Source organism: Uliginosibacterium sediminicola, from assembly GCF_039631295.1.
GTDB classification, from domain to species: Bacteria; Pseudomonadota; Gammaproteobacteria; order Burkholderiales; family Rhodocyclaceae; genus Viridibacterium; species Viridibacterium sediminicola.
Window position 1 is genome coordinate 228,591 of record NZ_JBDIVE010000002.1, and the last position, 56,437, is coordinate 285,027.

Consider the following 56,437-nt stretch of genomic DNA (forward strand, 5'->3'; position numbering starts at 1 on the left):
AGCTCTTCATCATTACCACCCATAACCTGCCGCTGAGCTTTCTGATTGAGGGCTTGCGCGCAAGCATCCCCGAGATCTTGTTTCTCGGCATACAGACAGAAATCGTCGCTTTCGGATGCCCGATGAGTGACGCAGTTCGCCATGCGGTTCACACGCTGCATGCGCAATTACTCGCCGGCCAGGACCCGGCAGACTTTGAAACTTTACAGGGAGCAGAACAATGACAATCTGGGGCACTCATGTCTTTGCCAAACCATTGGGGCGCTGCGTGGACCTGCTGCGTGCGCAGCAAACGCCGGCCAGCATGCCCGCATTGAATAACCTGATCCGCACACTGGACGAGTACCTGCAGGCCACCGACATCGCGGCCCGTGACGTTTTCCGCAAAGCCATCGGTCGGCCGACCGACGGCGGCATTGCGCTCACCCACCCGGAAGCAGATCAGCGCCCGGCGCTGTTGAGCGATGCAGACATCAAGGCTATCTACCTCGCCAGCTGTGCCGCCGAAATGCCCGCCGAACAACAACAGGCCCTGCTCAGCTTTGCACGCGCCATCGAAGCACAGAGCCGCATTCAGAGCAGCTCGGGCGCCTGAGCTGCAAGGCAGCGCGCGCTGCGCTGCTGGAAGTTTGACACTCACCCCAAGGCTGACAGCTTTGTCAGCCTTTTTCTTACTCGTGCACTCGATCCAGCTCACAGCGCACGCTAGATTTCAGCGCGATGTCATTGTCACAACTTAACGCCACTTACATCTACATACAATTCCCGACAAAAAGCACACGCTCAGCAACCTAGTATGCAGAGGATCTACAACATCCAAGGTTACTCATGAGCATGCTCAGCATTCTGCACGCCATCTCCTGGCGAGCGCCGCGCCCTGCGCCGCGCCGCGAGGCCATAAGGCAGCAGACCGCTCAACCGGGACGCAGGACCACCGCAGATGGCGAGCCGGCCCTGAAAATCGGCTTGCTGATCGACTCCCTGATCGGCGGCGGCGCCGAGCGCATCGTGCTGAATCTGGCGCAGACCTTCCAGGCAATGGGCCATGAGGTCCATGTGATCCTGGTTCGTGATCAGGTCGAACACCAGGTGCCCGCCAGCATCAAGCGTCACGCCCTGTCACAGGACGGCAAGCTTTGCAGCAATCGCGTCCTCAACAAGCTGATGCTGGCCTGGGCGCTCAAACGCACGGTCGCGCGAATCGAATCGAATGGCCAGGCCTTCGACTTTTTCATCTCCAACGCGGAAGATGCTGATCGCATTTCACGCATCGCAGGCCTGGAGAATGTCTACATCCGCTACCGCAATTCCATGCTGGGCTATCTCAATAACAAGCTTGGCAGCAAGACCGGGATCAAGCGCCTGATCCGCAATCTGCGCTGGCGCATGCGCTTTCGCACCATCTACTCAGGCCGCGACATCATCACCGTGGCGGACGCCCTGCAACGCGAAATGGTGGACGAGATCGGCGTACGCCCCAAGTCCATCGTAACCATCTACAACCCCTTCGATTTCGCGCGCATCCGCCAGCAAGGCGAGCTTGGCGGACGGCCGCTGGATGAGCCCTACATCGTGTATGTCGCGAAGATCGAGCAGCGCAAGCGGCAGGACGTGCTGCTGCGCGCCTACGCCGCCAGCCGCAGTCGCCACAGCCACAAGCTGGTGCTGCTCGGCGGCACTTACACGCAATCGGACCGCAACTGGCAAACGCGCATCGAGGGTCTGATTGTCGAACTGGGCTTGCAGGAGCGGGTCATCCTCGCTGGCTTTCACACCAACCCATACCCCTGGATCAAGCACGCGGCGCTGTTTGCCATGTCCTCCGACAACGAGGGCCTGCCCACGGTGCTGATCGAATCGCTGATCCTCGGCACGCCCGTGGTCAGCACGGATTGCCCGACCGGGCCGCGCGAAATCCTCAATGGCCCGCTGACGTCCTTCCTGAGCCCTTGTGGTGACGATGCCGCCCTTGCGCACAACATCGACCGCGTGATTGAAGGCTCTTACCCGGCCATCACGTCACGCCAGCTGCTGCGCTTTCAGGCCACCTACTCAGCAGGCCGTTATCTGGAACATTGCGCGCCGATTCATCACTGAATTCAGGCCGCCTCGGCCTCGCACAGAAAGAGGTTGGGCGCCCCGCGCGCAAAACCTTGCTCGCCCACCAGCACATCAAGCGCGAGGCTGGCCAGATCATCGGCGGCCGGTTCAACGGCAATGTCCTTGGTCTGCATGAAGGTCTTGATATAGCCCTGGCAGCAATCGCAAGTCTCGGCCTGTACTGCGGCATGCGCGCCCTCCAGCGCCAGGTACTGCACCACTTCACCCTGCGTGCACAAGGTGCAGCGCGCGCGGACCGCGTTCCAGCGCGTCGCACAAAGGCTGCATTCCAGATAGCGCAGGCCGGCCTTGCCCTCGCCCGCCATGATGATGCTGCCCAGCGCGGCGCTGCCGCAGCATGGGCAGGCCTCATGCGCTTCGCTCTGTGCCGGCTGTGGCTGCTGCACACGCAGCCGTGCGGCCTGCGCCCACAAGACCTGCATGGCGGCAACGATCAGGAAATGACTGCGCTCCGCAGCAGCCAGTAACTGGCTGCCAGCGGCCATCTGCACGACGCTGCGCGCCTGATCGAGCACAAGGGATTCATCAAGCGCAACAGCAAATCCATCCATGCCATACGCATTGGCATTGAACAGCTGGCGTAGCTGCTCGACCGCAGCAGGTGCGGCGGCCAGCAGATCGGTCTGCGTGGACACTGCCAGTATCGCAGGCGTCGCAGCGAGGCTTTGTTGTGCCTCGGACAAGGCGGCCAACCAGTTCAGCCAAAGGCCCTGGCTGTGCTGTGCGGCCAGGCTGCGAAAACGCGCCGCACGACGCGCAAAGACATCGACGGCAGGTGCCAACAGCAAGGTCGGCGACACCGCCGTGGGCAAGGATTGCGGAGGCAGCATGGTGGTGTGAGGTGCTTGGGGAAAGATGTGTCGAAGCCGGGCATTGTGCAGTCAAGCACACGGCCCGGCGGTGCTACAGCGCTCCGGCGCAGGCTACTTGCCGGTCACCTGACGATACCAGGCGCGGTGATGCTGCTTGGCCCAGGCACGCGTGACCGTGCCGTACCACATGGCGCGCACGGTGCCCTTCACCCAGATCGCGGCATAGACGTGCACCATGATGAAGGCGATCATCACCGCCGCCACTGCGCTGTGCACGACCGCCCCCAGGCGCACGAGGTTGATGTCAAAGCCAAAATAGGCGCGCCAGATCAGAAAGCCCGACAGGGTCATCAGCGTCATGCAGACACCCAGCGACCAGAACAGGGCTTTCTGTCCGCCGTTGTACTTGCCCTGCTCCGGCATGTTGTGGTCGTCGCCGGTCACCATCTCGTTGGCGCGCTTGAGCCACTCCACATCCACCTTGCTCATCCGGTTGATTTTCCAGAAGCGCGCAAAAATGATGAAGAAGGCAATCGCCATCAAGACCCCGATGAAGGGGTGCAGGATGCGCGCCCACACCGCCCCGCCGAACAGCATCGTCAGCGGGAAAAAGGCCGGATGGAAAAAGGCCAGGCCGGAGAGTGCCAGCAGGATGAAGCAGATGCCGATCACCCAATGATTGGCCCGCTCGGACGCGGTATAGCGTTTGAGGTCTTTCGGATCGCGGATCATTACGCTTCCTCCTTCTTGCCCTTGGCCTTCTCAAGTGCATCTTCGTTTTCGATCTCGTCTTCGATCTCCTTCGAGACCTCGTTCGGACCCGCCATCACGTAGTGGAACAAACTCCCCAGCGCAACGCCGGCCAGCGCCAAGGTCGCCAGCGGCTTGGCAAAGCCCTTCCACAGCGAGACCAGCGGACTGATGCTCGGGTTGTCCGGCAAGCCAGCGTAGAGATTGGGCTTGTCCGCGTGATGCAGCACATACATCACATGCGTGCCGCCCACGCCTTGCGGGTCGTAAAGCCCCGCATTGTCGTAACCACGCTTCTTGAGCTGCGCCACGCGCTCGGCGGCGACTTCCTTCATGTCTTCCTTGCTACCGAACTGGATCGCGCCGGTCGGGCAAGTCTTCACGCAGGCAGGCTCCTGACCGACGGCAACGCGGTCCGAACACAGCGAGCACTTGTAGGCCTTGTTGTCCTCCTTCGAGATGCGCGGAATATTGAAGGGGCAGCCGGTCACGCAGTAGCCACAGCCGATGCAGTTTTCTTCGTTGAAGTCGACGATGCCGTTCTTGTACTGGATGATCGCGCCCGGCGAGGGGCAGGACTTCAGGCAGCCAGGATCAGCGCAGTGCATGCAGCCGTCCTTGCGGATCAGCCATTCAAGCTTGCCGTTTTCTTCCGTTTCGGTGAAACGCATCACCGTCCAGGCATCGGCCGACAGATCGGTCGGATTATCGTAGACGCCGACGCAGCTGCCGACTTCGGCGCGGATGTCATTCCATTCGGAACAGGCAACCTGGCAGGCCTTGCAGCCGATGCAGGAGGAAACGTCGATGAGCTTGGCCACTTCCAGCGGGCTGCGCACCTGGGTGGAAGGCGTCGTGGTGGCCGAGCGACGCAGGATGTCGAGAGATTGCAATGGCATGATGTGCGTCCTCAGGCCTTTTCCAGATTGACGAGGAAGGCTTTGTACTCAGGCGTCTGCGTATTGCAGTCACCCACAGCCGGCGGCAGGATGTTGGTGAGGTAGCCCTTCTTGGCCACCGTCTCCCAGCCCCAGTGCAGCGGAATGCCGATCTGGTGCACGGTCTGCTTGTTCACGGTCAGCGGCTTCAGGCGCTTGGTCACCACCGCACGCGCCTTGATGAAGCCACGGTTGGAGCTGACCTTGACCCAGTCGCCCGCCTTGATGCCTTTCTCGCCCGCCAGCACTTCGCTGATCTCGACGAACTGCTCGGGCTGCGCGATCGCGTTGAGGCGCACCGACTTGGTCCAGAACTGGAAGTGCTCGGTCAGGCGATAGGTCGTGCCCACATACGGGAAGTTCTTCGCCGTGCCGAGTCGCTCGCGGTCGGTCTTGAAGATGCGAACCGCCGGGCTGCTGATGACCTTGGGATGCAGCGGATTGGTGCCGATCGGCGACTCCATCGGCTCGTAGTGCTCGGGGAATGGCCCATCGACCAGCTTGTCCACGCTGAACAGGCGCCCGGTCCCTTCTGCATTCATGATGAAGGGACTCATGCCCGACTCAGGCGAGGCGTCGATCTTGAAGTCCGGCACATCGGCGCCGACCCATTTCTCGCCATTCCAGCTGATCAGCTTGCGCGCCGGGTCCCAAGGCTTGCCGGCCGGATCGCATGAGGCACGGTTATAGAGGATGCGGCGATTGGCGGGCCATGACCAGGCCCAGCCCGGCGTATTGCCCAGCCCGGTGTCAGTATTGTCGCGACGCGCCATCTGGTTGCCGGCCTGGGTCCAGCAGCCGGAGAAGATCCAGCAGGCGCAGCTGGTGCTGCCATCGTCCTGCAAGCTTGCAAAGCCCGGCAGCTGCTCGCCCTTTTTGACGAGAACCTTGGTCTTGTCGGCCGGGTCGGGAATATCGGCCAGCGCGCGGCCATTGAGTTCCTTGGCCAGCTCTTCAGGCGTCGGCGATTTCGGATCACGATAAGCCCAGGCGAGATTGAGGATGGGCTCGGCGAGCTTGCCGCCTTCCTTGCGATAGAGATCGCGCAGCGCGACGAAAATCTCGCCGATGATTTCCTGATCGGACTTCGCCTCTCCCGGCGGCTCGGCACCCTTGAAGTGCCACTGCAACCAGCGACCGGAATTGACGATGGCGCCATCTTCCTCGGCAAAGCAGGTCGACGGCAGGCGGAACACTTCGGTCTGGATGCTGGCGGAATCGACGTTATTGGATTCGCCCTGATTCTTCCAGAAGGTCGAAGTCTCGGTCGCGATGGGATCGATAATGACCATGTACTTGAGCTTGGCGAAAGACTCCGAGACCTTGTGCGCATCAGGAAAGGACGCCGAAGGATTGAAGCCCTGCACAATGAAGCCATTGATCTTGCCCTGGTGCATCAGCTCGACGATCTGCAGCACGTCGTACAACTTGTCCCACTTGGGCAGCCAGTCGTAGCCCCAGTTGTTGTCCTTGGTAGCCTTGTCGCCCCAGAACCACTTCATCAGGCTCACAAAGAACTTGGGCGTGTTGCCCCAGTAATTGAGCTGGCCCTCACGCAAGGGCTTGGGCGTAGTCTGCGCAAGATAAGCGTCAAAGGTCGGATGAAGCTTCTCGTTGGGCAAGGTCAGATAACCGGGCAGCGAGGTCGACAGCAGGCCCAGATCCGACAAGCCCTGGATGTTCGAGTGGCCGCGCAAGGCATTGACGCCACCACCCGGCATGCCGATATTGCCCAGTAGCAGCTGGATCATCGCCATGGTGCGGATGTTCTGCGAACCCGTGGTGTGCTGCGTCCAGCCCAGCGCGTAGAGGATGGTGCCGGCCTTGTTGGCGGCCGCCGTCTCGCCGAGCAATTCGCAGACCTTGAGGAAGCCCTCTTTGGGGCTGCCGGTGATGTCATTGACCACATCGGGCGTGTAGCGCGCGTAATGTGCCTTGAGCAGGTTCCACACGCAGCGCGGGTGCAGCAGCGTCGGGTCGGACTTGATGATGCCTTTGGCATCCAGCTCGTAGTTCCAGCTGGCGCGGTCGTACTTGCCCTTTTCCGCATCGAAGCCGGAGAACAGGCCTTCGTCGAAACCGTAGCCTTCCTGGATGATGGCATCGGCATTGGTGTAAGCCTTGACGTAATCCCACTGGATCTTGTCGTTGGCGATCAGCCAGTTGATGATGCCGCCGAGGAAGACGATGTCGGAGCCGGCGCGGATCGGCACGTAGTGATCCGCTACCGAAGCCGTGCGGTTGAAGCGCGGATCGACAACGACCATCTTGGCGCCGCGCTGCTTCATCGCCTCGATGGCCCAGCGGAAGCCCACCGGATGCGCTTCAGCCGCATTGCCGCCCATCACCAGCACGAAGTCGGCGTTCTTGATGTCGACCCAGCTATTGGTCATTGCGCCACGGCCGAAGGTCGAAGCTAGCGCAGAGACTGTCGGGCCGTGACAGACGCGCGCCTGCGCATCGGTCGCCACGATGCCCAGCGAGCGCATGAACTTCTGCGTCAGGATGCCGGTTTCATTGGAGGATGCGGACGCCGTCAGCATCGCCGTGCTGGTCCAGCGATTGAGCGGAACACCCTCCGCGTTCTTCTCCTGCACATTGGCGTCACGGTCAGCCTTCATGTGCTTGGCGATGCGGCCGATGGCCTCGTCCCAGCTGATGCGCTTCCATTCGCTGCTGCCTGCTTCGCGCACTTCGGGATACTTGAGGCGGCCGGGGCTGTGCACAAAGTCGAGCAAGCCGGCGCCCTTGGGACACAGCGCGCCACGACTAACCGGGTGATCGGGGTCACCCTCAATGTGCATGATCTCGGCCTTGGCGTTCTTCGCACCGTCGCCCATGCTGTACATCAGCAAACCGCAACCGACCGAACAGTAGGTACAGGTATTGCGAACCTCACGCGCACGCAGCAATTTGTACTGGCGCACTTCGGCACGCGCCTCGTTCGGCGACACGCCCATCACCACCAAACCGGTCGTCCCCACACCGGCTGCCGAAACCCTGAAAAACTGCCGCCGACTGAGCTTGACGCCCGCAGTCGACACGCTCTCTGTCGTCATAAGATCTCTCCCGAATCGCTCAGCGGAATTTAGTCACACGCGTGCCGCTCAGGCATATCCGTACTTTCATCATGGGAATTCGAGTCTACTGGCTGCATCGCGGCCAGCTCGCGCACAAGACTTGATCCAGCGCAAAGAACACCGAAATTGAACCCGTTACGCGGCAGCAGCTTCCGCGCAGCCTGCGCGAAAAAGCCCCTGCATTTGCGCGCGGGAATTGCTGTCGCCAAAGGCGTACAGTGCACCCAAGCCCTGCGTCCATCGGTGCGCGGGACAACACGCGGACAGAGAGATCAGGAGTCAGTCCATGAAGGTTTCAGTGATCGGGATGGGTGCCGTCGGCACCGAGATCGTCGGCTATCTTTTGAATCTGAGCGGGGTGAGCGAGATTGTTGCGGTCGACCGCAACCATGCCAAGGCCGAAGCCGAGATATGGGACTTTGCCCACACCACGGCCTTCACCTACACCAAGAACCCGGCGCTGATCGCCGGCGATTACGCCGCCACGGCGGACAGCGATATCGTCGTCATCACCGCGGGCGCCCAGCTGCAAGCGGGCCAGACGCGCGACGACCTGACGCGCATCAACAGCGGCATCATGCGCACGATCATCGCCGATGTCGAACGCCATTCGCCCGGCGCCGTGGTCATCAATGTCACCAATCCGGTCGATGTGATGACCCAGGTGATGCTGCGCGCCTCATCCTACCCGCGCCAGCGCCTCATCTCAGCCGGCACCTTGATCGATACGGCGCGTCTGCTGCGCATCATCAGCGAGCATCTGCAGCTGGACCCGAAGAACATCGTCGGCTACCTGCTCGGCGACCATGGCGCCACCGGCTTCGTGCCCTGGAGCCTGTGCAATGTGTGCGGGCTCGATGTCGATAGCTACTGCCGCCTCAACGATCTGCCCTTGCTCGACAAGGCCGCGATCCGCCAGCAAACGCTGGATGCCGGCTTTCGCATCTTCGAGCGCAAAGGCAATACCAATCACGGCATTGCCGCCGCGGTGTTCCGCATCATCCGCGCCATCGAAGCCAACGAGCACTCCGTATTGCCGGTCGGCACCTTGCTGCAAGGCGAATACGGCGTCGCTGATCTGGTCATGAGCGTGCCCTGCGTGGTCAATCGCCAAGGCGTGCAGAAGATCCTCGCCTATACCTTCACGGCCGAGGAACAGGCTGCATTCAAGGCTTCAGAGCAGCACCTGCGCCAATTGCTGGCGCTGACCTGAAGCCATCCTGCTCAGAAGCGGTACATGTAGCCCATGCCGAAGATAGGCTGGGTGCGCTTGTCCACCAGCGGGCTATCGACGATGCTGTTGCCCAAGCGACGAACGCCAGCGTCAAGCGAGAGGGATTGATGCTTGTCGATGGCATAGCCAAGGCGCAGCGAAGTGCTCAGGTTGAGCGTCGCACGACCATCATAGGCAGCCCGGTCAAGCCTCGCTTCGGCGGCCTCGACGCCGTAGTAGTAATCCACATACTTGGCGCTCAACCAGTTCATCGACAGACGCGGCTCAAGACTCCAGGGCCCCTGGCGGAAGCTGTGCGCCACACTCAAGGAAGCCTGCGTGCCCTTGCTGTACGCGGAAGCGTCCATCAGCGCCTCGGCCGCCACATCGACCAGCGCGGTGCGCCACAGCAGGCTTGGCCCAACCCAGACACTGCCCTTGCGCTTGTTCATGCCATCCAGAATGTCGGCATCGGATGATTTATAGCCATCGCCCAGCGCAAGACGTGTGCGCAAGGCAAAAGAAACGGCGCCAAGGCTGCCGGCCTTCACGTCAATCCCGGTCCCCGCCACACGCACCCAGCGGTTGTCGTAGTAGAAGTTCGGCAACACCTTGAGTCGGGTATCGGCACCGCTATAAGCCTTTTTCTGCACGCCAAGGCCAAGCCCCAGGCCCCAGCCTGCGCTCGGGCCGGCGTTGCTGACGGGCTCGCTGCTCGCCTCGGCGGCATGCAGCTGAACATTCAAAGATGTGAAGCACAGCGCGCCAAACACAGCACGCGTAAAGAAAGCCCGGATAGTCATAAGTCGATTCCTGTCTGCGCAGCGGCCACCCTGTGCGACCGACCTTACGCTGCGGACTTTGGCCACAATGCCGCCGAATGGTTCAGCCCGCCACGCAAACAAGCTGATCCGGCAAGCGCTAGGGCGCGCTCAGCAAACCAAGTGAGGCGAGAAATGCACGTGTCTCTGCGCGCCATTTATCAGGCTGGTGATAGATGAAATGCCCATCACGCGCTATCGCCGGATACAGCAGCAGCTTCGCCTGTCCGCCTGCGGCAGCGTACGCCGCGTACGCGGCGCGAATGGTCTCGGCCGTATAGCGGCTATCGTTCTCAGCGAAGATCCATAACGAGGGCGGTGTAATGCTCTTGCCCAACACTTCAAAGACACTCACCATGCCCTCATTGAGGCCTTTGGCGGTCTCCCCGGTGGGCGTATCGGTACGGCCACCCGAGAAATTGATGATCGCCTTGACGCCTTCGACCGGTGGTTCCATCAGCCCCAGACAGGCAACCGCAAAGCCGCCGGCAGACTGCCCTGCCATCACCACGCGGCTTGCATCCACCTGCGGCAGACCGCGCACGAAATTCAAGGCGGCCAACCCCTCTTGCAGGTGTGCCTTGCCTTTTTCGAGCAGGCCCGTCGCGGGCCCGATAAAGATGCCACCGGAGCCGGAAAAACGCCGGTAGATGCCATCTGAACGGCCAACGCCCGGGCGTGCGGGAATCGCAACGACAAAACCCATGGCCAGGAATTCATTGGCCATCACCATGTCACGAAACCGCAGATGCCGCCGCAGGCTGGGCGAATCCTCCACGTCACCATGATTGAAGACCAGCAAGGGGAAAGGCCCCTTCCCTGGCGGTGTAAAGACGCTCACTTCAATTTTGTTTTTGCCGAACAAGCCCCGGCTCGCCCCTTCCACCATGAACACCGATTCGTCATAGGAGAGTGCTGCCGGATTGGCCCCCAGGCTTGCCGGCGCCGATTCACCTGCGATCCAGCGCGAGAGCAGATCGGCATACTCTGCATCCAGACCGACCAGGCCGGTATTGGAATTGGTCACGCAACGCGGCTGTCGCTCGGGGCGCGCGTGCCCCGCCCCGACAAACTGCCAATGCGCAGCGGCCGCAACTTCACGCGCTTCCGGCGTGGGCGTGAGATCGCACCAATGACTGAGCGGCTGGATGACCAGACCACGCGTTTTGATGCCGCTCAGTGAGTCATCACGGTGAATCCCCAGCTGCCCGCTGGTAATGACATAGCCATCAACACCCGATATGCGCTCTCGCGCAGCGTAAATGAGCGAGGTGGCGCCCGCAATATAACCGTGGAGGACCACCGGCACACCTGGCAAGCGCTTGTGCGCTTCCGCCACCAGCGCCTCAATATCGCGTAGATGCGTGTAGCTTTCGCGCCAGTTGAAATCGATGCCGCCACTGCGATCCGATGGCGCAGCGGGCGTCAGGATGGCGATTCCCTTGTCCAGCAGACGCTGGCGTACGCGGTTCAGCGGCGTGGTCGGCTGGCCATAACTGACTGCACCGCCTTCGTATTTGATGAGATCCTTGGTATTGCCGGTATCGAAGGAAATCAGCACTGCGCTGGGCCGCACGGCGGGCAGATCAGCGAGCACCGGAAGGCTCACCGCTTTGCCCTCCTCATCGCTACGCGTGGCCAGCGTCCATAATTCAGGCGCTGCCCAAAGCGGCGCAGCGCCCGCGAAGCTCAAGACAAAAACGAACAGAATCCGCAAGAAACGGCAGCGCATTGCTCCTCCCCAATTCAGCTTGTCATGGTTTTGCCATCAGCATATCAGGAAGCGCGCACCCCGCGCTTTGATCCACGCCCAAGCCCCTGCAAGACGCGTCTATTGGCTGCGCTGGCGTCTTTGCTCGAACAGGCAGATCGCAGCAGCAGCCGCCACGTTGAGGGACTCGGTCCCGCTGGCCATCGGGATCTGCGCCAGACGCGTGGCGCACGCCAGCACTCCGGCACTGAGTCCGCGCCCTTCCGAACCAAACATCCAGGCGACGGGGGGACGCAGATCGATGGCAAAGAGGTTTTCGGCACGCGGGTCCAGCGCTGTGGCAAGGATCTCGCCGGGCCATTGCGCCAGCAGCTCATCCAAGGCAACGTGCTCGTGGATCTGCAGCACGAAATGTGCGCCCATACCCGCGCGCAAAACCTTCGGCGACCAGGCCTGCGCGCACTGCGCACTCAGGAACACCTGCTGGATACCGGCCGCCGCCGCAGTGCGCAACAGCGTGCCGAGATTGCCGGCATCCTGCACGCCTTCGAGCAACAGGATGTCGCCCGTCGCGCCTGCAAACGATACGGCAGCAGGAACAGGCAGCGCGATCTCGGCCAGGACGCCGCTGGGCGTTTCAACCGGGCTGAGCTGGCGCAGCAAGGCGTCGGAGAGTTCAAGCAGCTCGCAGCTGGGCGGCAGGCGTTCGAGCAAGGCCGTGACGAGTTCCTGCGTTTGGGCGCGCGCGCCGAGCACCACGCGGCGTGGCGCAATGCCGGCATCGAGAGCTGCGCGCAGCAAGTGATCGCCATCGAGCAGACTCGCAGCCTGCTCGCGGCGATAGCGCGCATCCTCGACCAGTGCACGCAAATGCTTGAAGAGCGGATTGTCGCGAGACTGGATGAGCTTCATCGCGGCTCAGTCGAACAAACGCTTCTGCGACACGGCTGCGCGCACGGGGCCGAAACTCAGGCGGTGATGCGGTGTCGGCCCCAGACGTGCCAGCACCTCAAGATGCATGGCCGTCGGATAGCCCTTGTGCTGCTCGAATCCGTATTCTGGATACTGCTGATGCAAAGCCACCAGCTGGGCATCGCGATGCGTCTTGGCCAGAATGGAGGCGGCGGAGATAGCCGGCTCGGTGGCATCGCCTTTGACAATCGCCCGCGCCGCCATCTGCAAACCCGGCGGTATGCGATTGCCATCGATGAGCGCTTCGCCCGGCTGCCGGGACAGGCCTTCGATGGCGCGGCGCATCGCCAGCATGGTGGCATGCAGGATATTGAGCCGGTCGATCTCTTCAACACTGGCCTCGGCAATTGACCAGGCCAGTGCGTCGCGCTTGATCAGCGGCGCGAGTCGGTCACGCGCCGCTTCGGAGAGCTTCTTGGAATCCGCCAGGCCGGCAATCGGCCGCGCCGGATCGAGGATCACCGCTGCCGCGACGACCGCACCGCAGAGCGGGCCACGGCCGGCTTCATCGACGCCGCAGACGAGCATCATCGGCGTCTCAGCAAGGGCAGAATGGCCTGCGCAGCGCGCTCGGCATGGCCCTGTCGCAAGCTCTGGTGCATGGTATCGAAGCGCTCGCTCAGCGCACGGCAGGCCTCGCGGTCGTACAGCCATTTCTCGATGGCTGCCGCCATAGCGGCCGGATCGACGGCGTCCTGGATGAATTCCGGCACCAGCATTTCGCGCGCGAGGATATTGGGCAAGCCGACGTAAGGCAGATAGGCCAGGCGCTTCATGATCTGGTAGGACAGATTCGCCAGACGATAGGCAATCACCATCGGGCGTTTGAGCAGGGCCGCCTCCAGCGTCGCCGTGCCGCTGGCCACCAGCACCACATCGGCAGCGCGCATCGCGTCATGCGAATGCCCGAACAGGATGCGGATCGGCAGATCCTGCGCCTGCGCGCGGTAGATCGCCGCCTCGAAAATCTCGCGGGTGTGACGCGTCACCATCGGCACCAGAAAACGCAGTGTGCTATCCGACTCATAGAGGCGCTGTGCCGTCGCGACAAAGCTGTCAGCCAGACGGCTGACCTCGCCATTGCGACTACCCGGCAGCATCGCCACGATGCGCGCATCGGGCGCCAGGCCCAGCAATTCGCGCGCGCCGGCTTGATCAGAATGCAGCGGGAATTCGTCGGCCAGCGGGTGGCCGACAAAGTGCGCCTGCACGCCGTGACGGGCGTACAAGGCCGGTTCGAAGGGGAACAGGCATAGCACGCAATCGGCTGCGCGCTTGACCTTGAACACGCGCTTGCCACGCCAGGCCCAGATCGAGGGGCTGATGTAATGCACGGTCGGCACGCCTGCGCCACGCAGTTTCTCTTCCAGCCAGAGATTGAAGTCCGGCGCGTCGACACCGATGAAGAGATCCGGCGGATCCGCCTTGAGGCGCTTGAGCACTTGCTTGCGGATGCCGGAGAGCTCGCGATAGCGCTTGAGCGCATCGACGTAGCCGTTGACTGCCAGGGTCTCGGCCGGCCACCAGGCCTCAAAGCCCTCCGCCTCCATCTTCGGGCCACCGATGCCGCAGAACTTGAGCTGCGGCAGATGCTGGCGCAAGGCGCGCATCAGATGGCTGGCCAGCAAATCGCCCGAAGCTTCCCCCGCCACCATGGCAATGCGCATGAAGAGCCTCCGCGCGGGTCAGCGAACGATGCCGCGGCCGGATTCAGCGATGAAATCGCTGAACACCTTCAGCTCGGGCGTCTGGCTGGCCATCTCGGCAATCGCTGCACGTGCCTCATCGAGCGTCAGGCCCTGGCGATACAGCACCTTGTAGGCACGCTTGATCTGCGCAATCGCTTCGGGCGTGAAACCGCGCCGTTTGAGACCTTCGCTATTGATGCCATGCGGTGCCGAGGGATTGCCCGAGGCCGTGACATAGGGCGGCAGATCCTGCAGCAGCACGGTGCTGACGCCGCAGAAGCTGTGAGCACCAATACGCACGAACTGATGCACGCCGGTAAAACCGCCCAACGTGACCCAGTCGCCAACGATGACGTGGCCGGCCAGGGTCGCGTTGTTGGCAAAAGTCGTGTGATTGCCGACATGACAATCGTGTGCGATGTGCACGTAGGCCATGATCCAGTTGTCGCTGCCGACACTGGTCAGCCCGCCCGCGCCCGGCACGCCGAGGTTGAACGAGCAGTACTCACGGATGACATTGCGGTCACCGATGGTGAGCAAGGTCGGCTCACCCTTGTACTTCTTGTCCTGCGGCACTTCGCCGATCGAGCAGAACTGGAAGATCTGGTTGTCACGACCGATCGTGGTGTGCCCATCGATGACCACGTGCGACGCCACACGCGTGCCGTCGCCAATGCGCACATGCTCGCCGATGATCGAATACGGCCCGACGCTGACGCCCTCGCCCAGCTCAGCCTTGGGGTGGATGATCGCGGTCGGATGAATCATGGATTTTGCCGGATTGCGCACATGAGATCGGCTTCTGCAGCCACTTCACCGTCGACGCGGGCGACACCTTTGTACTTCCAGATGCCACGCATGGTGCGCTGGATCGACACTTCGAAGCGCAGCTGATCACCAGGCACAACGGGGCGCTTGAAACGCGCATTGTCGATGCCGGCGAAGTACAACACCGAGTTCTCGTCGGGAATCATGTTCTGCGTCTTGAACGAGAGGATCGCAGCTGCCTGCGCCATCGCTTCAAGAATCAGCACGCCCGGCATGACGGGGGCGTGCGGAAAGTGCCCATTGAAGAACTCTTCATTGATGGTGACGTTCTTCAAGGCGTGAATGGTTTCACCCACGACAAGTGATTCGACACGATCAATCAGCAGAAACGGGTAACGGTGCGGGAGGTAGTTCTTGACCTCCAGGATGTCCATCGCGCTCACGACTTGCTCTCCAGTTCTTTCAATCGTTTTTCGAGTTGTTTGAGACGGCTGGCCATCTCGTCCAGATGTTTGATGTGCACGGCATTGCGCAGCCAGTCGTGGTGTTCGATGGCGGGGATGGTCGAGGTGTACATGCCCTTCTCGCTCACCGACTTGCTCATGAACGAGCGACTGGACACCACCACATCATCCGCCACTTCAATATGCCCCATGATGCCGGCCTGGCCCCCCACCATCACACGCTTGCCGAGCTTGGAGCTGCCCGCCATGCCGGCAAAAGCCGCCATGGCGCTGTTATCACCCACCTCGCAGTTATGGGCGATCTGGATCAGGTTATCAAGTTTGACGCCGGAGCCGATGACCGTATCGTCCAGCGCGCCGCGATCAATCGTCGTATTGGCACCGACCTCGACATCATCACCGATGATCGCGCGGCCGATTTGCGGAATCTTTTCCCAGCTGCCGTCCTTGCGTCGCGCAAACCCAAAGCCGTCACCGCCGATCACCGCACCCGAATGCAGGATGCAGCGCGCGCCGATCTGGCTGCCGGCATAGACCACCACATGCGCGTGCAGCAAGGTGTTGGCGCCGATGCGCGCGCCCGCCTCGACCACGCTACCGGGGCCGATGACGACGCCTTCACCGATCTCGCAGCCTTCGCCGACAAAAGCCAACGGCGCCACGCTGACGCTGGCGGGCAGCTCGGAGAGCACCACTGCGCTGGCGTGCACGCCTTGGTACGGTTGGCTCGGCGGATTGAGCAACTGCGCCACGCGGGCGAAGTACAGATAAGGATCATCAACGACGATGCTGGTGCCGGGCCATGCGCCCGCCAGGCTACGCGGCAGGATCACCGCTGCGGCAGCGGTACTCTCCAGCGCCTTGCGATATTTGGCATGCACGACAAAACCGATCTCGTCGGCGCCAGCACGGTCCAGCGGCGCCACTTGCGTGATCAGCACGCGCTCGTCACCGGAAATGTCGCCGCCCAGTGCGTCGACGATACTGCGGATACTCAGGCTCATTTTGAAGAAGAGGGATCGGCCAACAGCTTGATGACCTTGTCGGTAATATCGATACGCGGGTTGAAGTACACCGCGTCCTGCACAATCAGATCGAACTTCTCTGCTTCGGCAACCTGCTTGATGGCCTTGTTGGCGCGCTCCAGCACGCCGGCCATTTCTTCACTCTGGCGCTGGTTACGATCTTCGAGATACTCACGGCGACGCCGCTGGAAATCACGATTGAGATCGCTGAACTCACGCTCCTTGCCGCGCCGCTCAGTCTCGGGCATCAACAGGGAGTTCTTTTCCAGCGCATCCTGCATGGTCTGCAATTGCTTGGCGACACGCTGCAGATCCTGATCGCGCTTCTCGAACTCCTTGTCGAGCTTTTTCTGCACCCGCTGTGCGGGCGCCGACTCACGCATCAGCTTGTCGGCGTTGACGAAGCCCACGCGCACGAAATCGACCGCCAGCGCAGGCGTGGCCAGCAGACAAGCGAGAAGGATGAGCGAGAAGCGCTTCAAGGCGGTGCCTATCAGAAGATCTGGCCGATCTGGAACTGGAATTTCTGCGTGTCGTCACCCGTCTTCTTGACGAGCGGGAAGCCCAGGCTGAACTTCATCGGACCAATCGGCGATGCCCAGCTCATGGCGAAACCATAGGCCACGCGCAAATCGGTCAGGCGGAGTTTCTCGCCCGGTCCCCAGACATTCCCGGCGTCAAGGAAGGTGCTCAGGCGCAGGCTGCGATCCTTCTCCTTGAGACCTGGCATCGGGAACAGCAACTCAGCACCGCCGGTAATTTGACGCGTGCCCCCCAGCGATTCGCTGGTGCGGTTGCCCGAGGAGTCGGTGTCATGCGGGCCCAGTGAGGAGTCGCGGAAGCCGCGCACCGAACCGATGCCACCCGCATAGTAGCTCTTGTAGAACGGCAGCGACTTGCCGCCGTAACCCGCCGCCCAGCCAAATTCATTGGACAGCATCAGCGTAACGTTCTGTGTCACCGGCGTGAAATACTGACTGGAGTAGCCGATCCGTGCGTAGCGCAAATCCGCCGGCGGCAAGGCCAGTTCGGAATACACGTGCTGGTAGGTGCCCGCCGTCGGATACACCACGCTGTCACGCTTGTCGCGCGCCCAGCCCACCGAGCTCAGCAAGGTCGTCGCCGACTTGCCGTTCTGGTTCACGAAGTCCTTGTACTTGTTGGGGCTGTTGTCGAAGATATTGACGTCGGTCTTGTCCAGCGAAGCGCCAAAGCTAATGCTGTCATCTTCAGTCACCGGCACGCCGAAGCTCACGCCCGCACCAAACGAACGCGTGGCGTAGCGGCCAATCGTCGTCTCACCCGTGTCGACCTTGCGTTGATAGACGTTGAAACTGCGACTGACACCGTCCTGAGTCCAGTAGGGATTGGTGTAGGCGAGATTCAGCGACTGATTGACGCGGCCGGTACTGCCCTGGAAGCTCAACGAATTGCCCGTACCGAACAGATTGTTCTGCGACACGCCGGCGCTGAGCACCATCTTTTCGGTCTGCGAATAGCCCACGCCCAGCGACAGGTTACCGGTGCTACGCTCCTTGACCTTGAGGTTCAGATCGACCTGGTCATTGGTGCCCGGCACCGGCTCGTTATCGACCGTCACTTCTTCGAAAAAGCCCGTACGCTCGACACGCACCTTGGAACGCTCGACACGCTCGCGGTCGTACCAGGCACTTTCCATCTGGCGCACTTCGCGGCGGATCACCTCGTCATTGCTCTTGTTGTTGCCGACGATGTTGATGCGGCGAACATACGCACGGCGGCCCGGGTCGATGAAGTAGGTCACGTTGGCCGTACGCTTGTCCTTGTCCAGCTCAGGCAGCGGATTGACGTTGGCAAAGGCGTAGCCGTCATTGCCCAGACGATCACCCAGCTTGCGCGCCACTTCGTTGAGGCGGTCACGCGAGAAGATCTCGCCGGACTTGATGGTCAGGTACTTGCTCAGTTCGGTTTCCGGCACCAGGAACTCACCGGCCAGCTTGACCGAGGAAATCGTGTACGGCTGCCCTTCGCTGATCGCAACTGTGATGTACACATCGCGCTTGTCGGGGGTGATCGACACCTGCGAGGAGTCGATATTGAAATCGGCATAGCCGTGGTTGAGGTACCAGGAACGGATCTCTTCCAGATCGCCCTGCAGCTTCTGCTTCGAGTAACGATCGTTCTTGGTCCACCACGAGAACATGCCGGTGGTGGTCAGTGTCATCAGACCGAGCAGCTTGCTCTCGGGGTAGGCCGAGGCGCCGATGATGCGGATCTGCTTGATGGTTGCGATCTCGCCTTCGGTGATCTCGATATTGATCGCCACGCGATTGCGCTCCAGCGGCGAGGCCGTGGTGCGCACATTGAGGTTGTAGTAGCTCTTGGTCAGATAGAGCTGCTTGATTTCCTGCTCGACACGGTCGAGCACGGAACGGTCAAAGGTCTGCGACTCCGAGATACCCGCTTCCTTCAAGCCTTTGAGCAGCACATCGTTGGTGAATTCCTTGTTGCCGGTCACGCTGATCTTGGCAATGGCCGGGCGCTCTTCAACAACGATGATCAGCACCTTGTCGTCGGACTCGATGCGCACATCCTTGAAAAACCCGGTGGCATACAAGGCCTTGAGGGCCTGGCTGATGCGCTGATCGTCGACCGTATCGCCGATGCGGATAGGCAGATAGTTGAACACCGTCCCGGCCTCAACACGCTGCACACCCTCCACCCGGATATCCTTCACCACGAACGGTGAAACGGCGAAAGCAATAGGAGAAAACAGGGCAGCAACAACTGCCGAGAGAATTGTTTTGGTCATCAGCCCAGGCCGGAAAACTGTCGATTGATATCGTTGAAAAAAGCCAGCAGCATCAGGCCGGCGAGCAACACCAGCCCGAAGCGTTGTCCGAGCTCCATGAGGTGCTCCGACAGCGGCTTGCCGCGTATGATTTCAGCCACATAATACAGCAAGTGCCCACCATCCAGCAGCGGCACCGGCAGCAGGTTGAGCACGCCCAGACTGATACTGATCAGGGCGATAAAGCTCACATAGGGTTCGATGCCCGCCTGGGCACTCTGCCCTGCGTAACTGGCGATGGTCAGGGGGCCGCTGACATTGCGCAGCGAGACTTCACCGCGCACCATGCGCCACATCACCTTCAGGCTGAACACCGTCGTATTCCAGGTTGAATCCAGTGCATGCGACATCGCCGCCAGTGGCCCATAGCTGACGGCTTCGATGAAGCTATCCGCCGCCCCCGGCTGCGGCTGCACAGCCACGCCAATGCGCCCACGCAGCGGCTTGCTGTCTTTCTGTGCCGCCACCTGCACGCCAATCTGCATCTCTGCACTGCCACGCTGTACGCGCAAGCTCACCGACTGGCCAGGAAGCGCTGCAATACGCTCAGCGAAGTCCTGGAAGTAAGTCACCGGCTGCGCGTCAATCGCCAAGATTCGATCCCCTGCCTGCAAGCCTGCCGCGGCGGCAGGGCTGCCTTCAAGTACCTTGCCGATCACCGCAGGAATCGGCGGCACGGGCAGCGACAAACCAGCCTGCTGCATCGGATCGGGCTGACGGTCATCGATGCTCACCCCAGCCAACGACAGACTACGCCGTGCATGCGTGCCATCCTCCTTGCGAACGTCCAGTTGCAGGCTGCGGCCGTCGAGCGCCGCGTCCATCACCGCCCAGCGCAGATCGCTCCAGGACTTGACGACATCGCCATTGACCGCCGTGACACGATCCCCTGCCTGCAAACCTGCCCGAGCCGCCGGAGAGTCCTGGCTGACCGGACCGATCACCGAAACCAGCTCATGATGCCCGGCCATGAACAGCACCCAGTACACCGCAATGGCCAGCAGGAAATTGGCCAGCGGCCCGGCGATCACGATGAGGATGCGCTGCCAGACATTCTTGCGATTGAAAGCGCGCGCCAGCTCGCTCGGCGCAATGCTTTCCTCGGCCTCGCGCTCATCGAGCATCTTGACGTAGCCCCCCAGCGGAAAGGCACAGATCGCCCACTCTGTTGCATCAGCGCCGGCACGGCGCGACCACAGCACACGGCCGAAACCAAAGGAGAAACGCAGTACCTTGACGTCACACGCACGCGCCGCCAGATAGTGGCCAAGCTCATGCACGACCACCAGAACGCCCAGCGCGAAGAAGAATGCTACGAGGTACTGGAGGATTTGCATGGTGCTCAGGATTCCAGTGAATGTGCGATCTGACGCGCCTCAAGACGAGCGCGCGCATCCGTCTCGATGACGGCCTCCAGCTCGGACAAGTGCTCGACGCGATGGTTCGCGAGCACTCGCTCCACCAGCTGGGCGATCTGATCAAAGCGCAGCCGTTCAGCCAGAAAAGCTTCAACAGCGATCTCGTTGGCGGCGTTGAGCACCGTGGCGGCACTGCCGCCCGCACGCAGCGCTTCGTAAGCCAGACGCAGGCAAGGGAAGCGCTGCAGGTCCGGCGCCTCGAAGCTGAGCTTGCCGATACGCGTCAGGTCCAGACTGGCAACACCCGAATCGATACGCGCCGGATACGCCAGCGCATGAGCGATGGGCGTGCGCATGTCGGGGTTGCCCAGTTGCGCGAGCATCGAGCCATCATCGTAATCGACCATCGAGTGGATCACGCTCTCGGGGTGGATCAGCACATCAATGCGCGAAGCATCCAGACCAAACAGCCAGCTCGCCTCGATGACTTCCAGGCCCTTGTTCATCATGCTCGCCGAGTCGACCGAAATCTTGCGCCCCATCACCCAGTTCGGGTGCGCGCAGGCCTGCTGCGGGGTCATCGCCGCCAGCGCTTCCGGCGGCGTCTGACGGAAGGGCCCGCCCGAAGCAGTCAGCACGATGCGGCGCACGCCGCAGTGGCGCAGGCCGTAGTCAAAACCACGCGGCAGGGACTGGAAGATCGCATTGTGTTCGCTGTCGATCGGCAGCAGCGTGGCACCGGCGGCACGCACGGTGTCGATGAACACTTCGCCGGCCATCACCAGCGCTTCCTTATTGGCCAGCAGGACGCGCTTGCCGGCACGCGCAGCGGCCAGCGACGAGGACAGCCCGGCAGCGCCGACAATCGCCGCCATCACAGTCGTCACTTCCGGCGCAGCCGCCACCTGATCCAGCGCGGCGGCACCGTGCAAGACTTCGGTGACCGACTGCGGGCCCAGCAAGGCGCGCAGCTGCGCCGCTTCGGCCGCCGCACCGAGCACCGCAAAGCGCGGCGTGAAACGGCGGCACTGCTCCGCCAGACGCTCGACCTGGGCGTGACCGCTGAGCGCAAACACCTCGAACTGCTCGGGGTGACGCGCCACCACATCCAGCGTACTGACGCCGATGGAGCCTGTTGCGCCGAGAATCGTCAGTACCTGTTTCTGCATTGCACTCATCGGGTTCAGGAAAAAATCAGCCACAGCAAGGCGGCCAGCGGCAGGGTCGAGAGCAAGCTGTCGATCCGGTCCAGCACCCCACCGTGCCCAGGCAGCAAGGTGCCGCTGTCCTTGAGCTGGGCCTGACGCTTGAGCAAGGACTCGAACAGGTCGCCCTCAATGCTCAGACCTGTATAGATCACGGCAATCACCAGCACGGCGAACAGGTTCAACCAGTTTGCCACCGCTGGCACACAAAGATGCAGTAAAAGCGCGTAAATCAGCACCGCCACGAGTGCGCCAAGCGCGCCTTCGCGGGTTTTGCCCGGGCTGATATTGGGCGCCAGCTTGGTACGCCCCCAGGCGCGGCCAACGAAATAGGCGGCGATATCGGCGATCCACACCGGCGCCATGAAGGCCAGCAAACGCAGGGGCGCACCGCGACGCAATTCGATCAGCGCCAGCGCGGTGGGCACCAGAGCCACCAGACCGAACATGAAGCGTGCGTAAAAGCCATCCAGACGCAACTGGTAGCGCAGGAACACCGGCACCGAGAAGCACCACATCGCCAGGGCGCAGACATAAGCTGCGCCGCCGAGCAGCTGGGTCTCAAAGCCGGCGGGCGTGAAACCGAATGCCACCACCGGCACCACGGCAGCCACGCCAAAGATATGGCGCTCAATCAGCTTGGCCTTGACCAGCCGCGCCCACTCACCACTGGCCAACCACACGATGAAGGCAACAAAACAGCCCCACCACTGATCCGGCAGGCCAAACAAAGCGCCCGCGAACAACAGCCCAATGGCCAGCGCGGTGAGGACACGGGTCTTAAGCATGACTGGTATTACCTTCGGGAACGGTCTTCAATTGTTCGCTGGTCCGGCCATAGCGACGCTCGCGCTTCTGAAAGGACAGGATGGCTTCATCGAACGCGGCCTCGTCAAAATCCGGCCACAAACGATCAGTAAAGAAAAATTCGGTGTACGCGAGTTGCCAAAGCAGGAAGTTGGAAACACGCTGCTCGCCGCCGGTGCGGATGAACAGATCCGGCTCGGGCGCATCGGCCAGGCTGAGGTAAGGCGCCAGATCGGCCTCCTCGTAGCCCTCACGCTTGTCGGGCTGGGCGGCGATCATGCGATTGACCGCATTGAGGATGTCCCAGCGGCCGCCGTAGTTGGCAGCAATCGACAGGGTCAGCGCCGTATTGGCCGCAGTCTTGGCCTCCACTTCCTGAATGGTGGCGATCAGTACCGGGTCGAAACGTGAAAGATCACCAATGATGCGCAAGCGGATGTTTTTGCGATGCATGCGCTCGGCTTCGTCACGAAGGGCCTTGAGAAAAAGACTCATCAGGAATGAGACTTCGTCAGCCGGACGGCGCCAGTTCTCGGAGCTGAAGGCAAACAGGGTGAGATGTTCGACGCCACGGTCGATGCAGCGGCGGACCACGGCGCGCACCGCATCCACGCCACGCTTATGGCCCGCTACACGCGGCAGGAAGCGCTTCTTGGCCCAACGCCCGTTACCGTCCATCACGATGGCGACATGACGGGGAATTGCGGCATCAGCCGGAATTGCCTGGGTAGAGCTGAAAAAACTCGACAAGGACATGAGCGGACTCCGCTGGATCGCCACTGGACTTCACTACGCAAACGGCATGCAGCGAAAACATGCACACATCAACAAACTGTGCAGCCCGCAGCGAACAAAGCGGGCTGCAGCACACGTCAGACCTGCAGCAGGTCCTGCTCCTTCTGGGCGAGCAGCTTGTCGACTTCAGCGATGTGCTTGTCAGTCAGTTTCTGGACTTCGTCCTGCGTGCGGCGCTCTTCGTCCTCGGAAATCTCCTTGGCCTTGACCGCATCCTTGAGCGTGGAATTGGCATCGCGACGCAGATTGCGGATCGCCACCTTGGCGTTCTCGCCTTCGGTCTTGACGATCTTGATCATGTCGCGGCGACGCTCTTCCGTCAGCGCGGGCATCGGCACGCGGATGATGTCGCCCATCGCAGCGGGATTGAGCCCCAGATCGGAATCGCGGATAGCCTTTTCAATCTTGGCCACCATGGTCTTTTCCCAAGGCTGGACGCTCAGCGTGCGCGCATCCATCAGGGTCACGTTCGCCACTTGCGGCACCGCCGTCGGCGAGCCGTAGTAGTCGACCATGACATGATCGAGAATGCCGGCATGGGCGCGACCCGTGCGGATCTTGCCCAGATCGTTCTTGAGTACCTCGATGGACTTCTGCATCTTGGCTTCGGTGTTCTTCTTGAGCTCGGAAATCATCTTCTTACCCCAAATATCCTGTCCGCTTGCGGCGCCCGATTGTGCGCCAAAGCCTCAAACATGCACCAGCGTGCCTTCGTCCTCACCCGCCACCACGCGTTGCAGCGCGCCGGACTTGAAGAGGCTGAACACCTTGATCGGCAACTTCTGGTCGCGACACAAGGCAAAGGCCGTAGCATCCATCACCTGCAGATTGCGTGCAATGGCCTCATCGAAGCTCAGGGTGGTGTAACGCGTCGCCGTCGGATCCTTCTTCGGGTCAGCAGTGTAGATCCCATCGACCTTGGTCGCCTTGAGCACGATCTGCGCACCGATTTCGCTGCCGCGCAACGCCGCAGCCGTATCGGTGGTGAAGAAGGGGTTGCCGGTCCCTGCCGCGAAGATGACGATGCGACCTTCTTCGAGGTAGCGGATCGCCTTGCCGCGGATATAGGGTTCGACCACCTGATCGACGCGCAGCGCCGATTGCACGCGCGCCACCACGCCAGCGTGACCGAAAGCATCGGCCAGCGCCATCGCATTCATGATCGTCGCAAGCATGCCCATGTAGTCGGCCGTTGCGCGGTCCATGCCCGACGCAGCGCCGGCCATACCACGGAAGATGTTGCCGCCACCAATGACGATGCCAACTTCCACACCGAGGGCTGCCACGGCCGCCACATCGGCCACGATGCCGGAAACGACGGACTGGTTGATGCCGTAGGCATCATCGCCCATCAGGGCTTCACCGGAGAGTTTGAGCAGAATGCGTTTGTAGGCGGCAGCCATCTTTTCCCCTGTAGAAATCGTCAGTCAGATTGTGTTCGGCCGGATCACGCCGCGCCGCAGCGCACATGATCCGGCAAGCACGCGCGCGGACTTTGCGTCCGCGCAAGCGTGTTCAGCGAGCTTGTGCCGCAGCAGCTGCTTGCGCTGCCACTTCCGCTGCAAAGTCGTTGACCTTCTTCTCGATGCCTTCGCCAACCAGGTAGAGCGTGAAGCCCGTCACCGAAGCAGACTTGGACTTGAGCAGCTGCTCGATGGTCAGCTTGTCATCCTTGACGAAGGGCTGGCTCAGCAGGGTGACTTCCTTGAGGAACTTCTGCACCGTGCCTTCAGCGATCTTTTCCAGCATGGCTTCCGGCTTGCCGGCTTCCTTGGCCTTTTCGATCGCCACGCGGCGCTCGGTGTCGATCAGCTCGGCCGGCACGCCCGACGCGTCAAGCGACTTGGGCTTGCTAGCGGCGATGTGCATGGCGATATCCTTGGCCAGGGCTTCGTCGCCACCGACCAGATCCAGCAGCACACCAACCTTGGCGCCACCGTGGATGTAGTGTGCAGCAGCCCCCTTGGCTTCCAGACGCTGGAAGCGGCGCACGCTGATGTTCTCGCCGATCTTGCCGACCAGGGCGGTACGCACGGTATCCACCGTCGAGTCTTGCAGCGGCAGTGCCGACAGCGCAGCCACGTCAGCCGGGTTTTGCGTCGCGACCAGTTCGGCCACCGACTTGCTGAACGCCAGGAAGTCGTCGTTCTTGGCGACGAAGTCGGTCTCACAGTTCACTTCAACGATGGCTGCCAGCTTGCCGTCAGCCGAGATGTAGGTAGCCACAATGCCTTCAGCGGTGACACGGCTGGCCGCCTTGCTGGCCTTGTTGCCGAGCTTGACGCGCAGGATTTCCTCGGCCTTGGCCAGATCGCCGTCAGCTTCGGTCAGTGCCTTCTTGCATTCCATCATCGGCGCGTCGGTCTTTGCGCGCAGTTCAGCCACCATGCTTGCGGTAATTGCCGCCATGCTTGCTCCTAGATTCTTGAATTACATTTCGCTGCCCGGTCGAGCAGCACCTTATACGAAACAGCCGGTTGCGCCGGGGATGAACCCCAACGCCTCCGGCTGCAATTTTCAGCGGCTGCGATTACGCTTGTGCAGCGGCGCCCTCTTCCACTTCGACAAACTCGTCAGAGGTTGCGGCGAGGATGTCTTGCACGATGCTGTTACGACCTTCCAGCACGGCATCGGCGACGCCTTGAGCGTACAGACGGATGGCGCGCGAGGAGTCGTCGTTACCCGGGATCACGTAATCCACACCTTCAGGCGTGTGATTGGTATCCACCACGGCGATGACCGGGATGCCCAGCTTCTTCGCTTCGGTGATGGCGATCTTGTGGTAGCCGACGTCGATCACGAAGATGGCGTCCGGCAGGCCGTTCATGTCCTTGATGCCGCCGATGGACTTTTGCAGCTTGTCCAGTTCGCGCTTGGCCATCAGGGCTTCTTTCTTGGAGAGGCGGTCTTGCGAGCCTTCCTCGAACATTTGTTCCATTTCCTTGAGGCGCTTGATCGAGCCTTTGACCGTCTTGAAGTTGGTCAGCATGCCGCCGAGCCAGCGCTCATCGACATACGGCAGGCCAGCGCGCTGCGCTTCTTCGGCAACGATTTCGCGCGCCTGGCGCTTGGTGCCGACCATCATCACGGTACCCTTGTTGGCCGACAGGCGCTTGATGAAGGCCATGGCTTCGTTGTACTTCTGGAGGGTCTTCTCCAGATTGACGATGTGAATCTTGTTGCGATGACCGAAGATATACGGGGCCATCTTGGGGTTCCAGAAGCGCGTTTGGTGACCGAAGTGGACACCGGCTTCCAGCATTTGACGCATGGTTACAGCCATTTTGATACTCCAGATTTACAGGGTTTGTCCTCCGCCCGCGGTTGCATGCTCCCAAAGCCATGCTCCTGCGCCCTGCCAGAACCTCTCTGCCAGAACGAACCCGATACCGCCGACGTGCGAATTTGTGCCCCACCTGCCAAGCAAAATCAGCTGGCGATACGACACAGCCCGCTATTGTAGCAGCGAAGCGGGCGTTGACTCAAGGTTGGCATTGCCGCCATCTGCTATCTAGGCTAGCCTTGAAACCTTTCGCTGAATTGACCTGTACCGCAGCATGAGTGTCGTCATCAAGACCCCGGAAGAAATCGAGAAGATGCGCGTGGCGGGCCGCCTGGCCTCCGAAGTGCTGGATTACATCACCCCCTATGTCGTGCCGGGCGTCACCACCGAAGAGCTCGACCGCCTCTGCCACAGCTACATGGTCGACGTGCAGGGCTGCATTCCGGCGCCGCTCAATTACTGCCCGCCCGGCTACACGCCCTACCCCAAGTCGATCTGCACCTCGATCAACCACCAGGTCTGCCACGGCATTCCCGGCCCCAAGGCGCTCAAAAAGGGCGACATCGTCAATCTGGACGTCACCGTCATCAAGGATGGCTTCCACGGCGACAGCAGCCGCATGTACATCGTCGGCGACGCCAGCATCCTCGCCAAGCGGCTGTGTCAGGTAACCTTTGAATGCATGTGGCTGGGCATCGCCCAGGTGCGGCCGGGCGCCACGCTGGGCGACATTGGCCATGTCATCCAGCGCCATGCAGAAGGGGCGGGATTCTCCGTCGTCCGCGAATTCTGCGGCCATGGCATCGGCCGTAAATTCCATGAAGAGCCACAGGTGGTGCACTACGGTCGCCCCGGCACCGGACTGACCCTGCGCGAAGGCATGATCTTCACCATCGAGCCGATGATCAACGCCGGCAAGGCAGCGATCTCCGAGCTGCCCGATGGCTGGACCATCGTCACCCGCGACCGCTCGCTTTCCGCCCAATGGGAGCACACCCTGGTGGTCACCGCCGAGGGCGCCGAGGTGCTCACGGTCTCCGCTGGCGCACCGGCGATGCCGGCCCTGGTCAGCGACGCCGGCATCCGCCTGGCCAGCTGAACACCATGAACGCGCCCGAAGTAATGCCCACGCGCAGCCAGATCGAGGCGCTGCGCAAGACCCTGAGCGAAGGCGGCCAACGGCTGCGCGAAGCCTACGAACACAATGCCCAGCCCGGTCAGCTGCTGCGCGGCCGCGCCAAGCTGGTCGATGGCGTGCTGGCCGAGCTGTGGCAGCGCTGCGCCCTGCCCGACACGCTGACCCTGGTGGCGGTCGGCGGCTATGGTCGCGGCGAGCTCTACCCTTGCTCCGACGTCGACATCCTGATCCTGCTGCCCGACGACGAGCCCGATGCGGCACTACGCAGCAAGATCGAGCGCTACATTGGCTTCCTCTGGGATCTGGGCCTGGACATCGGCCACAGCGTGCGCAGCGTCGCCGAGTGCATGAGTGAAGCGGCGCAGGATGTGACCATCCAGACCACACTGCTCGAATCGCGCAGCATCACCGGCAGCCTGCCGCTCTACCGCGAGTTCCTGCGCCAGCTCTACATCGAATTCAATCCCGAGTCCTTCTACCACGCCAAGTGCGCCGAGCAGGAACAGCGCTACAACCGCTTCAACCAGACGCCCTACGCGCTGGAGCCCAATTGCAAGGAGAGCCCGGGTGGGCTGCGCGACCTGCAGGTGATCATCTGGCTGAGCCTGTCGGCTGGCCTGGGCACGCGCTGGTCGAACCTGGTCAAGCACGATCTGATCACCGCCGAGGGCGCGCGCGAGCTGCGCAGCGCCGAACGCTTCATGCAGCATGTGCGGATCCGCCTGCACCACCTCGCCAAGCGCCGCGAAGACCGCCTGATCTTTGACCTGCAGGAAGCGCTGGCGCGCGCCTTCAAGCTCGAAGCGAGCAAGGCCAAGCGCGCCTCCGAAGTGATGATGCAGCGCTACTACCGCGTCGCCAAGAAGATCACCCAGCTCAATCTGCTGATCCTGCAGAATATCGGCACGCGCTACGCGCCGCTGGCGCTGACGGGCACGCGGCCGATCGACGAGAACTTCCAGGCCAGCGGCGAGCTGCTCGACATCGTCGATGAGAAAGTCTTCGAACGGAATCCCGGTGCGATCCTGCAAGCCTATCTGCTGATGCAGGAGCACTCCGAGCTCAAGGACATGAGCGCCCGCACGCTGCGCGCGCTGTGGCGCGGCCGCAAGCTGATCGATGCCAAGTTCCGCAAGGCCCCCGAGAATCACCGCAACTTCGTCGCCATCATCCAGCACAAGCGTGGCCAGACGCACGCCCTGCGGCGGATGAACCAGTTCGAGACCCTGGGCAGCTACATTCCCGCCTTTGGCCGCATCGTCGGCCAGATGCAGCACGACCTGTTCCACGTCTACACCGTCGATCAGCACATCCTGCAAGTGGTGCGTAATGTGCGCCGCTTCGCGCTTGAAGAACACGCCCACGAATACCCGCTGCTGACCCGTCTGATGGCCGAATTCGAGCGCCCCTGGGTGCTCTATCTGGCGGCGCTGTTCCACGACATCGCCAAGGGCCGTGGCGGCGACCACTCCAAGCTGGGCATGGCCGACGCGCAGCGCTTCTGCCGCGAACACGGCCTGGGCAAGGAAGATGTCGCCCTCGTGGTGTGGCTGGTCGAGCAGCACCTGACCATGTCGCAAGTGGCGCAGAAGCAGGATCTCACCGATCCCGACGTGATCCGCAACTTTGCGGCGCTGGCGCGCACCGAGCGGCGTCTGGTGGCGCTCTACCTGCTGACCCATGCCGACATCCGCGGCACCAGCCCGAAGGTGTGGAACGGCTGGAAAGGCAAGCTGCTCGAAGACCTTTTCATGGCCTCGCGCCAGCTGCTGCGCGGCGACACCCCGCAACAGGCACTGGGCCTCGACGAGCGCCAGCAACAGATTCGCGAACGGCTGCGCTTCTACGGCCTGATGCCGGAAGTCGAGAAAGCGCTGTGGGCCGACCTCGACACGGTCTACTTCCTGCGCCACGACATCGAGGAAGTCGCCTGGCACACGCGCATGCTCTATCACCGTCCGCACGGCGAAGAGCCGATCGTCAAGGCGCGCCCGAGCCCGGTCGAAAAAGGTCTGCAGGTGATGGTCTACACGCGCGACCAGAAAGATCTGTTCGTACGCCTGTGCGCCTTCTTCAGCCGCCTCGGCTACAGCATTCTCGACGCCAAGATCCACACCACCACCAAGGGCTACGCGCTGGACAGCTTCGTCGTGCTCGATCCGGGGCAGGACACCGATTATCGCGACGTCATCGGCCTCATCGAACACGAGCTCACCGAGCGCCTGCGTCATCAGGCGCCGATTGATGCGCCGACGCCCGGACGCGTGTCGCGCCAGCTCAAGCACTTCCCGCTGACGCCCTCGGTCAGCCTGCAGCCGGACGAGCGCGGCCAGCGCTTCATCCTGTCGATTGTCGCCGCTGACCGCCCCGGCCTGCTGTACACGATTGCGCGCACCCTGGCCGAGCATGGCGTCGAAGTGCATACAGCAAAAATCGTGACCCTCGGCGAGCGCGTCGAAGACACCTTCCTGGTCGCCTGCAGCGCGCTGGAGAACAGCGGCAAGACGGTGCAGCTCGAATCCGAGCTGATGGAGCGCCTGCGCGTCTGAATCAAGCGCAGGCCGAGGCCGCCTCAGGCCATATTCAGCGCCGCCAGGGTGTTGCGCCGGGTCGCCTCGATCAGCTCCTGCTCATCGATGCCGCGCAACTCGGCGAGCACGCTGGCGAAGCGGCGCAGTTCAGCGGGCTCGTTGCGGCCACGCGGCAACCAGGCCGGCGGAATATCCGGCGCATCGGTTTCCAGAACCAGGGCATCGAGCGGCAAGCTGGCCGCCAGTTCGCGGATGCGCAGCGAACCGCTGTAAGTCATCGCCCCACCAAAACCCAGCTTGAAACCCAGATCGATGAAGGCCTGCGCCTGCTGGCGGCTGCCGTTGAAAGCGTGGGCGATGCCGCCACGCGGACGCTGACGGCGCAGGTATTTGAGAATGCGGTCTTGCGCGCGGCGCACATGCAGGATCACCGGCAGCTCGAATTGCCGCGCCAGCTTGAGCTGCGCGTCAAAAAACCATTCCTGCCGCGGCACATCGGCCCCCGCGACGAAACCATCGAGACCAATCTCGCCGACCGCGCAGGCCCCACCTGCGGCCAGCGCCTGCTGCAAGTGCTGCAGATCTTCCGGCTGCGCGGCATCGACATACAGCGGATGAATGCCCAGCGCAAAGACGCTGCCCGGCAAGCTGGCGGCCATCTCGCGCACCACGCTGAAATTGCTGGCGGCGACCGCCGGCAGCACGAAGCGCGTAACGCCTGCTGCGTAAGCGCGCTGCACGACCGCATCGCGATCCGCCGCGAATTCAGCGGCATCCAGATGCAGGTGCGAGTCGATCAGCCCGGTCGACATCCACGCCCGGCATCGCCGGCCATCCATGCCGCACTATCGCCGGCCAGACGCTCCACCGCGCTGCGCAGTGCCAGCGCACCGTTGCCGGGACTGGTCTCGGCAAGCGGCACACTGATGTCGAAACTGCGCTGCGCCTGCAGGAGCGTGTTGTCGCGATACAGGCTGGCATCTGCGGAGAGCAGTGCGCGCGCCTTGCCAGCCGCGTCGATATCGATGATGAATTCGGCCAGGCTCAATTGCAGGCGGCAACGCGCCGTGCCTTCGAGACCGAATTTGCGCACCAGCGCGGCTTCGACCATGCTCGCCGGCGTCGCCGCCCAGCGGTTGTAGGCATAGCTGGCACGGCGCGTCGGCTGTGCGGCTTCACGATAAAGCATGGCCACGCCCGCCACCGTCGGCTGCGCCTGAACATGGATGGCGCGCAGCGGCACTGCGCTTTTCAGATCTGCCGGAAAGGGGCCGCCCAGATCGTGCTGGGTGACCGACGGCGCAGCGCCGGGCAAGGCGCAGGCGCCCAGCACGCACAGGCTGAGCAGGAGGAGAAGTCTGTTCATTTCGAATCCTTCGGCGCCACTTCGCCCGGCCCCGGACGCGCCGCTTCGCGGCCCAGCAGCAAGCTCTGCGGCGCACGCTGCAAATCATCCAGCAAGACATTGAGCTGGGCCGAGCTGCCCTGCAATTGTTCGGTGAGCGCATTGACGCGCGGCAGGGTCTCGCCCAGCAAACCTGCTTGCAGATCCGCCCCCAGGCGGTCGATGCGGCCGCCGGCAGCGTCGATCTTGCCGACCGCACGGTTCCAGTTGTCGATGGTCGGTGGCAGCTGCTTGCTGACCGCCGCCATGTCGCTCATCGCACGGCGCATCTGCTCTGCGGCCTCGGGCGAAGCAAAACGGCGCAGATCACTGATCAAGGCCGGGGTTTGCGCCAGGGTCTTTTCCAGATGCGTGGTGCTGGCGGCCAGATTCTGCAAGACCTGGTTGATGCGCTCGACGTTCTCGGCACTGGCCAGTTGCGCGAATTTCTGCGAGGCGTCGTCCACCCGCCCGGCGATCTTGCGGCCGGTATCGCTGACCTGCTCCATCAGCCCCGGCCGCAGGGCGATGCGGATCGGCTCCTCGCCCTTGGGCAGCAGCGGGCGCTTGTCGGTGCCGGTGTCGTCGAGCGCGATGAAGGCATTGCCGGTCAGGCCCTGATAGCCCAGCGTCGCGTAGGTGCTGTGGGTGATCGGCACATCGCTGCGCACACGTACCTCGACCACCACCTTGTAGGGGTCCTCGTCATCCAGATCGATGGCCATCACGCGCCCCACGCGCACACCACGGAAACGCACCGCCGCCTGATTGGTCAGGCCGGTCACACCATTACGCGTTTCCAGCTGATAAATGCGGAACTCTTCGCCGCCGCCACCAAACCACCACAGCACAGACAGAATGCCGCCGACAAGCAGTACCGCAAAGAAACCGACCGCCAGCGCATGGGCACGATTTTCCATCAGTCAGTTCCTAGCGCCATGGCGTCACGAATTGTTCGCGCGCCGTCAGCGAGCGGAAAAAGGTTTCTACAAAGGGGTGATCCATGCACATGATTTCCTCGGTCGAGTCGATGGCCAGTATACGGCGATCTGCCAGCACCGCAACGCGGCTTGCCAGCGCTTGCAAGCTGTCGACATCATGGGTCACGAAGATCACCGTCAGGCCCAGCGAATCATGCAAGCTGCGCACCAGGCGCACGAAGCCCGCACTGCGCTCGGGGTCGAGCCCCGCCGTCGGTTCGTCGAGCAGCAGCAGCTCCGGCTCCAGCGCCAGGGCACGTGCCAGGGCGGCGCGCTTGACCATGCCGCCGGAGAGCTCGGCCGGCATCAGCCAAGCCTGCTGCGCTTCGAGTTCAACCAGCGCCAGACGACTCATGACAATGTCACGAATCTCGTCTTCATGCAGGCCGCCCAGCTCGCGCAACGGAAAAGCGATGTTGTCGTAGACGTTGAACGCGGAGAACAGCGCACCATGCTGGAACAGCATGCCGAAGCGCTGCCGCCGCAGGCGCCGCTCACGGTAACTGCCTTCGTTGTAGGTTTCACCAAACAAGCGCACCGTGCCGGCATTCGGCGCTGACAGACCGGCGATATGGCGCAGCAAGGTGGTCTTGCCCTCGCCCGAGCCGCCGATGATGGCCAGCAAGTCGCCCGGCGGCACGCACAGATCAATCCCATCGTGCACGATCTGGCGGCCAAAGCGCGTCTTGACACCCGTCAGCTCGACCGGATTGACCAGCGGCAGACTCATCGCGGCACCCCGACGCCGCGCGTCAGCACCGCAAACATGGCATCGAGCAGAATCACGAAAGTGATGCTGCTCACCACGGCCGCCGTGGTATTGGCCGACAGGCTCTCGGTATTGGGTTTGACGCGCAAGCCGTAGTGACAACCGATCATCGAGATCGCCCAGCCGAACACCGCGCCCTTGCCCAGACCGATGGCGATATTGCCGACCGGCACCACCGAGGGCAGGCGCTCCATGAAGCTGACCAGGTCGATATTGAGCTGCATCTTGGCCGCCACCGCCCCGCCGATCAGCGCCATGCTCGAGGTCCAGGCCACCAGCAGGGGCATTGCCAGGGTCAAGGCCATCACCTTGGGCAGGATCAGGCGCTGGTAGCGCGATACGCCCATCGCCGCCAGCGCATCGATCTCTTCAGTGACGCGCATCACGCCCAGCTGCGCAGTGATTGCCGAACCCGAACGCCCCGCCACCAGCACCGACACCAGCACCGGGCCAAGCTCGCGGATCACACCAAAGCCGAGGATGTTGATGAGAAAGTTTTCAGCGCCAAAATTCTGCAGCTGCAGCGCCGACAGATAACTGAGCACGATGCCGATCAGAAAACCCAGCAGGGCCGAGATCGGCAAAGCCTGTACGCCCATCTTGTAAAACGCGGCGGAAATCTCCAGCAAGGGAATTTCGCGCGGATGGGCAGGCAAGCGCCAGAACTCCAGGCTGACATGGCCGATCAGCTCGACCATGTCACGCACATGGGCCCAGGCGCCCAAAAAGGGCTTGCTCAGCTCCTTGAGACCCGCCCGCAAACCGGTAGCCGGCGCACGCGGCACGAAGGCCGGACGCCGGGCGATGCGTTCGAAGGCATCACGCAAACCCGCGGGCAGCTCCAGCGCGTCCGGATAGGTCTCGCCCCAGGCGCGCCACAGCAACAAGGCGCCGAATGAGTCCAGGCGCTGCACTTCCGCCAGGTCCCAGGCATCACTGCTCTTCACGCCGGCCAGGGCATGACGAATGCTGCCCAGATGCGGCCGCAAGGCGCGCAGACTCCAGTCCCCCTGTGGCACCCAGCACGCCTCCCGGCGCGCCAGGCTGGGAGCGGAGGCGGCGCGGCGCGGCATCAGCCCACCTCGGTGGCGCTGGACTGGCGGACCAGCTTGAGGCGCACACTGCGCCCCAGACGTGCCCACTGCTGCTCTTCTTCCTGCAGCGCGGCAGCCGTCAGCGGCATGCTGCGCAACCATTCGGCCGCAGCCATGATCAGCAGGCCGCCGCGCTTGTCGCGATCCAGGCGCACCGCGCCCTGCTGGTGTTCATCACGCGCGCGATGCAGCAGCACCGCCAGACGCAGGCAGAGGATCAGATCCCAGTCGAGGCTGTCCGGGTCGATACTTTGCGCACGCTCCAGCTTGCCGCGATGGGCCAGCGCCAGCAGGGCCAGCCGCGCCTGATCCATACGCGAGAAACCGGGCATGTCGGCATTGGCGAGGATGTAAGCGGTGTGTTTGTGATAACTGGCGTGGGCGACCGACAGGCCGATCTCGTGCAGCATCGCCGCCCATTCGAGGAAACGACGGTCGACGTTTTCACCATCGGCACAATCCGGATGCAATTGCGCCAGCAATTGCAGCGCGGTGTCAGCGACGCGGCGCAGCTGCTTGCGGTCGACCTGGTAGCGCTTGATGAAGGCTTCCACCGTGGCGTCGCGCAGATCGTGACGATGGTAGCGACCAAGCAGATCGTAGAGCACGCCCAGGCGCAACGCGCCGTCCGAGAACACCATGTGCTCCAGCTCGAATTCCTTGAACACCGCCGAGAGAATCGCCACGCCACCGGCAAACACCGGGATGCGGTCGGATTTGAGGCCGTCGAGATCGAGGCGCTCGACGCTGCCGGCCTTGAGCATCATGCTGCGCAGGCGCTCCAGACCGTCACGCGTGATGCCGCTGGGCGACAGACCATTGAGTTCGAGCACATCGCAGATCGCCTTGGCCGAACCGCTGGAGCCAACCGCCTGATCCCAGCCGGTATTGCGGTAGGCGCCGGCAATCGCCTGCAGTTGCTGGCGCGCGGCCAGCTCGGCCTCACGCAGATTGCTGCGGTCGACCAGACCATCAGGGAAGAAGCGCAGGCTGTAACTGACGCAGCCCATGTAGAGCGATTCCAGATGCAAGGGGTCGAAGCTGCGGCCGATGATGAATTCGGTCGAACCGCCGCCGATGTCGACGACCAGCTGCTGCAGGTCCGGATCGGGCAAGGTGTGCGCCACGCCGACGTAGATCAGGCGGGCCTCCTCGCGGCCGGCGATGACTTCGATCGGGAAGCCCAGCGCTTCCTCGGCCTGCACCAGGAATTCCGCCGCATTCTTGGCCACGCGCAGCGCATTGGTCGCCACTGCACGCACGGCCTCCGGCGCGAAACCACGCAGGCGCTCGTTGAAGCGGCGCAGTGCGGTGAGCGCGCGGGTCTGCGCGGCCAGGTCGAGCATCTTATCGGGCCCCAGGCCGGCGGCCAGGCGCACCGATTCCTTGAGATTGTCGAGCGGGTAGATCTGGTCCCCCACCACACGGCCAACGATGAGGCGGAAACTGTTGGAGCCGAGGTCAACCGCGCAGACGAGTTCTTGAGTCATGAATTAGCAAAGAAGAGGCAATGCAGATACGCAGGCCGCAATTGTAACGTGAGTTCAAGCGCTCCCTCGTGTTACCGATAAGAGTATGAATCGGCTACGACCCAGCGCAAACGGGAACTGCCTCGTCACGAAACGGTCATGTAAATGTCACACAATTGCCCCAGCGCCTAGAACCAGGCCCCGTTCAACGTCCGAAGACCTGCTCATGCCCCACTCTGATACTTTCCGCAGCCCCGTCCGCCGTGAAGTCCCCGCCGAGAGCCTGATCAATCGCGAGCTGTCACTGCTGGCCTTTCAGCGCCGCGTGCTGGCGCAAGCGGCCGATGAAAGCGTGCCCCTGCTCGAACGGCTCAAGTTCCTGTGCATCGTCTCCAGCAATCTGGACGAGTTCTTCGAAATCCGCGTCGCCGGCCTGATGGAACAGATGCGCACCGGCACCCTGCTCGCCAACGGCCAGCGTCCGCTGGCGCTCTACCAGCAGGTGTGCAGCGAGGTGCACCAGATCGTCGCCGAGCAGTACGCCCTGCTCAATGACATCATCCTCCCCGCCATGGCGGCCGAAGGCATCGTCTTCCTGCGCCGCTCGCAATGGACCGACGCGCAGCGCGCCTGGATCCATGAGCATTTCATGAACGAGGTGATGCCGGTGCTGACGCCGGTCGGGCTCGACCCGGCTCACCCCTTCCCGCGCGTGCTCAACAAGAGCCTGAACTTCGCCGTCGAGCTCGAAGGTCGCGACGCCTTCGGCCGCAACTGCAATGCCGCCATCGTGCAAGCGCCGCGCTCGCTGCCGCGTGTCATTCGCCTGCCCAAGGAACTGACCGGCGTCGACAACGGCTTCGTGTTCTTCTCCTCGGTGGTGCATGCGCATGTCAGCGAGCTGTTTGCCGGCATGACGGTGCTCGGCTGCTACCAGTTCCGCGTCACGCGCAACAGCGATCTGTTCGTCGACGAAGAAGAAATCAAGGATCTGCGCAAAGCCCTGCAAGGCGAACTGCAGCAGCGCAACTATGGCGATGCGGTGCGGCTCGAAGTGGCCGACAACTGCTCGCAGCAGATGAGCGAATTCCTGCAGCACCAGTTCGGTCTGGACCGGCTGGAGCTCTACCGCGTGCCGGGCATCGTCAACCTGGTGCGCCTGATGCAGGTGCCCGACTGGGTTGAGCGTCCGGACCTCAAATACGCGCCCTTCCAGCCGACCCTGCCCAAGGGCCTGGACAAGCGCAGCGATCTGTTCGATGCGATCCGCCAGCAGGACATCCTGCTGCATCACCCGTTCCAGAGCTTCAAACCTGTCATCGACCTGCTCAGCGCCGCCGCGGACGACCCGCAGGTGCTGGCCATCCGCATGACGGTCTATCGCACCGGCAACGATTCGGTGCTGATGGAACAGCTGCTTCGCGCCGCGCGCAAGGGCAAGGAAGTGAATGTAGTGGTCGAGCTGATGGCGCGCTTCGATGAAGAAGCCAATATCAACTGGGCAGCGCGCCTCGAAGAGGCCGGCGCGCATGTGGTGTATGGCGTGTTCGGCTACAAGACGCATGCCAAGATGCTGCTGATCCTGCGCCGCGAGGAAGATGACAAGGGCCACCCCCGCCTGCGCCGCTACGTGCACCTGGGCACCGGCAACTACCACCCGCGCACCACGCGTTTCTATACCGACTTCGGTCTGCTGACCGCCAACGAGGAAATCGGCGCCGATGTGCACGAAGTCTTCAAGCAGCTCACCGGCCTGGGCCACGCACAAACGCTGCGCCACCTGTGGCAGGCGCCCTTCGCACTGCAATCGAACCTGGTCGCCGCCATCGATGCCGAGGCACAGATTGCACGCGCGGGGCGGCGCGCCCGCATCATCGCCAAGGTCAATGCACTGATGGAGTCGGAGACCATCGCTGCGCTGTACGAGGCCTCGCAAGCTGGCGTCGAGATCGAGCTCATCGTGCGCGGCCCCTGCGCCCTGCGTCCCGGTGTGGCGGGGCTGTCGGAGAACATCAAGGTGCGCTCGGTGGTCGGCCGCTTTCTGGAGCATTCACGCATTTTCTACTTCCACGCCGATGGCGAGGAAAAGCTCTACCTGTCGAGCGCCGACTGGATGGAGCGCAACTTCTTCCGCCGCATCGAGGTGGCCTTCCCCATCCTCGATCCGAAGGTCAAACGCCGCGTGCTGCGCGAAGGGCTCAAGCCCTATCTCGCCGACAACTGCCAGGCTTGGGAAATGGATGGCGAGACCGGGCAATACCGCAAGCGCAGCTATCGCGGCTTGCGCCGCTCGGCACAGGAATGGCTGATGCAGGAAGTGGTCGGCAACTGAAGCGCCGCCGGCGGGCTCAGGCCACCGACAGGCGCTGCGCCTCGCCGGCGAATTCACGATACCAGCTGAGGAATTCCCCGACCGGCAAGGGGCGGCAGTAGTAGTAGCCCTGGGCCACATGGCAGCCCAACTTGCCCAGCGAGGTCAGCGTGCTGCGCTGCTCGACGCCTTCGGCGACGAGGGTCAGGTCGAGCGCGCGGCCCAGCGAGACAATCGCCTCAACGATGGCACGGTCGGCGCGGTCGCTTTCCATATCGCGCACGAAGGCCGCATCGACTTTCAGCTTCTTGACCGGCAGGTGCTTGAGGTAACCGAGGCTGGAGTAGCCCGTACCGAAGTCGTCGATGGACATCACCACGCCCATCTGACGCAGTTTTTCCAGCGCATTAGCGGTCAGCGAAGACTCCTGCATGACGATGCTCTCGGTCAGCTCCAGCTCCAGCTGGGCGGCCGGCACGCCATAAAGCCGCAAACTCTCCTCGACCCGGCGCACAAACTCCGGCTGGCGGAACTGCAGTGCCGACACATTGACGGCAACCGGGAAGTCCTGGATGCCGGCAAGATTCCACTCGGCCCGCTGGCGGCAGGCCTCGCGCAGCACCCAGTCGCCCATCTGCAGGATCAGGCCTGACTCTTCAGCGATGCGGATGAAACGGTCTGGCGCCACCTCACCGAACTCGCGGCTGTTCCAGCGCAGCAGCGCCTCGACGCCAACCAGCTTGCGCGTGGCGATCTCGATCTGCGGCTGGTAGAACAGCTCAAATTCGTCATGATCGAGCGCACTGCGCAACGCATGCTCCAGTGACAGGCTCTCCTCGGCCAGCTCGCTCATGCTGCTACTGAACAGCTGGTAGTTGTTCCGCCCCTGGCCCTTGGCGTGATACATCGCCACGTCGGCATTGCGGATCAGCTCATCGGCATCGAGGCCATGATCCGGGTAGATCGCCACGCCGATCGAGGGCGTGATCGCCAGTTCATTGCCTTCGACCCGCGCAGTCGGCGCCAGCACGCCGAGGATGTTCTCGGCCATGCCGCGCGCTTCGTCTGTCGAGCGGATCTTGTAGAGGGTGACGATGAACTCGTCACCACCGAGACGCGACACCGTATCGGACGCCCGCACCGCGCGCTTGAGTCGCTCCGCCACGGTCTGCAGCAAGCCGTCACCGACCGAATGGCCGAGGCTGTCGTTGATCAGCTTGAAACGATCAAGGTCGATGAACAGCACCGCCATCTGATGCCCCTCGCGCTCGGCATGCAACAGCGCCACGCGCAGACGCTCGATCATCAGGCTGCGATTGGGCAAACCGGTCAGCGTATCGTGATGCGCCAGGTACTGGATGCGCTCTTCCTGCTCCTTGCGCTCGGAGAGATCGTTGAAGATGCCCGCGTAATGCGTCACCTTGCCCTGGCGGTCAGTCACCGCGCTCAACCACAGCCACTGCGGGTAGGTCGAGCCATCAGCCTTCTGATCCCAGACCTCGCCGGACCAGTGGCCATCCTGATCGAGCGCCTGCCACATCTTCTGATAGAACACCTCGTCATGCAGACCAGCCTTGAGGAAGCTGGCCGGCCGGCCAAGGATGTCATCGGGTTTGAGTCCGGAAATCTCGCTGAATGCCGGATTGATGTATTCGACCAGCCCGCCCAGATCACTGACAAAGATCGCCTCGCGACGGCAGCAGAATACCGAGGCCCACAGTTCGGTGCCATGCTCGCGCATGGCCAGCTCGGCAACCAGGCCATCGAGCACCACGCGCAATTGCAACAACTCGTCAGCATGCGCCTGCACTTCAGCGGGCACTTGATCTTCGGGCGCGGCGAGCAATTGCTTGGCGTAAGCCGAGAGATCAAGCAGCGGACCGGCAACATGACGACGCAACACGCGCTTGAGCACCGGCATCACCAGCAAGCTGGCCAGCAAGGGCACCAACATCGCGGCAATGAAGGCCATTGCCACGCGGATACGCATGCCGGATTTGTCGAGTAACAGGATCAGGCGAACCCCATCGGCACCGGCTTGTGGCCGCAAGCTGAACACCCGCGCCATGAACTGCGCAGTCTCGAAGCGGGCCGCCACGGCACCGCTGGCAAGCGCGCCGAGCGGCGGCACAGTCGCCGCCGGCAACTGCCGCGCGGCCGCGTTGAGCCCATCCGGCGCATCCGGCGCAACGCCCGGCGGCAGCATCCAGCGCGTACTCAAACCCGCCGTGCGGGCAGCCTGATCGAGCTGGGTAACCACATCGGCGACAAACACGGCGACATAGCCAACCTGGCGACGTATGCCGTCGGGCCGCGCAAATACCGGCGCGACAGCCGCCTGGGTGAGCTGGCCATCGACATAACGCCAGTCCGGGAATTCACTTTGGGTCGGCAAGCTCAGCTCGCTACGCGGCACCGGTCGTACCGCCCCGGCGGCACCACTGGTGGCAAAAGCCGAGCTGGCGCGGTTATCACCGCCGAACAAGCTGGACGTGAAACGCCCCATGACGAAACGTGCGTCGCGACCATCGAAATAGGCCAGCGCCTCGCCATCGCGATCATAGGCGACGAGCAGCGCACGTAACTGCGGCCCCAGTCGGGCCAGCTGCAGAACGATGGCGTGCTGATCGGCCTGGAATTCGGTTTGCCCTTCCGGCGCGTGTTCGTAAGCCTGATCGATCGAATCAAGGCGCAAGGACAGGCTCTGATCTGCCGCCAGCTCAGCGGCCAGGCGCAAAGTCTCGGCAGCACGCTGATTGAGGATCTCGCCCAAGGCGCTTTGCGCAACCTGGAATTGCCGCTCCAGCGCCCGCCCGTTCCACACGAGAACCGCCGCAACCACCAGCACGCCAGAGACCAGCATGACCAGCGCAGAACCCAGCAGCATGAGACGCCACATGCGGAGCTCGAAAGCACCCTCAGCGAGCCAGCAGTCCAGAGCATGCAGCAAACGTTTCATGAATGAGGGCAAGTGGATGATTCGGGTAGCACACAGTGTTATCGACCGGGGACGCAGCAAAGTTGAGCTGCGTCGACTGCAGATCACGCCAATTTACGTGAGCGGGCGCTGCAATCTGGGCGCAGTGTACCCACAGTGAACACAGATGTGATGCTGCAGCGCACGCGGGAAGCGCGATTGATACAATCGGGCGCTCAGCATTCTTGATCGAGATCATCCCGTGTCCGTGTCCCCCGCCTTCAGCGAGCAGGAAATCGCCAGTCACACGCCCATGATGCATCAGCGTTAGGAGCCCGTGGGCATTGGGTTTGCCGACATCAATGATGGAATATTACGCCAAAACTTACGCCTGAATTTTCAGCCAGAAACATGACGAATCGGTATAACCTTTCGTCGCTGAGCAGGCCCCTTGGTCATGGTGTCCGGCTTGATCACCGTCAACGAGGTGATACCCTCGCGCCGGATCTGAAGTCCACGAATCTCCGTCAGGATTCGCCCGGTCAAGTAGAAGAGCGCTGCCGCCAGGTAGGGCATGAACGCTTGAAATCGATCATCGCAGAACCCTGCTTGGTCCTCGCGCTTGACGATGTGGCAGCCCCCTTTGCAGAAGCGCAGAACTGGGCATGTCAGGCAGTTGTGCTTGTGAATCCAGTGCGTGACGGTATCGACAACGACGCCCGGTAGATTGTCCAGATCCCCCAGATGGTGCCCGGCATCCCGCGCGCTGACGTTGTGACAGGTGATGACATGACCTTTGGTATCGACGACAAGATGGTCGTCTCGGTCCTGATTGCACCCCTGCTGCATTACAACCGAAGGGATCGCCTTCGCCAGTGTCTCGAAGAAGCCGCCGATGCGCTCGCGAGCGTGCGCAAGATCCATGCTGCGCCCGGTCGCCATGTCAAAGAACAGCCGATTCACGTTTTCAGACCATTGCCGTTGCGCTGCCCGGCTCAGATCGGCCGCACCGGCGTAGGCCGTGCTGAACGTGGTCGCAAAACCCTCAGTGCTGACCAGGAGCGGCGCCCCCTCCGGCAGATCAAGCTTGGCGCGCAGGTAGTCGCGGACATCGGCAATCGAGTTGTTTTCGGCAGACAGAACAACATTGACCGACATGCGCCGGCCTCGCCGGATGAATGCGTCACGCAGCACTGCACGCAATGTCGGATCCTCCAGAGGGTCGGCTCCGCGCGCAGCCAGCGTGCCTGGCCCGTCATGGCTGATCGTCACCGCCAAGTCCACGGCTTCAATCCAGTCGACAAGCTCGGGCGTGAAGAGGCTCGCGTTGCTGATCGTGGACAGGTCGGCACGCGGGTAACGCTTGCGAATCTCAGTCGCCAGAGGAATCAATGTCTTGGCGTACAGAAATGGCTCCCCGCCCCTGAACGTGATTGTCACCCCCTCGCCGTCGCCCAGATCCAGATTGTTTTCGATCTTCGCGAGCAGGACCGGCACATCGTCGGGATGGCCGTCAATGGTGTGATCGGTTTCGCCCTGGATGCAGTAGCTGCATGCCTGATTGCACTTCAGCCCGAGCTGGATGCCCAGGTTGCGGACCTTCGCCGCTTTTCGACCTGGCCGCGTTGGATGAAGCATGCTCGCCAGCTCGATCTGGCTGCGGTTCGCACTGTAACCCATGCCGACCGGCTCCAGATCCACAGGCGCCCCGGTATCAGACCATACCAGCGTGCTTGCGTGCGGATCGTAGCGCGCGACACGGACTGACTCATCTTCCCCCAGCAGATGCAGATCAAACACTGGCGCGCTCCGCGAAATAGGCGCCCTGCGCAGCCCGGATGACCGCCTTCTGTGCGGAAATGTCCTCAATCAGTTCGGCCGGCGCACGGACGCCAGCAGCCGAATGCTTCTCTACCGCCGCAAGGAAGTCGCCAGACCACTCCGGGCGCTTCTCTTCCGGTATCAGATCCAGCAGCGGGGCGATTAGCTGCATCATCATGTCGACCTGCTTTTCCAGTGCCGCTACTGCGTCCTGCGGGACAATCTGATGCAGCAGCCGGACCTTCGCATTCATGTTGCGCACGCGCCGTGAGGCCGCTGGCGAAATGCTTTCCACGACCGAAATCAGGCTGCCCCCTGACAACTCAGGCGGCAGCAAGGAATACTCGAAGTCGCCAGCCGGGCAGCACTTATCAACAATGATCATGGTCGGCTCTTCACCCGCCGCTCCGCTCCACATGGCAGCGACGGGGGAATCAGCAGCGTTTCCGCCGCGAAGAGCCAGCATTGATACGCCGTCTCGCTCGCAGAACAGGTTTCCAGCATTAATCGACATGATCCGGCCGGACACCGCTCTGAAGTAGAAAACAATTTCGTTTTCCTCGAACGGGGTAGGCATCCCGATACTCCATCCGCCGAGCATGTAGCCGGACTCGGTTTTTTTCAGTACAGGGGCGCCTACTTCGACTGCATTGATGATAATTGTTTGCATGTGAGCACCTTAGCTTGAGCAGTTGCAGACGCTAGAGTCGACGCAGCCGGTTGGCGTGCCCTCAACCCCATACCAGTAGCGAACCAAGCGCAGCGCCTTGTTGGAGCCGTCGTAACTCAGCACGTCTTTCAAGCTACGATTCCATGCCCAGAGCCCCCCAGATGGATGCACTGTCGTGTCAGCGATAGGTTCCTGGGTAGCAACATCCACATCAATTGCATCCACCGCTTCGATTGTGTGCATGGTCAATCCGACATTCCCAGCACCATCAATGCCTACGCCGTTTACCGAGCGGACATATCGGCCATCCGCCTGCGCCTGCGTGAGCTTTTCCGCCAACGCATTCGCAACGCTTGTAGCGAAACTCGGATCATTGCCGACTGCGGCGGCCAATTCATTCAGCTGATTCAGCGCCGCAGGCGATGAATTGACCAGGGCATTGATCGCTGCATCAACAATCGCGTGCATCGCCGCCACAACACCGGCGGGATGGGTTACAAGATTGCGCGCAGACCCGGCAATGGTCTCTGCGTCGGTTGCAAATCGAGCACGCCCGGGAATATTTTCGGTGGCGTACGGAACCAGGGCCTCAATCGCCTGAGCGGTGCGCAGAGGCGACATCCAGGCTGCGTTTTCGGTGCCGGCCCGCGCCTGTTCCGCAGTAGCCAGAGACTCGACCAGGACGTACTGAGAGAATGGATTGGCAGTCGAAATAAGGGCATCGAGCATCGACTGAAAAGCTGCAACGCTGGCGTCGACAAAAATCGTGATGCCAGAATTGTCTGAAATCGCCATGTCGAACTCCATCGCCATGGGCTCGCCTTCGTAGATCTGAGTGAACGATCCACTGTCGATTGATGCATAGCCGTACAGGACGCTGCCAGCCAGGCCGGGAGCTCCGGCCCAAACACCGATTTCAGAGCATGGATAGGATGCCGAAGGAACCAGCTGAGCCAGCATTCGTAGCTGCTCAGGCGACGCTTTGCTGCCAGTCAGAATAGCAGCAGCGTCCATCGGCTCAGAAAGAGCCACTTCAAGACCGTTCATATCCCGCAGAGCTTTCCCGAACTGGAGGTGCGTCAGCTCAAGATCGACGCCGGTGTTTTTCGCGTTCCACTGCGCAAGAATGCCGGCTGCAGTGCGTTTAATTTGAATGGTGTTCATGGTTCGGTTCACTCACAAGATTTCACCGTTGAAGCGGACAATGCGCGAGACCGAAAGCGTCGCGCCAAAATACTGCTGAGCACCACTGAGGGTCACGGCACGAATTGTCGGAACAAAGCGCGCCGGCAGCACTGCTTGTAGGGCGCGAGTAACTTTCTTGACTGTCTCGATGCCAGAGTCAGTAGCATCGATGTAGATATCCAGGCGACTGGTCAGCCAGCGATCATCAGACTCGACGTAACTGAGGTCGGTCGGGTATGCGACGCCTTTTTTTTGCCACAACTGGTAGACCGCACCAGAGTTCGGGAAAAGCATCTGGATGTAGGTGCGCAAGAAGTGCAGGCCGCGCCCTTGCCCGTTCTGCCCCCTCCAGGCCTTGTAGAGATATCGAGATGCGTAGCCTGCCGTGGCACCATCCATCGGGAACGCCAAGCCGTCTGCCGTAATAGCTCGGCCGACCAGATCATCAGAGCCAAGATGCGCCACGCCGGCCACAGAAACATCGAACGTGTCGGACGCCAAATAGGCCGCGAACAGATCGCGAGTAAGCTGCTTGAGCTCTGCCTCGACATCATCGGCCTCGAAGCTCCCCGCCAAGGGGGTCATCGCTGGTAGCTGTGCGTTTGAAAAATCCATGTCAGCTCCAGCCAGGGGTAACGCCCGCCTCTGACGTGACGGTTACAGTCAAGCTGGTCTCGGACAGGTAGCGCCAAAGCTCGGGCCTCACCGACACATCCTGCGATTCATCAATCGACAATTTCCAATCGGCATTGCCACTTGAGAGAGCAGGAACTTTCGATTGAAGCAGCGCGTACACCTCACGATAGCGCGGCCGGTTGTATCCCCGCTGAGCCGCCCTGGACGATGGTCCGTATTTTTCGAGCAGCGCATCAACAATCTGTGCGCGCACAGTAGACGCAATGAACGACGTAGGCACTGTAGCCGTAACCGTCATGCCAATTTCAGACCTGACCGGAGTCACGAAGTGAACGCGATACGAATCGTCCGCTCGCTTAATATGCGCTTTGATTGCCTGCTGCGTTTCCGTCAGCGCGGCATTGTCGATCAACACCGGCGCCGCCGCGCCAGACAAGACCGACTCCCCACCCGTGTTCGACAGCGCCGCCACAAAAATCGCATTGACATTATCAACATTCGGGCCGCGTGCGGTTTCCTCGGCCGCTTCGTTCCAGACGGAAAGGAACTGCAGACTGCCCGCAAATGCTCGGCGTACGGTGAAGTCGAATTCACCCATATAGACCGCATTGTCATCATAGACGGACGGGTACCGCGCCAAATCGCGCAGCACAGACATTGAGAGCGGATCGCTGCCGGAGGTGATGACCTGATCCATGGTCATCTCAATTGAGGCATCCGCAGCGCTGGCCACATCAGCAAACGAAAACGGACTCGCATGAGTCGGGGAGACGTTGCCGAACGAGTAGCCGATCTGCAGCGTGATAACAGCTCCATCCGGGGGCTGGGTGCCGACCAGGCGCTCTGCGCCGAAGCGCACGTAGACGCGTTGACGATCATCGGCCTCGACGTGATAAACGCGTTCGGCGACCGCCGTGTTCACATAGCGGTAGCGATACTCGTACTCGCCATCATCATCAGACACCGAAATGCTGCACAGCGATTCCTGTTCGTCGCTCGGGCTGATTTCAATAGCGTAGAACGGCGCAGATCCTGAAACCGTATGCGACACAGAAACAAGACGCTCTTGCCTCGCTCGCGCGCTCGCCGAGCCGCCCGCAGGCGCGGTCACTGAGGCCTCCACGATGTACTCGCGCCCGGACGAATCAATGATGATCCGGCCAGCCTCCAACGTGAACGCGCTCGGGCCTTTGTTCACGACGCCCAGCTGCACGACCACGGCCGTCGACTTTCGCACAATCCCGCGCATCGCAGCGTCAGCCAGCACAGTCGCGTCGCGCACCTTCTCAAACGGCTCTAGCTGTGCCGACTCGACTTGCGCCGAGTACATCGCCAGCATTGCCGCAATTGCGGACAAGTGCTGTTTGATTCGCGGATCTTCCGCGTAGTAAAGCGCAGCAATCGTCGGGTAATTGTCGATCAGATCTTCAATCGAGCCCAGGAAGTCGTCTTTGGTTTTCATCCCTCAATCGTCCCTGCATCAATGGCCTGCCCGGCAATCTCGATAACCAAGTCGGTGCGATCAGGCGGGCTGGACAGGCTGTACAGATTGACCGAGCCAGCCGGCAGAGCATCCAGAACCGCCACATCAGCACGCAGCTTGTTCAGCACGTCCTGAGCATCAACGGCATCCACTTGCGCAAGTGGCCGTTGCAGTAACGCCTTCAGATCTTGACCGTAATCGCTACCCAAATAGCCGCCCACCGGCGTTTTCAGCCAGTGCCGCACCATGCCATTGATATCGCCGCCAGTGATAGCCATTCTCCAATGCTAGTTGCTCGCCTAGCGCAGCAGGCCGCCTTTTTCCGACCGAAAAATATTTACCTCAGTGTATTGCCTTGTGCATTACTTAGCAGTATTGTTTCGAACATTACACAGGACAGCGGAGCCAGGAATGCACGAATCGCAACTCGGATCAGCGCATGCAGCACTTTTGACGAGTGACGTATATCCGAGCCAGGTAAAGAATGGAGATTTGCTGCTCTACCTGGGCCGCACTGTCTGCGTGAAAAGAAAGTCAACGCACCACAAGTCAGGAGCGGTGTGGATTGATTTCAAGGTCGTTTCTGGCGCCCCCATCCCGGGCGGATCGACGATCAGATCGCATGTCACGCATACGCTGAAGCGATTGAACGAGGAGCCCAAGAAGTTCTGCTACTTCCTGCCTCACGAAGACCATTTCGGCATCTGCCTCTCCATTGATGAAGCGCACGAGCGCGCCAAGAATCGCATCAACTCGGATTCAAAAAACCACGGCACAAAATTGACTTACGAAGTCGCCGAAGCATGCCCGGCTCTTGTTGCCAGTGACTCAGAACCTCGGCGCATATCAATCGCAGATCAAATCATCGAGCAGCTGGACCTGTGGGCCGGCGAAGATTTCTTTGCGGAAGAGAATACCTTTGCCATGTCTGAAAAAGACCGCAAAGCGCTCGGCAATTTGGTCATGGATTTTGTGTTGAAACACGCCGACCACCAATGGTTTGCACAAAAGCCTGGAACGGTAAGCGTGCATACCCATATCGGCGCCACGCAAACAGAAACCCGAGCAGACGATGGCCAATAACAACCCGCACAACCTCTGGCGCGGGCAACAGATCTGGTTCGTTCCTGGAAGTCGAGTTTTTGGGGCTCCGGGTTTTGCGACCGTCATCTGCATTGGGCGCAAGTGGGCAACCATCAAACGCGACTGGAAAGAATGCCGGATTGACCTGACCACACTGCTCGAAGACACGGCGAATAAATACAGCGCCGGGCGGGCTTATCTCGATAAAGAAGCCTATGAAGCAAAGCTTGCGCGCGAGGATGCCTTTATGGATTTAAGGCTGCAGCTTTCGCGCCAGAGCTCATCACCCGCAGAGACGGTGACAGAGCAGAACATCAGAGACGCCGCGATCCTGCTAGGCATTGAATTGAAGCAAAGAAAAAATGGCTGACAAATCAAACATCAACTGGTGCGATAGCACGTTCAACGGCGTCATTGGCTGTACGAAGGTCAGCCCAGCATGTGATAACTGCTATGCCGAGAAAGAGCGCGCATCCACGGCGCTCAAGGTGCAATGGGGTGCAGGAAAGTCGCGTCACCGCACGAGCACGGACAACTGGAAGAAGCCGATTCGATGGAACAAGAAGCCGTTCTGCGAATGCGAGGCGTGCGGGTGGCGAGGAGAAGCCGACTGGCTCGGCCCGTGCAAGTCATGCGGTGACTTGACGCTGAAACAGGCTCGCCGCCGTGTATTCGGCTACAGCCTTGGAGACTGGCTGGACAACGAAATTCCAATTGAGTGGTTCGTCGACCAGCTTGACCTGATCCGTCGCACGCCGAACCTTGACTGGCTGCTGCTGACAAAGCGCATCGGTAACTGGAGAAGCAGGCTTGTTGCCGCCAAAAACTATGTTTCCGACAAGTTGGGCGCGGAAGATCCAGAATCCGACGCGCTGTTTGACTTCATTGATTTATGGCTTTCCGGCACCTCCCCGGCGCATGTATGGCTGGGTGCATCGGTATGCAAACAGACCGAAGTTGACCGCGACATTACTAAGCTGCTGTCCGTGCCGGCCTCAATTCACTTCTTGAGCATCGAGCCGATGCTGGAAGCTGTGGATTTGAATATGAGCTACGGCGGGCTTGTTGAAGACGACGATGGCGCGCCCTATCCAGGGCACGTGGACTGGGTGATCTGCGGTGGCGAGAGCGGCCCGCAGGCCCGGCCAATCTCTCCCGACTGGGCGCGCTCATTGCGCGACCAATGCGCCGCAGCTGGTGTGCCATTTTTGTACAAGCAGTGGGGAGAGTGGATTCCGATGCTTGGACAGGTTCCAAGCGTGCCCGTCAGAGACAAAACGACGACGCCGGACGGCTGGGTCGTGGGTCGCGCAGGCGCCAAAGCAGCCGGCCGCCTGCTGGACGGCCGCAAGCACAACGAGTTCCCTACGGGAGCAAGCCAATGATCAGCGACATCCCTCAGCCTTTGCTGTGCAGACGCAACGATCTGGACACCTACTTCGCGGTCGAAGCCGCGCTACAGCTCCAGACGACGCAAGAGATGGCCACTCGGATGTGCGCAGACGGCGTTCCGATTGGTGTAGCCATTCGCACGATCACTCAACCTCACGCGCGCCGCAAGATCAAGCGCGCTCATTCCACAAAGAAAGGCTGCGCATGAAATCAACGCCGATTACCCCAGGCAAGCTTTACCGCGTAACCGGATGCGGCATTGACATGGCTATCGAGGCGACGCACCCGGTCGACGCCCTGCTGGTCGGACTAGACGTGCTGGAAATTCTGGGAGTCCTGCAATGAAGACATCACAGAAACAGCGCGCAGCCTGGAGCGCGATGATTGAGGCCGCAGCGAAAGGGCCTTGGTCTCTGTCAGCCAACTGGCCGCCCTACGTTCTGGATAAAGACGGATATGAAATTATCCAGTTTCATGAAATTGCCATCCTGAATAACTGGGCAGACAAGCTCGGAGTAGTTCACTGGGCTGACCACCCTAACGCCCGGCGCGAGCTTATCGATACCGAAATTGAATCGACCGCTCGCCTATGCCATGCCGCGCGCGAAGCCATCCCCGCGTTACTGGATGATGTCGAGTCGCTGACTCGCGAAGTCGATAGGGCGCGCGCCGAGCGCGACATTGAACGAGCGCAAAAAGACCGGGCGCTGCATCTGCTTTCAGGCATTCACGCGCTGCTGTACCCGCCTATGCAGAAATCAGGCGATCTGCTGATGCGCTTCCGCGCCGAAAATCCGGATGACGTTCTGCAGGCGCTCAGTGATCGCATTCGGAGCCTACATGACAGCACAGACGGCGCGGCAGACGGCAAGCAATTCCCTGAGCGAGACCCGAGCAAGCCATCTGAACTGCAAGGCATTTTTCACAAGTTCATCGTGCGGCGCGCCGATGGGTCAGATGCGCCGGGAGGGAAGCACTGCGGATGCCAGTATTTCGTGCTGGATCTTGATCACGACCCCCATGCAGTCGCTGCAATGCGTGCCTATGGCACGGCATGTTCCAACACGCACCCGCAGCTCTCCCGCGAGATTTCAGAACGGTTCGGCGGCGTCCACTACGACGGACAGGGCACGCTCCGCAATGCGGACGGCTCGCGCAGCATCTTTGACGATCTGGACGCCTGCGAAGGCTGCGGCCTGACGCCTGCCCAGCGCGAGCGCCAAGCTAACCCGGAGCCGTGCGCTACCTGCAACGGTCACGGCATGATTGGCGGGCCGAGCTTCTACGACCCCGGCGAAGGCGGAGAGCCGTGCCCGGATTGCGCTACGCAGCAGACACAAGGGGGGCGTCATGTTTGATCAAGAAGAAGGCGACCGCTGCACTCAGCCTGGGTGCGAGGGGACTCTGCAATTCCAAACCCCTAAAAATTGCAGCTGCCATATCTTGCCACCATGCAGCGCCTGCTTGAATTCCGTCCTGACGTGCACTGAGTGCGGCGAGGAAGGCCACACCTCCGCACCTGACAGCGCCGATACGAACCCCAAACTCCAGGATGAACGGACGTGAGCATCATTCTTGAACCGTGCCCGCACTGCGGTGCCGCCGCCGAGCTCGACACCCACCAGAACTTTCGTAACTTCATCACGGGCGAAATTGGGCGCGCCATTTCAGCGTACTGCACAGAATGCTCTGCCGAGGTATCCGTGTGCGTATCCGACGTTCCTTCGATCACTCCGGAGCAGGTTTCTGCGATGTGGAACAGGCGCACCTCTCCAGCAGTGCCTGATGAGCTTCCCGATGCCGTCTGCGCAGCCACCGCTGCAGCACTGGGCGGCGCCCTCGACTGCGGCAGGGTGTGGAGCGCCTGGGGCGTCGGAACGATGAGTGAAAGCGACTTTTATAGCGTTGCAGATGACCCCGAGCGCGTTGCAGAGATTTCCAGGGCGGCAATTACAGCATTTGTCGGATGCATTGCAGAAAAGAACATGCATATCGCTACGCCGGCGGCCCAAAGCGGCGGGCTGTTGATGCCGACACGCGGGAACAAATCAGGACGCGACGTGTTGTTGAACAGCTTCGGGCTGCGCCACGCCGCCGAACAACTGCTGCAGCGCGCTCGCGCCATTGAGCTCATCGCGACCGAACTGGAGGCGAGCCCGAATCTACCGACCATAGCCGCAAAATCTATTTTGAAGAGCGCCGGCTTCGGGGTGATCCACCAAGACACGATCCAGAAGATCGCGCAGCTGGTCGCCTGGGCAAAAGAGCAGGATGCAGACCTTTGCGACGACGAGACGCTGCGCCTCATTCAAGACGGCATCGATCAAGCAGCATGAGCACCCTGTATCTCAACCTCAAGACCGAATATTTCCAGCAGATCAAGGCGGGTACCAAGCCAGAGGAATACCGGCTGATGACCGACCACTGGTGCAAGCGCCTCGAAGGCAGGGCGTATGACCGCATCGAGATTGCCAATGGATATCCGAAAAAAGACGACACCGAAAACCGCATCGAGCGACCTTGGCGCGGCTACGAAATCAAAACCATCACGCACCCGCACTTCGGGCCTGACCCGGTGCGCGTGTTCGCAATCAAGGTGAATTGAGCATGGCGCAAATCAAGCGAACCGGAACCGTTAATTTCCACGACGCCAGCCTGAGCGTCTGGGAGGAAGGCATTGCAGAGGCCCGCGCTGCGGGCGGCATCAAGGGAGCCGATCAATGGGAGCGCGAATTCAAGCGCGATGTTTTCGCTCGCATCGTGCAGCAGCTTCGCCGTCTGGGCTGGACCGTGAGCATGCCCGCGATTGATCCCCATGACGTGCAGCACTACGGCGGAACCGTCGCCCGCTGGGCTGCCGAGCGCCGCCGCAATTGCCACAAAGGCGCCCTGAAAGGCGAGCTGGAAATCTCAGGCCGAGCGATCAAGTTCAAAATGTGGCAGTCGGTGAATACGCCGACCCGCCCCGATCATGACGGCAAGTACGAGAGCGACAAGGAAGGCGTGATGCCCTACGTGCTGCGTCTGGAAATGACGCGCACGCGCAACCGCCTGCGCGACTACCTGTGCAACAACGTGTTTGCGGGCTATGAGTTCGTGCCAAGCAGGATCAGCAGCCCGAACCCCGACCCGCTGGCCTACTTCAATGATTCCTGGGACAGCGAGTACGAGAAGAAGCGCGGGACGCACCGTTTCAGCCGTGGCCCTGACGGCTGGCCGGATGATTCCTGCCTGAAGTCGTGGAAGCAGACCGACGCTGACGGCGTTCGCCTGAATCACGGAGACACACGGTACTGGCGCGACCGCAAGGGCCGGCTGATCCGTGGCCGCGTGTATGGCGGCATCAACGGCATGTGGATGGCGGTCTATGGCCCGGGCAAGCGGGATCACACACATAAGAGCGCCCACGAGTTTTTCAGCCTGAAGCCCGGCATGCCTCGCAAGCGAGTACGCGAAGACGACCGCCGTAAGCGCCTTGAAAGCGAGCTGGCCAAGTCCGTGAAGGAGATGAACTTTGAGCGCGCTGCCGTGCTGCGCGACATCCTCTTCCCGAAATCAAAGCAGACTTTTCTGGTCTGGCATGAACGCGAGAAGGCCTATCACCGGCCATGCTTTCAGGGCTATACCGCGAACGCCATTGATGCAGGCCGATTCACGCGTGAAGAGTGCAACGGCTACGACCGAGCGCCCAACAGGCTTATCCCCCAAGGCCTTTCTGCCTGACCCGAAACCTAAATCAACCGGAGCAACCAATGGCCAACAGCCAAAGCATAGCCCCTGCCCTGCCCACGAATCGCAATGTTCGCGTCTACGAATTCGGCATCCGCGTCGACAAGGATGCACTGCCCGCAATTCAGCAGCAGATCGCGCTGTCCAGGCGCCTTTACAACAGGCAAGTCGAGCGCATCGGGGTGATCGTTAACCAGATGCGCGAGTTCGTCATCGAGCGCGCCGGCGATGGCGCGCGCCAAAGCCAGGAACGCGTCGACGCCCTCAGCGCAGCGTTCGCTGATGCGAAGGCCCGCGACGATGAGCCCGCCATGAAACAGATCGCCGCCGACCGGCGCGCGGCCTGGGCCGATCTGTCCGCAGCCCTGCGCGAAGCACGCAAGGAGCACCGAAAGGAAATTCAAGACCGCTTCCTGAGCAAGATCGGGCGTAACAGCCAGTGTGACACCTACAAGCTGCGTTGTGAGGCCGTCGCAGACGGTCTAGGTTGGGCCACGGCAAACACCGTGCTTGAAAACGCGCTGATCGCGTTCAAGAAGTCCTTTTCGCTAGGAAAAAGCCCGCGCTTCTGCGCAGGCGACACCAAAGACCAGGACACGCTCACGCTGCAATTCACCGCAGCAGGCGGCCTGCCCGCTCACTCTGTCCTGAGCGGATCAAACCTCGAACTCAGCATGCAGCCCCCCGCGTCAGGAGCCGGAAAGCGAAAGTACGGCGAATTCAAGTTCCGCCTGGGGGCGGCCAGCGCCGACAACTACGCGACCGGAACATGGCAGTATCACCGGGCGCTTCCTGACGACAGCACCATCAGCATGGCGCGCTTGGTGCGCCGCCAGATCGGCAAGGATTGGCGCTGGGCACTGCAGCTGGTCGTTAAGTCAGAGCAGCGCGAGCATGTCAGCAACGACCGCGAGCCGCTCGCTGCGGTGCACTTTGGCTGGGCCTCTGATGTAGATGGGCGCCGCGTCGCCGGCGTCACCGACGCAGCAGACCCGAGCCAGGCCAGGATTATCAGCCTGCCGCCCGACATCGAGACCGACCTGCAGCGCGCATCCGAGATTCAAGGGGAGCGCGACGCATCGCGCGACGCTATCGCTCCAAGGCTTCGCGAAATCGATATTCCCGAGCCGACCGACTCCCACGAAGGACTCGATGCCTCAACGCCGGAAGGCATGGCGCAGCGCGCGGCTGCCGAGTTGCAAGCGATCAGAAAGCTGCCCGCCCAGCACGTAGCAATCCGCCGCCTGCACCGACTGTGCGGCCTGCTGCGCGCCGTGGAAAAGCTGCCGGACTGGCTTGAGGCGTGGCGAAAAGAGGACAAAATGCGGTGGCAGGCTTCGTCTCACATCGCTCGGCGCGCTCGAAATCGCCGGAAGGACTTCTACCGGAACTTCGCCGCCCAGCTGGCCAAGCGCTATAGCGCAATCGTGATTGAACCGCTGGATCTTGCCGCAGCAGCCAAGAAAGTCGACGAAGAGACCGGCGAGAAGTCCGAGTTCTCGAAGAAAGCACGCTCCGGGCGCGTCGTGGCCGCGCTGTACGAGCTTGAAAGCGCGATCCGCTGGGCGGCAACCAAGCACGAGTGCGCGATCTTCGAGCTGTCAGCTGCGACCGTCTCTCAGTGCGCGCACTGCGGAGAATCGGGTATCTCGCCGAACTCAGAAAACATGCAAGAACTGCACTGCCCACATTGCGGCGCCGTGCTGGATCGCAAGCTCAACGGCGCGGCCGTGGCCTGGCAGATCGTCTCGGCTTCTCGCGAGGATCTGATCGAGGACTTCTGGCTGAAGTCCAGGCAGCTCGAACAGGAACAGCTTGAAAAGTCGGCAGAGCGAAAACGCAAGATGGCCGAGGGGCGCAAGAACGGGTTGCGCACGCCGGCCGTGATCACTACAGCCGAAGCGGAGGTGCGTGCGGCCTGATTTTTGAAAAATCGATATTCCGGCGATTTTTTATCTGTTTGAAACCGTTTTTTTCCAAGCAAAAAAACACCTTTCAAATGACAAGTCAATGACTTGCCAATCACCTGTTGGATAGCCATCTCGTTGGCGTGGTAGACGAGACCGATTGCCAACACGACAGACGCCGCCACGGGTTGGATAGCCATCTCGTTGGCGTGGTAGACGAGACCCGGGACTCCAGCGGGAGTCTTGTTCCTTCGTTGGATAGCCATCTCGTTGGCGTGGTAGACGAGACCGGCTGGCGCCGATCCCAGCCAGTCAGCCGGTTGGATAGCCATCTCGTTGGCTTGGTAAGCGAGACGGCGCTCATCAGCCCCAGGTAGTCGATGACGTTGGATAGCCATCTCGCCGGCTTGGTAGGCGAGACCTGCACGTTGCTAGCTGCGGTTGAACAGCCATCTCGTCGGCGTGGTAGGCGAGACTGGTGCATTGCTGACCGTGCTGGCCGCCTAGTTGAACAGCCATCTCGTCGGCATAGAAGACGGGGCGAAGATGCTTGCTTTAATGGAGCGGGGAAGCCATCTCGTTGGCTTGGCAAGCGAGACAAGACGCCGCACCGCCGACCACTTTTCTAGTGTGGGCGCGGTGGTTTCTGGAGCGGTTTCACGATTTCATGATTTCATGAAAACATCAGCCATCGCAGTGGCCTATTAACTGCGACAGGGGCCGGGTGTCGTCCGCAAGGGTACTCATGCTCGATTACGCCACCTCAGCGGCATGGCAGCTGGGGCATAAGGAACACCAGGCGATAGATTGAACAGCCATCTCGGCGGCTTGATTCCCGAGACCGTAGCCGTAGTCACGTCAGCGGTGCTTCGGCAGATAGCCACCTCAGCGGCTTGATAGCTTGGGCGCGATTGGGAGTGTCGCCGGGCCGCCCCGCCCACACTGCAAGCGGGGCGCCGAATCTTAATCCAGATCAGCCAAATCCTCGCGCGCGCGGATGTTCACAGCCCTGATTCCTGGCCATCTTCCGGCAGACAACCCACGCTCTCCGCTTCCGCAGTGATCAAGTCGCGCAACGACTCGGCATCGCGCCAGATAACTTGCATTGTCGCGCGCAACGACTCGGCATCGATCTTCGCGCGCGAACCGACTGCAATCTCGGTGATTCGAGCAATGGCCGCGATCTGCTCAAGCGCCTCAACAGAGAAGTTGTGGATATTGGCGACAGTAGCCTGCAGGGTTGGGGCGTTGCTGCAACGTGGCTTGGATGACATGCTGTGTGCTCCTTGGCTTCATT

54 protein-coding genes and 1 CRISPR repeat array (1 of these 55 running past the window's edge) are annotated in these 56,437 nt (G+C 61.6%); of the genes, 18 read left to right on the forward strand and 36 right to left on the reverse strand.

The annotated features are described in order from the left end of the window. The 3 genes from hycI to ABDB84_RS04855 all read left to right on the forward strand — a co-directional run. Positions 1-224, forward strand: the 3' end of a protein-coding gene (gene hycI / locus ABDB84_RS04845) for a hydrogenase maturation peptidase HycI (protein WP_345918562.1). 247 nt of this gene lie to the left of the window's left edge; only the last 224 of its 471 coding nucleotides appear in the window; its start codon lies beyond the left edge, outside the window; the stop codon is at positions 222-224. After that, positions 221-595 carry a hypothetical protein gene (locus ABDB84_RS04850; protein ID WP_345918563.1) on the forward strand — a complete coding sequence of 125 codons (375 nt, stop codon included), beginning with the start codon at positions 221-223 and terminating at the stop codon, positions 593-595. Before hycI ends, ABDB84_RS04850 begins: the two co-directional genes overlap by 4 nt. 233 nt (positions 596-828) lie before the next feature. After that, a complete protein-coding gene (locus tag ABDB84_RS04855; RefSeq protein ID WP_345918564.1) occupies positions 829-2,097 on the forward strand; it encodes a glycosyltransferase in 1,269 nt (422 codons plus the stop codon). Positions 2,098-2,099: 2 nt separating this feature from the next. Here the strand turns inward: ABDB84_RS04855 and ABDB84_RS04860 are convergent, their stop codons facing one another. From ABDB84_RS04860 to fdnG, 4 genes are all read right to left on the reverse strand, one after another. Beyond that, complete coding sequence (locus tag ABDB84_RS04860) at positions 2,100-2,951, reverse strand: formate dehydrogenase accessory protein FdhE (RefSeq protein ID WP_345918565.1); 852 nt, start codon at positions 2,949-2,951, stop codon at positions 2,100-2,102. 93 nt (positions 2,952-3,044) lie between these two features. Continuing rightward, entirely contained in the window at positions 3,045-3,665 is a 621-nt protein-coding gene (locus tag ABDB84_RS04865; protein WP_345918566.1) for a formate dehydrogenase subunit gamma, read from the reverse strand. Continuing rightward, complete coding sequence (gene fdxH, locus ABDB84_RS04870) at positions 3,665-4,582, reverse strand: formate dehydrogenase subunit beta (RefSeq protein ID WP_345918567.1); 918 nt, start codon at positions 4,580-4,582, stop codon at positions 3,665-3,667. Before fdxH ends, ABDB84_RS04865 begins: the two co-directional genes overlap by 1 nt. An 11-nt stretch (positions 4,583-4,593) precedes the next feature. Continuing rightward, a complete protein-coding gene (gene fdnG / locus ABDB84_RS04875; protein ID WP_345918568.1) occupies positions 4,594-7,680 on the reverse strand; it encodes a formate dehydrogenase-N subunit alpha in 3,087 nt (1,028 codons plus the stop codon). A 307-nt stretch (positions 7,681-7,987) separates the two neighbouring features. On the opposite strand from fdnG, the gene ABDB84_RS04880 reads away from it, so the two are divergent. Further along, positions 7,988-8,914: a malate dehydrogenase gene (locus ABDB84_RS04880; RefSeq protein ID WP_345918569.1), complete on the forward strand. Its 927-nt coding sequence runs from the start codon at positions 7,988-7,990 to the stop codon at positions 8,912-8,914. An 11-nt stretch (positions 8,915-8,925) separates the two neighbouring features. Here ABDB84_RS04880 and ABDB84_RS04885 read toward each other — a convergent pair whose 3' ends face one another. From ABDB84_RS04885 to rpsB, 18 genes are all read right to left on the reverse strand, one after another. Next, entirely contained in the window at positions 8,926-9,717 is a 792-nt protein-coding gene (locus ABDB84_RS04885) for a MipA/OmpV family protein (protein WP_345918570.1), read from the reverse strand. Positions 9,718-9,835: 118 nt separating this feature from the next. After that, positions 9,836-11,344 carry a dienelactone hydrolase family protein gene (locus tag ABDB84_RS04890; RefSeq protein ID WP_345918571.1) on the reverse strand — a complete coding sequence of 503 codons (1,509 nt, stop codon included), beginning with the start codon at positions 11,342-11,344 and terminating at the stop codon, positions 9,836-9,838. Between the two features lie 222 nt (positions 11,345-11,566). After that, positions 11,567-12,358, reverse strand: a complete 792-nt coding sequence (locus ABDB84_RS04895; RefSeq protein WP_345918572.1) for a TrmH family RNA methyltransferase — start codon at positions 12,356-12,358, stop codon at positions 11,567-11,569. 6 nt (positions 12,359-12,364) lie between these two features. Beyond that, positions 12,365-12,949, reverse strand: a complete 585-nt coding sequence (gene rnhB, locus ABDB84_RS04900; protein ID WP_345918573.1) for a ribonuclease HII — start codon at positions 12,947-12,949, stop codon at positions 12,365-12,367. Next, a complete protein-coding gene (gene lpxB / locus ABDB84_RS04905; protein ID WP_345918574.1) occupies positions 12,946-14,085 on the reverse strand; it encodes a lipid-A-disaccharide synthase in 1,140 nt (379 codons plus the stop codon). The genes rnhB and lpxB overlap by 4 nt, the downstream gene beginning before the upstream one ends. 18 nt (positions 14,086-14,103) lie before the next feature. Next, positions 14,104-14,874, reverse strand: a complete 771-nt coding sequence (gene lpxA, locus ABDB84_RS04910; RefSeq protein WP_345918575.1) for an acyl-ACP--UDP-N-acetylglucosamine O-acyltransferase — start codon at positions 14,872-14,874, stop codon at positions 14,104-14,106. Continuing rightward, positions 14,871-15,308 carry a 3-hydroxyacyl-ACP dehydratase FabZ gene (gene fabZ / locus ABDB84_RS04915; RefSeq protein WP_345918989.1) on the reverse strand — a complete coding sequence of 146 codons (438 nt, stop codon included), beginning with the start codon at positions 15,306-15,308 and terminating at the stop codon, positions 14,871-14,873. The genes lpxA and fabZ overlap by 4 nt, the downstream gene beginning before the upstream one ends. A 5-nt stretch (positions 15,309-15,313) precedes the next feature. Continuing rightward, complete coding sequence (gene lpxD, locus ABDB84_RS04920) at positions 15,314-16,342, reverse strand: UDP-3-O-(3-hydroxymyristoyl)glucosamine N-acyltransferase (RefSeq protein WP_345918576.1); 1,029 nt, start codon at positions 16,340-16,342, stop codon at positions 15,314-15,316. Further along, on the reverse strand, positions 16,339-16,845 hold the full coding sequence (locus ABDB84_RS04925) for an OmpH/Skp family outer membrane protein (RefSeq protein ID WP_345918577.1): 507 nt from the start codon (positions 16,843-16,845) through the stop codon (positions 16,339-16,341). Before ABDB84_RS04925 ends, lpxD begins: the two co-directional genes overlap by 4 nt. Positions 16,846-16,856: 11 nt before the next feature. Next, positions 16,857-19,154, reverse strand: coding sequence for an outer membrane protein assembly factor BamA (gene bamA / locus ABDB84_RS04930; protein WP_345918578.1), 2,298 nt, complete (start codon positions 19,152-19,154; stop codon positions 16,857-16,859). After that, the gene (gene rseP / locus ABDB84_RS04935; protein ID WP_345918579.1) at positions 19,154-20,530 is read right to left on the reverse strand and encodes an RIP metalloprotease RseP; all 1,377 of its coding nucleotides are present in this window, start codon (positions 20,528-20,530) and stop codon (positions 19,154-19,156) included. Before rseP ends, bamA begins: the two co-directional genes overlap by 1 nt. Before the next feature lie 5 nt (positions 20,531-20,535). Next, complete coding sequence (ispC, locus tag ABDB84_RS04940; protein ID WP_428715070.1) at positions 20,536-21,729, reverse strand: 1-deoxy-D-xylulose-5-phosphate reductoisomerase; 1,194 nt, start codon at positions 21,727-21,729, stop codon at positions 20,536-20,538. 5 nt (positions 21,730-21,734) lie between these two features. Next, a complete protein-coding gene (locus ABDB84_RS04945) occupies positions 21,735-22,544 on the reverse strand; it encodes a phosphatidate cytidylyltransferase (RefSeq protein ID WP_345918581.1) in 810 nt (269 codons plus the stop codon). Beyond that, positions 22,537-23,319 (reverse strand): polyprenyl diphosphate synthase, encoded by a 783-nt coding sequence (uppS, locus tag ABDB84_RS04950; RefSeq protein WP_345918582.1) that lies wholly within the window; start codon positions 23,317-23,319, stop codon positions 22,537-22,539. Before uppS ends, ABDB84_RS04945 begins: the two co-directional genes overlap by 8 nt. 116 nt (positions 23,320-23,435) lie before the next feature. After that, positions 23,436-23,993, reverse strand: a complete 558-nt coding sequence (frr, locus tag ABDB84_RS04955) for a ribosome recycling factor (RefSeq protein ID WP_345918583.1) — start codon at positions 23,991-23,993, stop codon at positions 23,436-23,438. A 54-nt stretch (positions 23,994-24,047) separates the two neighbouring features. Next, positions 24,048-24,761, reverse strand: coding sequence for a UMP kinase (gene pyrH, locus ABDB84_RS04960; RefSeq protein ID WP_345918584.1), 714 nt, complete (start codon positions 24,759-24,761; stop codon positions 24,048-24,050). Positions 24,762-24,873: 112 nt separating this feature from the next. After that, a complete protein-coding gene (gene tsf / locus ABDB84_RS04965) occupies positions 24,874-25,767 on the reverse strand; it encodes a translation elongation factor Ts (protein WP_345918585.1) in 894 nt (297 codons plus the stop codon). 121 nt (positions 25,768-25,888) lie between these two features. Next, positions 25,889-26,641: a 30S ribosomal protein S2 gene (gene rpsB, locus ABDB84_RS04970; protein WP_345918586.1), complete on the reverse strand. Its 753-nt coding sequence runs from the start codon at positions 26,639-26,641 to the stop codon at positions 25,889-25,891. Positions 26,642-26,915: 274 nt separating this feature from the next. Between rpsB and map the strand changes: the two genes are divergently transcribed. Together map and ABDB84_RS04980 are read left to right on the forward strand one after the other, a co-directional pair. Next, positions 26,916-27,740: a type I methionyl aminopeptidase gene (map, locus tag ABDB84_RS04975; RefSeq protein WP_345918587.1), complete on the forward strand. Its 825-nt coding sequence runs from the start codon at positions 26,916-26,918 to the stop codon at positions 27,738-27,740. Positions 27,741-27,745: 5 nt separating this feature from the next. Further along, positions 27,746-30,328, forward strand: a complete 2,583-nt coding sequence (locus ABDB84_RS04980) for a [protein-PII] uridylyltransferase (RefSeq protein ID WP_345918588.1) — start codon at positions 27,746-27,748, stop codon at positions 30,326-30,328. Between the two features lie 23 nt (positions 30,329-30,351). Here the strand turns inward: ABDB84_RS04980 and ABDB84_RS04985 are convergent, their stop codons facing one another. Genes ABDB84_RS04985 through ppx form a run of 6 tightly spaced genes read right to left on the reverse strand, consistent with a single transcriptional unit; the run spans position 30,352 to position 36,027 of the window. Then, positions 30,352-31,122 carry a TatD family hydrolase gene (locus tag ABDB84_RS04985; protein ID WP_345918589.1) on the reverse strand — a complete coding sequence of 257 codons (771 nt, stop codon included), beginning with the start codon at positions 31,120-31,122 and terminating at the stop codon, positions 30,352-30,354. Then, positions 31,107-31,676: an ABC-type transport auxiliary lipoprotein family protein gene (locus ABDB84_RS04990; protein ID WP_345918590.1), complete on the reverse strand. Its 570-nt coding sequence runs from the start codon at positions 31,674-31,676 to the stop codon at positions 31,107-31,109. Before ABDB84_RS04990 ends, ABDB84_RS04985 begins: the two co-directional genes overlap by 16 nt. Further along, positions 31,673-32,614, reverse strand: coding sequence for an MlaD family protein (locus tag ABDB84_RS04995; protein ID WP_345918591.1), 942 nt, complete (start codon positions 32,612-32,614; stop codon positions 31,673-31,675). Before ABDB84_RS04995 ends, ABDB84_RS04990 begins: the two co-directional genes overlap by 4 nt. A gap of 10 nt (positions 32,615-32,624) precedes the next feature. Further along, the gene (locus tag ABDB84_RS05000; RefSeq protein ID WP_345918592.1) at positions 32,625-33,404 is read right to left on the reverse strand and encodes an ABC transporter ATP-binding protein; all 780 of its coding nucleotides are present in this window, start codon (positions 33,402-33,404) and stop codon (positions 32,625-32,627) included. Continuing rightward, entirely contained in the window at positions 33,401-34,516 is a 1,116-nt protein-coding gene (locus ABDB84_RS05005) for an MlaE family ABC transporter permease (protein WP_345918593.1), read from the reverse strand. The genes ABDB84_RS05000 and ABDB84_RS05005 overlap by 4 nt, the downstream gene beginning before the upstream one ends. Continuing rightward, the gene (gene ppx / locus ABDB84_RS05010) at positions 34,516-36,027 is read right to left on the reverse strand and encodes an exopolyphosphatase (RefSeq protein ID WP_345918594.1); all 1,512 of its coding nucleotides are present in this window, start codon (positions 36,025-36,027) and stop codon (positions 34,516-34,518) included. The genes ABDB84_RS05005 and ppx overlap by 1 nt, the downstream gene beginning before the upstream one ends. Before the next feature lie 205 nt (positions 36,028-36,232). On the opposite strand from ppx, the gene ppk1 reads away from it, so the two are divergent. Further along, a complete protein-coding gene (gene ppk1 / locus ABDB84_RS05015) occupies positions 36,233-38,338 on the forward strand; it encodes a polyphosphate kinase 1 (RefSeq protein WP_345918595.1) in 2,106 nt (701 codons plus the stop codon). A 16-nt stretch (positions 38,339-38,354) separates the two neighbouring features. Here ppk1 and ABDB84_RS05020 read toward each other — a convergent pair whose 3' ends face one another. The 7 genes from ABDB84_RS05020 to ABDB84_RS05050 all read right to left on the reverse strand — a co-directional run bounded on the left by ABDB84_RS05020 (position 38,355) and on the right by ABDB84_RS05050 (position 47,307). After that, positions 38,355-41,216 carry a putative bifunctional diguanylate cyclase/phosphodiesterase gene (locus tag ABDB84_RS05020; protein ID WP_345918596.1) on the reverse strand — a complete coding sequence of 954 codons (2,862 nt, stop codon included), beginning with the start codon at positions 41,214-41,216 and terminating at the stop codon, positions 38,355-38,357. 417 nt (positions 41,217-41,633) lie between these two features. Further along, positions 41,634-43,034: a radical SAM/SPASM domain-containing protein gene (locus tag ABDB84_RS05025; RefSeq protein WP_345918597.1), complete on the reverse strand. Its 1,401-nt coding sequence runs from the start codon at positions 43,032-43,034 to the stop codon at positions 41,634-41,636. Further along, entirely contained in the window at positions 43,027-43,725 is a 699-nt protein-coding gene (locus tag ABDB84_RS05030; protein ID WP_345918598.1) for a hypothetical protein, read from the reverse strand. Before ABDB84_RS05030 ends, ABDB84_RS05025 begins: the two co-directional genes overlap by 8 nt. 9 nt (positions 43,726-43,734) lie before the next feature. Next, entirely contained in the window at positions 43,735-44,889 is a 1,155-nt protein-coding gene (locus ABDB84_RS05035; RefSeq protein ID WP_345918599.1) for a hypothetical protein, read from the reverse strand. Between the two features lie 12 nt (positions 44,890-44,901). Next, a complete protein-coding gene (locus tag ABDB84_RS05040) occupies positions 44,902-45,525 on the reverse strand; it encodes a hypothetical protein (RefSeq protein ID WP_345918600.1) in 624 nt (207 codons plus the stop codon). Between the two features lies 1 nt (position 45,526). Next, positions 45,527-47,008: a hypothetical protein gene (locus ABDB84_RS05045; RefSeq protein WP_345918601.1), complete on the reverse strand. Its 1,482-nt coding sequence runs from the start codon at positions 47,006-47,008 to the stop codon at positions 45,527-45,529. Beyond that, entirely contained in the window at positions 47,005-47,307 is a 303-nt protein-coding gene (locus ABDB84_RS05050; RefSeq protein WP_345918602.1) for a hypothetical protein, read from the reverse strand. Before ABDB84_RS05050 ends, ABDB84_RS05045 begins: the two co-directional genes overlap by 4 nt. Before the next feature lie 133 nt (positions 47,308-47,440). Here ABDB84_RS05050 and ABDB84_RS05055 point away from each other — a divergent pair, with 133 nt between their 5' ends. From ABDB84_RS05055 to ABDB84_RS20055, 11 genes are all read left to right on the forward strand, one after another. Continuing rightward, complete coding sequence (locus ABDB84_RS05055) at positions 47,441-48,112, forward strand: hypothetical protein (protein ID WP_345918603.1); 672 nt, start codon at positions 47,441-47,443, stop codon at positions 48,110-48,112. Further along, positions 48,102-48,482 (forward strand): beta barrel domain-containing protein, encoded by a 381-nt coding sequence (locus ABDB84_RS05060; RefSeq protein WP_345918604.1) that lies wholly within the window; start codon positions 48,102-48,104, stop codon positions 48,480-48,482. Before ABDB84_RS05055 ends, ABDB84_RS05060 begins: the two co-directional genes overlap by 11 nt. Beyond that, entirely contained in the window at positions 48,475-49,497 is a 1,023-nt protein-coding gene (locus ABDB84_RS05065; RefSeq protein ID WP_345918605.1) for a phage Gp37/Gp68 family protein, read from the forward strand. Before ABDB84_RS05060 ends, ABDB84_RS05065 begins: the two co-directional genes overlap by 8 nt. Further along, on the forward strand, positions 49,494-49,712 hold the full coding sequence (locus ABDB84_RS05070) for a hypothetical protein (RefSeq protein ID WP_345918606.1): 219 nt from the start codon (positions 49,494-49,496) through the stop codon (positions 49,710-49,712). Before ABDB84_RS05065 ends, ABDB84_RS05070 begins: the two co-directional genes overlap by 4 nt. Continuing rightward, positions 49,709-49,849, forward strand: a complete 141-nt coding sequence (locus ABDB84_RS05075) for a hypothetical protein (RefSeq protein WP_345918607.1) — start codon at positions 49,709-49,711, stop codon at positions 49,847-49,849. The genes ABDB84_RS05070 and ABDB84_RS05075 overlap by 4 nt, the downstream gene beginning before the upstream one ends. Further along, a complete protein-coding gene (locus tag ABDB84_RS05080) occupies positions 49,846-50,862 on the forward strand; it encodes a hypothetical protein (RefSeq protein ID WP_345918608.1) in 1,017 nt (338 codons plus the stop codon). The genes ABDB84_RS05075 and ABDB84_RS05080 overlap by 4 nt, the downstream gene beginning before the upstream one ends. Positions 50,863-51,066: 204 nt before the next feature. Further along, entirely contained in the window at positions 51,067-51,840 is a 774-nt protein-coding gene (locus ABDB84_RS05085; RefSeq protein ID WP_345918609.1) for a Lar family restriction alleviation protein, read from the forward strand. Continuing rightward, positions 51,837-52,109 (forward strand): ASCH domain-containing protein, encoded by a 273-nt coding sequence (locus tag ABDB84_RS05090; RefSeq protein ID WP_345918610.1) that lies wholly within the window; start codon positions 51,837-51,839, stop codon positions 52,107-52,109. The genes ABDB84_RS05085 and ABDB84_RS05090 overlap by 4 nt, the downstream gene beginning before the upstream one ends. A 2-nt stretch (positions 52,110-52,111) precedes the next feature. Then, the gene (locus ABDB84_RS05095) at positions 52,112-53,227 is read left to right on the forward strand and encodes a UvrB/UvrC motif-containing protein (RefSeq protein WP_345918611.1); all 1,116 of its coding nucleotides are present in this window, start codon (positions 52,112-52,114) and stop codon (positions 53,225-53,227) included. 29 nt (positions 53,228-53,256) lie between these two features. Continuing rightward, positions 53,257-55,155 carry a hypothetical protein gene (locus tag ABDB84_RS05100; RefSeq protein WP_345918612.1) on the forward strand — a complete coding sequence of 633 codons (1,899 nt, stop codon included), beginning with the start codon at positions 53,257-53,259 and terminating at the stop codon, positions 55,153-55,155. 106 nt (positions 55,156-55,261) lie between these two features. Next, positions 55,262-55,562: direct repeats of the CRISPR family, unit length 37 nt; unit sequence GTTGGATAGCCATCTCGTTGGCGTGGTAGACGAGACC. An 85-nt stretch (positions 55,563-55,647) separates the two neighbouring features. Continuing rightward, a complete protein-coding gene (locus ABDB84_RS20055) occupies positions 55,648-55,848 on the forward strand; it encodes a hypothetical protein (RefSeq protein WP_428715071.1) in 201 nt (66 codons plus the stop codon). A 293-nt stretch (positions 55,849-56,141) separates the two neighbouring features. On the opposite strand, the gene ABDB84_RS05105 is transcribed toward ABDB84_RS20055, so the two are convergent. Then, positions 56,142-56,414, reverse strand: coding sequence for a hypothetical protein (locus ABDB84_RS05105; protein ID WP_345918613.1), 273 nt, complete (start codon positions 56,412-56,414; stop codon positions 56,142-56,144). Positions 56,415-56,437: the final 23 nt, after the last annotated feature.

Excerpts from the sequence above, each read along its gene's own strand:
- ABDB84_RS04850 (WP_345918563.1), top strand. The coding sequence starts at position 221 with ATGACAATCTGGGGCACTCATGTCTTTGCCAAACCATTGGGGCGCTGC.
- ABDB84_RS04855 (WP_345918564.1), top strand. The coding sequence starts at position 829 with ATGAGCATGCTCAGCATTCTGCACGCCATCTCCTGGCGAGCGCCGCGC.
- ABDB84_RS04860 (WP_345918565.1), bottom strand. The coding sequence starts at position 2,951 with ATGCTGCCTCCGCAATCCTTGCCCACGGCGGTGTCGCCGACCTTGCTG.
- ABDB84_RS04865 (WP_345918566.1), bottom strand. The coding sequence starts at position 3,665 with ATGATCCGCGATCCGAAAGACCTCAAACGCTATACCGCGTCCGAGCGG.
- fdxH (WP_345918567.1), bottom strand. The coding sequence starts at position 4,582 with ATGCCATTGCAATCTCTCGACATCCTGCGTCGCTCGGCCACCACGACG.
- fdnG (WP_345918568.1), bottom strand. The coding sequence starts at position 7,680 with ATGACGACAGAGAGCGTGTCGACTGCGGGCGTCAAGCTCAGTCGGCGG.
- ABDB84_RS04880 (WP_345918569.1), top strand. The coding sequence starts at position 7,988 with ATGAAGGTTTCAGTGATCGGGATGGGTGCCGTCGGCACCGAGATCGTC.
- ABDB84_RS04885 (WP_345918570.1), bottom strand. The coding sequence starts at position 9,717 with ATGACTATCCGGGCTTTCTTTACGCGTGCTGTGTTTGGCGCGCTGTGC.
- ABDB84_RS04895 (WP_345918572.1), bottom strand. The coding sequence starts at position 12,358 with ATGAAGCTCATCCAGTCTCGCGACAATCCGCTCTTCAAGCATTTGCGT.
- rnhB (WP_345918573.1), bottom strand. The coding sequence starts at position 12,949 with ATGATGCTCGTCTGCGGCGTCGATGAAGCCGGCCGTGGCCCGCTCTGC.
- lpxB (WP_345918574.1), bottom strand. The coding sequence starts at position 14,085 with ATGCGCATTGCCATGGTGGCGGGGGAAGCTTCGGGCGATTTGCTGGCC.
- lpxA (WP_345918575.1), bottom strand. The coding sequence starts at position 14,874 with ATGATTCATCCGACCGCGATCATCCACCCCAAGGCTGAGCTGGGCGAG.
- fabZ (WP_345918989.1), bottom strand. The coding sequence starts at position 15,308 with ATGGACATCCTGGAGGTCAAGAACTACCTCCCGCACCGTTACCCGTTT.
- lpxD (WP_345918576.1), bottom strand. The coding sequence starts at position 16,342 with ATGAGCCTGAGTATCCGCAGTATCGTCGACGCACTGGGCGGCGACATT.
- bamA (WP_345918578.1), bottom strand. The coding sequence starts at position 19,154 with ATGACCAAAACAATTCTCTCGGCAGTTGTTGCTGCCCTGTTTTCTCCT.
- rseP (WP_345918579.1), bottom strand. The coding sequence starts at position 20,530 with ATGCAAATCCTCCAGTACCTCGTAGCATTCTTCTTCGCGCTGGGCGTT.
- ispC (WP_428715070.1), bottom strand. The coding sequence starts at position 21,729 with ATGAGTGCAATGCAGAAACAGGTACTGACGATTCTCGGCGCAACAGGC.
- ABDB84_RS04945 (WP_345918581.1), bottom strand. The coding sequence starts at position 22,544 with ATGCTTAAGACCCGTGTCCTCACCGCGCTGGCCATTGGGCTGTTGTTC.
- uppS (WP_345918582.1), bottom strand. The coding sequence starts at position 23,319 with ATGTCCTTGTCGAGTTTTTTCAGCTCTACCCAGGCAATTCCGGCTGAT.
- frr (WP_345918583.1), bottom strand. The coding sequence starts at position 23,993 with ATGATTTCCGAGCTCAAGAAGAACACCGAAGCCAAGATGCAGAAGTCC.
- pyrH (WP_345918584.1), bottom strand. The coding sequence starts at position 24,761 with ATGGCTGCCGCCTACAAACGCATTCTGCTCAAACTCTCCGGTGAAGCC.
- tsf (WP_345918585.1), bottom strand. The coding sequence starts at position 25,767 with ATGGCGGCAATTACCGCAAGCATGGTGGCTGAACTGCGCGCAAAGACC.
- rpsB (WP_345918586.1), bottom strand. The coding sequence starts at position 26,641 with ATGGCTGTAACCATGCGTCAAATGCTGGAAGCCGGTGTCCACTTCGGT.
- map (WP_345918587.1), top strand. The coding sequence starts at position 26,916 with ATGAGTGTCGTCATCAAGACCCCGGAAGAAATCGAGAAGATGCGCGTG.
- ABDB84_RS04980 (WP_345918588.1), top strand. The coding sequence starts at position 27,746 with ATGAACGCGCCCGAAGTAATGCCCACGCGCAGCCAGATCGAGGCGCTG.
- ABDB84_RS04985 (WP_345918589.1), bottom strand. The coding sequence starts at position 31,122 with ATGTCGACCGGGCTGATCGACTCGCACCTGCATCTGGATGCCGCTGAA.
- ABDB84_RS04990 (WP_345918590.1), bottom strand. The coding sequence starts at position 31,676 with ATGAACAGACTTCTCCTCCTGCTCAGCCTGTGCGTGCTGGGCGCCTGC.
- ABDB84_RS04995 (WP_345918591.1), bottom strand. The coding sequence starts at position 32,614 with ATGGAAAATCGTGCCCATGCGCTGGCGGTCGGTTTCTTTGCGGTACTG.
- ABDB84_RS05000 (WP_345918592.1), bottom strand. The coding sequence starts at position 33,404 with ATGAGTCTGCCGCTGGTCAATCCGGTCGAGCTGACGGGTGTCAAGACG.
- ABDB84_RS05005 (WP_345918593.1), bottom strand. The coding sequence starts at position 34,516 with ATGCCGCGCCGCGCCGCCTCCGCTCCCAGCCTGGCGCGCCGGGAGGCG.
- ppx (WP_345918594.1), bottom strand. The coding sequence starts at position 36,027 with ATGACTCAAGAACTCGTCTGCGCGGTTGACCTCGGCTCCAACAGTTTC.
- ppk1 (WP_345918595.1), top strand. The coding sequence starts at position 36,233 with ATGCCCCACTCTGATACTTTCCGCAGCCCCGTCCGCCGTGAAGTCCCC.
- ABDB84_RS05020 (WP_345918596.1), bottom strand. The coding sequence starts at position 41,216 with ATGTGGCGTCTCATGCTGCTGGGTTCTGCGCTGGTCATGCTGGTCTCT.
- ABDB84_RS05030 (WP_345918598.1), bottom strand. The coding sequence starts at position 43,725 with ATGCAAACAATTATCATCAATGCAGTCGAAGTAGGCGCCCCTGTACTG.
- ABDB84_RS05035 (WP_345918599.1), bottom strand. The coding sequence starts at position 44,889 with ATGAACACCATTCAAATTAAACGCACTGCAGCCGGCATTCTTGCGCAG.
- ABDB84_RS05040 (WP_345918600.1), bottom strand. The coding sequence starts at position 45,525 with ATGGATTTTTCAAACGCACAGCTACCAGCGATGACCCCCTTGGCGGGG.
- ABDB84_RS05045 (WP_345918601.1), bottom strand. The coding sequence starts at position 47,008 with ATGAAAACCAAAGACGACTTCCTGGGCTCGATTGAAGATCTGATCGAC.
- ABDB84_RS05050 (WP_345918602.1), bottom strand. The coding sequence starts at position 47,307 with ATGGCTATCACTGGCGGCGATATCAATGGCATGGTGCGGCACTGGCTG.
- ABDB84_RS05055 (WP_345918603.1), top strand. The coding sequence starts at position 47,441 with ATGCACGAATCGCAACTCGGATCAGCGCATGCAGCACTTTTGACGAGT.
- ABDB84_RS05060 (WP_345918604.1), top strand. The coding sequence starts at position 48,102 with ATGGCCAATAACAACCCGCACAACCTCTGGCGCGGGCAACAGATCTGG.
- ABDB84_RS05065 (WP_345918605.1), top strand. The coding sequence starts at position 48,475 with ATGGCTGACAAATCAAACATCAACTGGTGCGATAGCACGTTCAACGGC.
- ABDB84_RS05070 (WP_345918606.1), top strand. The coding sequence starts at position 49,494 with ATGATCAGCGACATCCCTCAGCCTTTGCTGTGCAGACGCAACGATCTG.
- ABDB84_RS05075 (WP_345918607.1), top strand. The coding sequence starts at position 49,709 with ATGAAATCAACGCCGATTACCCCAGGCAAGCTTTACCGCGTAACCGGA.
- ABDB84_RS05080 (WP_345918608.1), top strand. The coding sequence starts at position 49,846 with ATGAAGACATCACAGAAACAGCGCGCAGCCTGGAGCGCGATGATTGAG.
- ABDB84_RS05090 (WP_345918610.1), top strand. The coding sequence starts at position 51,837 with ATGAGCACCCTGTATCTCAACCTCAAGACCGAATATTTCCAGCAGATC.
- ABDB84_RS05095 (WP_345918611.1), top strand. The coding sequence starts at position 52,112 with ATGGCGCAAATCAAGCGAACCGGAACCGTTAATTTCCACGACGCCAGC.
- ABDB84_RS05100 (WP_345918612.1), top strand. The coding sequence starts at position 53,257 with ATGGCCAACAGCCAAAGCATAGCCCCTGCCCTGCCCACGAATCGCAAT.
- ABDB84_RS05105 (WP_345918613.1), bottom strand. The coding sequence starts at position 56,414 with ATGTCATCCAAGCCACGTTGCAGCAACGCCCCAACCCTGCAGGCTACT.